General features: G+C 33.4%; 57 protein-coding genes. 9 read left to right on the forward strand and 48 right to left on the reverse strand.

What is annotated here, in order from left to right; all coding sequences use genetic code 11:
• Positions 1-136 precede the first annotated feature (136 nt).
• Positions 137-1,873: an ABC transporter ATP-binding protein gene (locus H8911_RS02990; RefSeq protein ID WP_186998657.1), complete on the reverse strand. Its 1,737-nt coding sequence runs from the start codon at positions 1,871-1,873 to the stop codon at positions 137-139.
• Between the two features lie 195 nt (positions 1,874-2,068).
• Here H8911_RS02990 and H8911_RS02995 point away from each other — a divergent pair, with 195 nt between their 5' ends.
• Complete coding sequence (locus tag H8911_RS02995; RefSeq protein ID WP_369410292.1) at positions 2,069-2,725, forward strand: HAD-IIB family hydrolase; 657 nt, start codon at positions 2,069-2,071, stop codon at positions 2,723-2,725.
• Between the two features lie 40 nt (positions 2,726-2,765).
• On the opposite strand, the gene fusA is transcribed toward H8911_RS02995, so the two are convergent.
• The 16 genes from fusA to gap form a co-directional block, all read right to left on the reverse strand.
• A complete protein-coding gene (fusA, locus tag H8911_RS03000) occupies positions 2,766-4,838 on the reverse strand; it encodes an elongation factor G (RefSeq protein ID WP_117925669.1) in 2,073 nt (690 codons plus the stop codon).
• Between the two features lie 10 nt (positions 4,839-4,848).
• Positions 4,849-5,520: an ankyrin repeat domain-containing protein gene (locus H8911_RS03005; protein ID WP_186998658.1), complete on the reverse strand. Its 672-nt coding sequence runs from the start codon at positions 5,518-5,520 to the stop codon at positions 4,849-4,851.
• Positions 5,521-5,742: 222 nt separating this feature from the next.
• On the reverse strand, positions 5,743-6,123 hold the full coding sequence (locus H8911_RS03010) for a VOC family protein (RefSeq protein ID WP_186998659.1): 381 nt from the start codon (positions 6,121-6,123) through the stop codon (positions 5,743-5,745).
• Entirely contained in the window at positions 6,116-8,182 is a 2,067-nt protein-coding gene (rnr, locus tag H8911_RS03015) for a ribonuclease R (RefSeq protein WP_186998660.1), read from the reverse strand. The genes H8911_RS03010 and rnr overlap by 8 nt, the downstream gene beginning before the upstream one ends.
• Before the next feature lie 45 nt (positions 8,183-8,227).
• The gene (gene secG, locus H8911_RS03020) at positions 8,228-8,458 is read right to left on the reverse strand and encodes a preprotein translocase subunit SecG (protein WP_003866033.1); all 231 of its coding nucleotides are present in this window, start codon (positions 8,456-8,458) and stop codon (positions 8,228-8,230) included.
• Positions 8,459-8,513: 55 nt separating this feature from the next.
• Positions 8,514-9,284: an HAD-IIA family hydrolase gene (locus tag H8911_RS03025; protein ID WP_186998661.1), complete on the reverse strand. Its 771-nt coding sequence runs from the start codon at positions 9,282-9,284 to the stop codon at positions 8,514-8,516.
• 23 nt (positions 9,285-9,307) lie between these two features.
• The gene (gene nusG / locus H8911_RS03030; protein WP_117925674.1) at positions 9,308-9,853 is read right to left on the reverse strand and encodes a transcription termination/antitermination protein NusG; all 546 of its coding nucleotides are present in this window, start codon (positions 9,851-9,853) and stop codon (positions 9,308-9,310) included.
• 10 nt (positions 9,854-9,863) lie between these two features.
• On the reverse strand, positions 9,864-10,061 hold the full coding sequence (gene secE, locus H8911_RS03035; protein ID WP_117925675.1) for a preprotein translocase subunit SecE: 198 nt from the start codon (positions 10,059-10,061) through the stop codon (positions 9,864-9,866).
• A 9-nt stretch (positions 10,062-10,070) separates the two neighbouring features.
• Complete coding sequence (gene rpmG, locus H8911_RS03040; protein ID WP_117571901.1) at positions 10,071-10,220, reverse strand: 50S ribosomal protein L33; 150 nt, start codon at positions 10,218-10,220, stop codon at positions 10,071-10,073.
• 44 nt (positions 10,221-10,264) lie between these two features.
• On the reverse strand, positions 10,265-10,861 hold the full coding sequence (locus H8911_RS03045; protein WP_186998662.1) for a hypothetical protein: 597 nt from the start codon (positions 10,859-10,861) through the stop codon (positions 10,265-10,267).
• A 75-nt stretch (positions 10,862-10,936) separates the two neighbouring features.
• On the reverse strand, positions 10,937-11,653 hold the full coding sequence (rlmB, locus tag H8911_RS03050; RefSeq protein WP_117925677.1) for a 23S rRNA (guanosine(2251)-2'-O)-methyltransferase RlmB: 717 nt from the start codon (positions 11,651-11,653) through the stop codon (positions 10,937-10,939).
• Positions 11,650-12,036 carry a Mini-ribonuclease 3 gene (locus tag H8911_RS03055; RefSeq protein ID WP_117925678.1) on the reverse strand — a complete coding sequence of 129 codons (387 nt, stop codon included), beginning with the start codon at positions 12,034-12,036 and terminating at the stop codon, positions 11,650-11,652. Before H8911_RS03055 ends, rlmB begins: the two co-directional genes overlap by 4 nt.
• The gene (gene cysS / locus H8911_RS03060; protein WP_186998663.1) at positions 12,036-13,367 is read right to left on the reverse strand and encodes a cysteine--tRNA ligase; all 1,332 of its coding nucleotides are present in this window, start codon (positions 13,365-13,367) and stop codon (positions 12,036-12,038) included. The genes H8911_RS03055 and cysS overlap by 1 nt, the downstream gene beginning before the upstream one ends.
• A gap of 71 nt (positions 13,368-13,438) precedes the next feature.
• On the reverse strand, positions 13,439-14,119 hold the full coding sequence (locus H8911_RS03065; protein WP_117925680.1) for a hypothetical protein: 681 nt from the start codon (positions 14,117-14,119) through the stop codon (positions 13,439-13,441).
• Positions 14,112-14,288 carry a hypothetical protein gene (locus H8911_RS03070; protein WP_186998664.1) on the reverse strand — a complete coding sequence of 59 codons (177 nt, stop codon included), beginning with the start codon at positions 14,286-14,288 and terminating at the stop codon, positions 14,112-14,114. Before H8911_RS03070 ends, H8911_RS03065 begins: the two co-directional genes overlap by 8 nt.
• Positions 14,289-14,422: 134 nt before the next feature.
• Positions 14,423-15,436: a type I glyceraldehyde-3-phosphate dehydrogenase gene (gap, locus tag H8911_RS03075; RefSeq protein WP_117926830.1), complete on the reverse strand. Its 1,014-nt coding sequence runs from the start codon at positions 15,434-15,436 to the stop codon at positions 14,423-14,425.
• A 192-nt stretch (positions 15,437-15,628) separates the two neighbouring features.
• Between gap and H8911_RS03080 the strand changes: the two genes are divergently transcribed.
• Positions 15,629-16,123, forward strand: coding sequence for an Lrp/AsnC family transcriptional regulator (locus H8911_RS03080; protein ID WP_117926831.1), 495 nt, complete (start codon positions 15,629-15,631; stop codon positions 16,121-16,123).
• Positions 16,123-17,289: a pyridoxal phosphate-dependent aminotransferase gene (locus H8911_RS03085; protein WP_117926832.1), complete on the forward strand. Its 1,167-nt coding sequence runs from the start codon at positions 16,123-16,125 to the stop codon at positions 17,287-17,289. Before H8911_RS03080 ends, H8911_RS03085 begins: the two co-directional genes overlap by 1 nt.
• A gap of 53 nt (positions 17,290-17,342) precedes the next feature.
• On the opposite strand, the gene H8911_RS03090 is transcribed toward H8911_RS03085, so the two are convergent.
• The 8 genes from H8911_RS03090 to H8911_RS03125 all read right to left on the reverse strand — a co-directional run bounded on the left by H8911_RS03090 (position 17,343) and on the right by H8911_RS03125 (position 25,322).
• Positions 17,343-19,037 (reverse strand): phospho-sugar mutase, encoded by a 1,695-nt coding sequence (locus H8911_RS03090; RefSeq protein ID WP_222620934.1) that lies wholly within the window; start codon positions 19,035-19,037, stop codon positions 17,343-17,345.
• Positions 19,038-19,104: 67 nt separating this feature from the next.
• Positions 19,105-19,371, reverse strand: a complete 267-nt coding sequence (locus tag H8911_RS03095) for a phosphocarrier protein HPr (RefSeq protein ID WP_003866017.1) — start codon at positions 19,369-19,371, stop codon at positions 19,105-19,107.
• 61 nt (positions 19,372-19,432) lie between these two features.
• The gene (locus H8911_RS03100) at positions 19,433-19,858 is read right to left on the reverse strand and encodes a 2-thiouracil desulfurase family protein (protein ID WP_117926304.1); all 426 of its coding nucleotides are present in this window, start codon (positions 19,856-19,858) and stop codon (positions 19,433-19,435) included.
• The gene (gene glgA / locus H8911_RS03105; RefSeq protein ID WP_186998665.1) at positions 19,858-21,297 is read right to left on the reverse strand and encodes a glycogen synthase GlgA; all 1,440 of its coding nucleotides are present in this window, start codon (positions 21,295-21,297) and stop codon (positions 19,858-19,860) included. Before glgA ends, H8911_RS03100 begins: the two co-directional genes overlap by 1 nt.
• Complete coding sequence (gene glgD / locus H8911_RS03110) at positions 21,297-22,412, reverse strand: glucose-1-phosphate adenylyltransferase subunit GlgD (protein WP_186998666.1); 1,116 nt, start codon at positions 22,410-22,412, stop codon at positions 21,297-21,299. The genes glgA and glgD overlap by 1 nt, the downstream gene beginning before the upstream one ends.
• A gap of 2 nt (positions 22,413-22,414) precedes the next feature.
• Positions 22,415-23,554, reverse strand: coding sequence for a glucose-1-phosphate adenylyltransferase (locus H8911_RS03115; protein WP_117571889.1), 1,140 nt, complete (start codon positions 23,552-23,554; stop codon positions 22,415-22,417).
• 116 nt (positions 23,555-23,670) lie between these two features.
• Positions 23,671-24,891, reverse strand: coding sequence for a chloride channel protein (locus H8911_RS03120; protein ID WP_117926296.1), 1,221 nt, complete (start codon positions 24,889-24,891; stop codon positions 23,671-23,673).
• 62 nt (positions 24,892-24,953) lie between these two features.
• Complete coding sequence (locus H8911_RS03125) at positions 24,954-25,322, reverse strand: desulfoferrodoxin family protein (protein ID WP_186998667.1); 369 nt, start codon at positions 25,320-25,322, stop codon at positions 24,954-24,956.
• A 91-nt stretch (positions 25,323-25,413) separates the two neighbouring features.
• Between H8911_RS03125 and H8911_RS03130 the strand changes: the two genes are divergently transcribed.
• Complete coding sequence (locus H8911_RS03130; RefSeq protein WP_186998668.1) at positions 25,414-26,175, forward strand: RluA family pseudouridine synthase; 762 nt, start codon at positions 25,414-25,416, stop codon at positions 26,173-26,175.
• Here H8911_RS03130 and H8911_RS12885 read toward each other — a convergent pair.
• The 4 genes from H8911_RS12885 to H8911_RS03150 are packed head-to-tail and all read right to left on the reverse strand — an operon-like array spanning position 26,148 to position 29,388.
• On the reverse strand, positions 26,148-26,627 hold the full coding sequence (locus tag H8911_RS12885; RefSeq protein WP_369410290.1) for a prepilin peptidase: 480 nt from the start codon (positions 26,625-26,627) through the stop codon (positions 26,148-26,150). The two genes, H8911_RS03130 and H8911_RS12885, sit on opposite strands and share 28 nt — an antisense overlap.
• Before the next feature lie 34 nt (positions 26,628-26,661).
• Positions 26,662-27,858, reverse strand: a complete 1,197-nt coding sequence (locus H8911_RS03140; protein ID WP_117926288.1) for a cation:proton antiporter — start codon at positions 27,856-27,858, stop codon at positions 26,662-26,664.
• A 14-nt stretch (positions 27,859-27,872) separates the two neighbouring features.
• Positions 27,873-28,760 carry an RluA family pseudouridine synthase gene (locus H8911_RS03145; protein WP_117926286.1) on the reverse strand — a complete coding sequence of 296 codons (888 nt, stop codon included), beginning with the start codon at positions 28,758-28,760 and terminating at the stop codon, positions 27,873-27,875.
• The gene (locus H8911_RS03150; protein ID WP_158567631.1) at positions 28,747-29,388 is read right to left on the reverse strand and encodes an HAD family hydrolase; all 642 of its coding nucleotides are present in this window, start codon (positions 29,386-29,388) and stop codon (positions 28,747-28,749) included. Before H8911_RS03150 ends, H8911_RS03145 begins: the two co-directional genes overlap by 14 nt.
• A 137-nt stretch (positions 29,389-29,525) precedes the next feature.
• On the opposite strand from H8911_RS03150, the gene H8911_RS03155 reads away from it, so the two are divergent.
• Positions 29,526-31,043 (forward strand): 4Fe-4S dicluster domain-containing protein, encoded by a 1,518-nt coding sequence (locus H8911_RS03155; protein WP_117926282.1) that lies wholly within the window; start codon positions 29,526-29,528, stop codon positions 31,041-31,043.
• A gap of 65 nt (positions 31,044-31,108) precedes the next feature.
• Positions 31,109-33,013 carry an NAD(+) synthase gene (locus H8911_RS03160; RefSeq protein WP_186998670.1) on the forward strand — a complete coding sequence of 635 codons (1,905 nt, stop codon included), beginning with the start codon at positions 31,109-31,111 and terminating at the stop codon, positions 33,011-33,013.
• Positions 33,014-33,028: 15 nt separating this feature from the next.
• Here H8911_RS03160 and H8911_RS12890 read toward each other — a convergent pair whose 3' ends face one another.
• The 18 genes from H8911_RS12890 to H8911_RS03240 all read right to left on the reverse strand — a co-directional run bounded on the left by H8911_RS12890 (position 33,029) and on the right by H8911_RS03240 (position 49,531).
• The gene (locus H8911_RS12890; RefSeq protein WP_208853814.1) at positions 33,029-33,121 is read right to left on the reverse strand and encodes a hypothetical protein; all 93 of its coding nucleotides are present in this window, start codon (positions 33,119-33,121) and stop codon (positions 33,029-33,031) included.
• A 23-nt stretch (positions 33,122-33,144) separates the two neighbouring features.
• Positions 33,145-33,273, reverse strand: a complete 129-nt coding sequence (locus H8911_RS12645) for a hypothetical protein (RefSeq protein WP_255466261.1) — start codon at positions 33,271-33,273, stop codon at positions 33,145-33,147.
• A gap of 257 nt (positions 33,274-33,530) precedes the next feature.
• Positions 33,531-33,818 (reverse strand): YitT family protein, encoded by a 288-nt coding sequence (locus H8911_RS12355; RefSeq protein ID WP_222620935.1) that lies wholly within the window; start codon positions 33,816-33,818, stop codon positions 33,531-33,533.
• A 317-nt stretch (positions 33,819-34,135) separates the two neighbouring features.
• Positions 34,136-35,230, reverse strand: a complete 1,095-nt coding sequence (gene tnpB / locus H8911_RS03170; protein WP_186998671.1) for an IS200/IS605 family element RNA-guided endonuclease TnpB — start codon at positions 35,228-35,230, stop codon at positions 34,136-34,138.
• Between the two features lie 23 nt (positions 35,231-35,253).
• The gene (gene tnpA / locus H8911_RS03175; RefSeq protein WP_186998672.1) at positions 35,254-35,655 is read right to left on the reverse strand and encodes an IS200/IS605 family transposase; all 402 of its coding nucleotides are present in this window, start codon (positions 35,653-35,655) and stop codon (positions 35,254-35,256) included.
• 193 nt (positions 35,656-35,848) lie between these two features.
• Entirely contained in the window at positions 35,849-36,154 is a 306-nt protein-coding gene (locus H8911_RS03180; protein ID WP_003866000.1) for a type II toxin-antitoxin system RelB/DinJ family antitoxin, read from the reverse strand.
• Between the two features lie 83 nt (positions 36,155-36,237).
• The gene (gene yihA / locus H8911_RS03185; RefSeq protein ID WP_117924691.1) at positions 36,238-36,822 is read right to left on the reverse strand and encodes a ribosome biogenesis GTP-binding protein YihA/YsxC; all 585 of its coding nucleotides are present in this window, start codon (positions 36,820-36,822) and stop codon (positions 36,238-36,240) included.
• A gap of 1 nt (position 36,823) precedes the next feature.
• Complete coding sequence (lon, locus tag H8911_RS03190) at positions 36,824-39,130, reverse strand: endopeptidase La (RefSeq protein ID WP_117924689.1); 2,307 nt, start codon at positions 39,128-39,130, stop codon at positions 36,824-36,826.
• Between the two features lie 64 nt (positions 39,131-39,194).
• Complete coding sequence (gene tig / locus H8911_RS03195; protein ID WP_117573153.1) at positions 39,195-40,472, reverse strand: trigger factor; 1,278 nt, start codon at positions 40,470-40,472, stop codon at positions 39,195-39,197.
• Complete coding sequence (locus tag H8911_RS03200) at positions 40,465-41,196, reverse strand: DUF3196 family protein (protein ID WP_186998673.1); 732 nt, start codon at positions 41,194-41,196, stop codon at positions 40,465-40,467. Before H8911_RS03200 ends, tig begins: the two co-directional genes overlap by 8 nt.
• A gap of 115 nt (positions 41,197-41,311) precedes the next feature.
• Complete coding sequence (locus H8911_RS03205) at positions 41,312-42,688, reverse strand: MATE family efflux transporter (RefSeq protein WP_186998674.1); 1,377 nt, start codon at positions 42,686-42,688, stop codon at positions 41,312-41,314.
• A 1-nt stretch (position 42,689) separates the two neighbouring features.
• A complete protein-coding gene (locus H8911_RS03210; protein WP_186998675.1) occupies positions 42,690-43,457 on the reverse strand; it encodes an InlB B-repeat-containing protein in 768 nt (255 codons plus the stop codon).
• Between the two features lie 55 nt (positions 43,458-43,512).
• A complete protein-coding gene (locus H8911_RS03215) occupies positions 43,513-43,728 on the reverse strand; it encodes a phospholipase D-like domain-containing protein (RefSeq protein ID WP_186998676.1) in 216 nt (71 codons plus the stop codon).
• A gap of 9 nt (positions 43,729-43,737) precedes the next feature.
• Positions 43,738-44,061 carry a phospholipase D-like domain-containing protein gene (locus H8911_RS03220; protein ID WP_186998677.1) on the reverse strand — a complete coding sequence of 108 codons (324 nt, stop codon included), beginning with the start codon at positions 44,059-44,061 and terminating at the stop codon, positions 43,738-43,740.
• A gap of 293 nt (positions 44,062-44,354) precedes the next feature.
• Positions 44,355-45,887 carry a hypothetical protein gene (locus H8911_RS03225; protein ID WP_186998678.1) on the reverse strand — a complete coding sequence of 511 codons (1,533 nt, stop codon included), beginning with the start codon at positions 45,885-45,887 and terminating at the stop codon, positions 44,355-44,357.
• Positions 45,888-45,979: 92 nt separating this feature from the next.
• Positions 45,980-48,331: a TOTE conflict system archaeo-eukaryotic primase domain-containing protein gene (locus tag H8911_RS12895; protein WP_369410291.1), complete on the reverse strand. Its 2,352-nt coding sequence runs from the start codon at positions 48,329-48,331 to the stop codon at positions 45,980-45,982.
• A gap of 227 nt (positions 48,332-48,558) precedes the next feature.
• Positions 48,559-48,960: a hypothetical protein gene (locus tag H8911_RS03235; protein ID WP_186998679.1), complete on the reverse strand. Its 402-nt coding sequence runs from the start codon at positions 48,958-48,960 to the stop codon at positions 48,559-48,561.
• Entirely contained in the window at positions 48,932-49,531 is a 600-nt protein-coding gene (locus H8911_RS03240; protein ID WP_186998680.1) for a hypothetical protein, read from the reverse strand. The genes H8911_RS03235 and H8911_RS03240 overlap by 29 nt, the downstream gene beginning before the upstream one ends.
• A gap of 1,511 nt (positions 49,532-51,042) precedes the next feature.
• Here H8911_RS03240 and H8911_RS03245 point away from each other — a divergent pair.
• Both H8911_RS03245 and H8911_RS03250 read left to right on the forward strand, forming a co-directional pair.
• Entirely contained in the window at positions 51,043-51,753 is a 711-nt protein-coding gene (locus tag H8911_RS03245; RefSeq protein WP_255466262.1) for a LytR/AlgR family response regulator transcription factor, read from the forward strand.
• A gap of 365 nt (positions 51,754-52,118) precedes the next feature.
• Complete coding sequence (locus tag H8911_RS03250) at positions 52,119-52,973, forward strand: hypothetical protein (protein ID WP_186998682.1); 855 nt, start codon at positions 52,119-52,121, stop codon at positions 52,971-52,973.
• A gap of 323 nt (positions 52,974-53,296) precedes the next feature.
• On the opposite strand, the gene H8911_RS03255 is transcribed toward H8911_RS03250, so the two are convergent.
• Positions 53,297-53,863, reverse strand: coding sequence for a hypothetical protein (locus tag H8911_RS03255; RefSeq protein WP_186998683.1), 567 nt, complete (start codon positions 53,861-53,863; stop codon positions 53,297-53,299).
• A 490-nt stretch (positions 53,864-54,353) separates the two neighbouring features.
• Here H8911_RS03255 and H8911_RS03260 point away from each other — a divergent pair.
• Positions 54,354-54,721: IS110 family transposase (locus H8911_RS03260; RefSeq protein ID WP_186998684.1), on the forward strand; the 368-nt coding region annotated here is incomplete at its 3' end.

The raw sequence follows: 54,721 nt of genomic DNA on the forward strand, positions 1-54,721 counted from the left end.
TCAATGACTTTTGTATAGTGTTACGAGTATCTTGTACTTTATTGTCTCTAAAATAAAACAGTTGATAATCGGTGATTGATTATCAACTATAAGCACGACTGCCTGTCGTACAGAAAAGCAGACATTTGCATGCCTGCTAATTTAACCCCTCAAATTGAAGCTTATAATATTTCGCATAAGTACCATTTAATTTCATCAATTCATCATGCGTTCCACGTTCATGCATACCTGTCGCATCAATTACGACAATCTCATCTGCATTACGAATCGTAGATAAACGATGGGCAATCGTAATACAAGTACGATTCTTGCTTAAATCTTCTAAACTTTTTTGAATGATTCTCTCACTCTCATTATCCAAGGCACTCGTAGCCTCATCTAAAATCAAGATTTTAGGATTTTTTAAGAATACACGTGCAATCGAGATACGTTGTTTTTGTCCACCAGATAAACGCGTTCCTCTTTCCCCACAGAACGTATTATATCCTTCTGGTAAAGACATAATAAAATCATGGATATTCGCCTTTTTAGCTGCCTTTACGATCTCTTCATGGCTTGCACCAGGTCTTCCATAAGCGATATTTTGTTCAATCGTTCCGGTAAACAAATATACATCTTGTTGTACTAAACCAATGTTTGAACGAAGAGATTTTAAAGTTACATCTTTAATATTTTGACCATCAATACGAATAGATCCATTTGTGACATCATAAAAGCGAGACAATAACGAACAAAGTGTAGTCTTACCAGAACCACTTGGTCCCACTAAAGCAATCTTTTCACCGGCCTTGATATGTAAATTTACATCATCAATAACCTTTTCATTCTCAGTATATTGGAAAGACACATGATCAAAATCAATATTTCCGGAAACATTTTCTAAATCCTTGGCATTTTTAGAATCTTGAATTTCAGGAACTTCATTCATAACCTCTTCAAAACGTCTAAATCCAGAGAATCCTTTTTGGAACATCTCCGTAAATTCAACCAAGACTTCAATTGGAGAAACAAAGACATTGATATATAAGGCAAACGTAGCTAACACAATTGGGTTTAAATCGCCATTAGCGATAAACAGCCCACCAAATATAATGATTGTGACATATAAAAGTCCTTGGAAGAAATTATTTCCACCTTGAAAAGTACCCATAACACGATAATTGTCTTTTTTAGATTCCAAGAATTCCATGTTTGAATGATTGAATTTATCAATTTCAATATCTTCATTCGCAAAAGACTGTACAACACGAATACCACCCAAAGAATCTTGAAGACTTGCATTCACACTACCAATCTTCTTTCTGTTTTCCATAAAGGTTCTTCGCATCTTTTTATTTTGAGAATAACTAAACACCATCATCACAACAGTCACAGCCAAAAGAATCAATGCCAATGGCCAATAAATCGTAGCCAAAATAATGAAAGATCCGACAATTTTGAATAATGAAATAAATAGGTTTTCAGGACCATGATGTGCAAACTCACAAATATCAAATAAGTCTGAAACAACACGAGACATCATAACCCCTGTATTGTGTTTATCATAATAGGAGAAAGATAAACGTTGATATTGATTGAATAAGTCTTGACGCATATCACTTTCCATGTTGGCTCCCATCACATGGCCTTGACAACTCACGTAATAACGACATAATGCTCGTATCACATACATAACGAACAAACCTATTCCTAATACGAAAACTCCTTTTAAAATTTCATTGGATGACTTCAAAAAAAATTGTCCTGTACAATAACTTAGAATCAAAGGAAATGATAGATCAACAATACACATGATAAGTGCACAAAATAGATCCATAAAGAAAATCCCTTTATATGGTTTATAATATTGTAAAAATCGTTTAAATGTACTCATATACACCCTCCTGATTTCTGTATTATACACAAAATTTATTGAATTTTCCAAAGTAATGCTAAAATAAAACAAGAATGAATTATGATTAAAATTTTATTTTTTGATATTGATGGCACACTTTTAGAACTTGGCAAGAAGGAAATGCACCAAGAACTAGTTGATGCATTAAACTTTGTTAAGTAAAAAGGCATCAAAATCATTTTAGCGACAGGAAGTCCACCTTTTGTCGTTCCTAAATTTCAAGGCATCGAATTTGATGGAGTACTTTCTTTTAATATCTCCTATTGTTTCACCAAAAATGAATTGATTTACAAGAATCCCATAGATAAGAAAGATATTGAAACATTCGTCAAAAACGCAAAAAGACTAAATAAAGCAGTTGCTCTAGCTGGAATCAATAAGATGGGATGTAATTTTGATGATGAAATCTTAGAAGAATATTTCATGATTGCCAACCAACATGTTCATGTACTTGATGAATTTAATAATTTTATGGAAGAAGAAATTTATCAAATGATGGTTGCCACTACAGAAGATCAAGATGAGTTGATTCTAGAAAACACAACTACATTAAAAGTGGCTCGCTGGTGGAATAGAGCTTGTGATATCATTCCTTGTAATGGTGGAAAAGATATAGGTATTCAAAAAATATTGGATTACTTCAATTTCAACAAAGAGGAAGCCACGGCCTTTGGCGATGGAGGAAACGATATTTCGATGTTGAAATATGTTGGTACCGGTGTTGCGATGGGTAATGCCAAAGACAATGTAAAAGCTGTAGCTGACTACATTACAGATTCTGTACAAGAAGATGGAATAGTCAGTGCACTAAAACATTTTGAAATTATATAGAAAAAGACAGCAGTTTTCTTGCTGTCTTTTTACGTATGTTCTATTCTTTTTCTTTTTTGCTCTCTTCAATCACTCTTGAAGCATAAGGTTCTGGCACTGGATCATATCGGTCCATTTCCATTGTATAAGTACCTAAACCAGTTGTCATACTTCTTAATTCAACACAATATCTAGACATATTTGCCATTGGAACTTGTGCATCAATTTCTTGATCTGAATCCACTGGAGTCATACCCATAATTGAACCTCTACGTTTATTCATATCACCAATTACAGCTCCTGTAAATTCATCTGGAACACGAATCTTAACATTCATGATTGGTTCTAATAAGATTGGACGAACTTTAGTCATCGCGTCTTTATAAGCTAAATGAGAAGCCATTTTAAATGCCATTTCACTTGAGTCAACATCATGATATTTACCATCTAATAATGTTGTCTTCACATTGACCATCTTATATCCTGCTAAAGGACCTTTTTGGCAGCATTCACGAAGTCCAGTTTCTACGGCCGGGAAATATTGTTTCGGAACAGCTCCACCAAATACTTTTTCTGCAAATACCATTTCTTCTTCATCTGGATTTGGACTAAATTCTACAAATACATGTCCAAATTGTCCATGTCCACCAGATTGTTTTTTATGACGACCTTCACCAACAGCTGTCTTTGTGATTGTTTCACGATATGTGATTTTTGGATCACTTAAAACAACTTCAGCTTTAAATTTAGAATTTAATTTATTTACAATGACATCTAAGTGTTGATCACCCACACCATAAATCACTGTTTCTTTTGTTTCTGGATTGTTTACAACTTTAAATGTTGGATCTTCTTCCTGTAAACGAGCAAGTCCATTTGATAAACGATCCTCGTCATTTTTAGTCTTAGGCACAACAGCTTGTCCATACATCGGTGTATCGAATGTGATTGGATCTGCCATCAACAATTTGCCTTTATCACACAATGTATCGTTTGTTCTAGTATTTTGTAGTTTTACTAAAGCACCAATATCTCCAGTAAACAATTTACCAGCTGCTGTCTGGTGTTTACCTTTAACGATATAGATTTGACTGATTTTTTCAGGTTTACCATTATTGGCATTCACAACTGTACTATCAGCTGCAAGTACACCACTCAATACTTTTACATAACTGATTCTTCCAACAAATGGGTCCATAATCGTTTTAAATACTTGTGCTGTTAAAACTTCTGTTTCACTTGTCAACAATTCAACTTTAACACCATTTGGAGTTGTAGCTGTGTACATACCTCTTTCTGAGTATGTTGGGAAATAATCAACGATTAAATCCATCAAACGTTGGATACCAATTGAATTGACTGCACTACCAGAATATACTGGACAAATTTCTCCATTACGTACACCAATACGCACACCACGTTTTAATTCTGCATCACTAAATTCTTCACCAGAGAAGAATTTTTCCATTAATTCATCATCGCCCATCGCAACCGCTTCGGCAATCTGATCTTTATAAAGAGCCACTTCTTCTTGCATAGATTCAGGCACTGGGCATGCTTTATCAGCTAATTCCGGACTATAATACCAGGCTTTATTTTTAATGATATTTACAGATCCGACGATTTTTCCATCTTCAACGATAGGAACCTCAAATGGAATAACACTCTTACCAAATTCTTCACGCAATGCTTGATAACTTGCATCAAAACTTGTGTGTTCTTCATCTAACTTATTGATAAAAAAAATTGTAGGCTTCTTTTCAGCTATAGCTTGTTTATAAGCCAATTTAGTTCCTGATTGTAAAGGATCTTTGGCATTAACTACGATTAAACTTGAATCACCTACCGCAAAACCACCTTGTTTTTCACCAACAAAGTCTAAATAGCCTGGTGTGTCAATGAAATTAATTTTACTATCTTCCCATTCAATTGGAACAATTGTTGTATAAACAGATAGTCCACGACGAATTTCTTCAACATCGAAATCGATCATTGAACTTCCTTCTGTTGTTTTACCAAAACGATCTGTTGCCTTTGTATAATATAACATAGCTTCTAGAACACTTGTTTTTCCAGCTCCACTATGTCCGATTACGCTTACGTTACGTACTTCAAAACTCTGATAATCTCTCATACGCTTAACCTCATCTTAAGATTGGCTCTAATTGAGCTCTACAATGTTCACGAACATAATCTAATGCAACATTACCTTGTTTATCTATCATATCTTTATCAGCGCCATATGCCAATAATTTTTCCACTAAACTTGGATATCCTCCATAAGCTGCACGCATCAATGCAGTTACACCATTATTATCAAATAAGTTTACATCTGCGTTTCTTTCAAGCAATAAGTGAATTGTGTCACGCTTAAACGCAATACAAGCTTCCATTAAAGCACTACGACCTACCTCATCTTGATCATTGATTTTTGCCCCAGCATCTAATAATACTTCAACACAACGATCTTGTCCTAATAAGCAAGCACGCATTAAAGCTGTACGTCCTCTGTCATCTTTGGCATTGACATCTGCACCTGCATCAATCAAAGCCTTTAAGATTGTTTTATTACCTTTTTTTGCAGCTGTCATTAAAGCTGTTTTCCCTTTATTATCTGAAATATTCACATCAGCCCCATTATCAAGTAAAACCTGCACAACATCTTTACGGTCACGCTTACTTGCACGCATCAATGCAGTACGGCCATCACCATTCTGGTAGTTTACGTCCGCTCCTGCTTTGATTTGAGAACAAACCATTGGGAAATCTCCATTCGCACATGCATCCCAAAATACCTTATTAAAATTCTGATCCATTTCAATCATCCTCCTCATCATTATTGCTCTTGAAATCACAGAAAAACTGGAATGATAGTTCACCCCAGTTTACATATGTACAAAGAAAAGATTGAAATTTTTATTTACTTTTACGCCTTGAACTTGATTCATCTCAATCACTCCTTTGTTTAACTGATTCCATTCTAACAAAGAAAATATTTAGTGCAAATCAAGTACCAACTTGGACAGAAAACCTACCAATTATGCCTTTTCACAAAATAATTCAATAGATTCATGAAGCGGACCTTCAATAAAAGCCACTAGAATTGGAGAAACTGGATTTGTTTTCATAAATACATTTTTAAGCTCCACACTCACTCTATAGCCAGCATTACGAACTTTTTCAACAAGTTCATCCACATGATCTGTCGCAAACGCAAAATCACGAATACATCCTTTCCCAACTGATTTTGTGCCATCCAAAAATATTTCAATACAACTATTAAAACAATCTAAATGAATGCCTGTATCCCACTTTCTCAATACGGGAAGTTCTAATAATTCATGATAGAAACAAATCATTTCATCATATTGTTCTTGGGTCTCACATTTAAATGCAACATGGTGAATTCCCTTAATCATGATTTCTTCTTTCTAACAAACTAAATGTCACTTGTCCTTTTTCTCTTTGGACATCCGTACAAACAACACGTACACGCATTCCCATTTGGAACACTTTACCATGTGTCTGTCCCTTTAAAGTCATTGTATCCTCATCATAATCGTAAAAGTCATTTGATAAAGTATGAACTGGAACAAGTCCTTCCACTGTATTATCCATTTCCACAAAGAAACCAAAACTCATCACACCAACAATTGTTCCTTCAAAAACTTGACCAATTCTTTTCTCCATGAACTGCGCCTTCTTATAGTCATTCACCATTCTTTCCATCATAATCGCATCTCTTTCTTTTTCAGAAATATGGAAAGCCTGTTTTTCGATTTTCTTTTCATCATTTGATGGTGTACGCTTTTGTTCATTAAAACAATATGCATGCAGCATACGGTGTACAACTAAGTCTGAATAACGACGAATTGGACTTGTAAAATGACAATACTCTTCAAGTGCCAAACCAAAATGTCCTAAACAATGCGCATCATAACGCGCCTTTTGCATAGAACGCAAAGCTACCATAGACAAGACTTCATATGAATTTTCATCTTGAATCGATTCTAAGAATTTTTGGATTTGGCTAGCATTTACTTCATCTGGATAGAAATCAAATGGAATACGTAAAGAATTCGCAACGGTACAGATTGTCGCCACTTTTTTAGGATCTGGATTTTCATGCACACGATACATGCTTGGAATTTTATTCACATGCATATGGTGAGCCACACAAACATTGGCTAAGATCATACATTCTTCAATCATTTGTTCGGCAAAGCCGCGCTCTAAAACTGTTACATCTACAGGATAACCATTTTTATCCATAATGATCTTTGCTTCTTTGGTATTAAAATCAATACATCCACGATTGTGTGACTGTTTCTTTAATAATTTAGCTAAAGATTCTAGAGTAAACAATAAATCTTTAACTTCTGAATACTCTTCCAGTATAGTTTCATCTGCAGCTAAACATGCGTTTACCTTTTTATATGTGCAGCGCTTATCGGAATGAATCACACTCGGGAAGACATTATATGTTAATAGATTTCCCCTCTCATCCACTTGCATAGCACAAGTAATCGTTAAACGGTCTACATTTGGATTTAATGAACAAATACCGTTACTCAAATCAAATGGAAGCATAGGCACAACTCGATCACAAACATATATAGAGTTTCCTCGTAAATAGGCTTCTTGATCAAGGGCACTATTTTCTTTTACATAATGTGAAACATCGGCAATATGTACATACAATAAATATCCCTTTTCATTTTTCACAATCGATATCGCATCATCAAAATCCTTGGCGTCATCCCCATCAATTGTGACAGTTAATAGATTTCTTAAATCTTTACGATTTTCAAGTTCATCCTTTTGTACTTTTGCCGGGGTTCTTTTACACTCCTTTACAATTTTCCCATTAAATACCTGACGAACTTGGTTGCTCGTAAGCATAGCACTAATATCTACGCCTGCATCGTCTGGATGTCCTAAGACTTGGATGATCCTTACTTCTAGAGGATCTGCATACTTCACAATTTGGCATACAACTTTTGTACGTTTTTTAAAACTAAATTCTTTTTCATTGACTACACGAATTGAACAGTGTAAATCTAAATCGCTATAGAAGAATGTTTTCTTCTTTTTAAGAATCATAACTCCTGTAATATTTGTCAATCCATGATTAAACACTTTGATTAAAGACGGTTCTGGCTTTAATCGCACTAAAACTTCATCTTTATCAAAGATCTTCATCTTTTTATTTTTCGGAACATACACCTTATTATTTTCATTAAATACAGCAATTTCATATCTGGAAATATCTTTTGCACTTCCAGCCATAAAATGTATATCATCAATCAAATATAGGCTTGTATGATCGTTATAAATCAATTTTTCATCTTCTAATTCATTTAAAGACTTCACCATTTCTGTAAATTCTTTACTTGATTTAGGTCTTACTATTTTTTCTAAATCGCGTATTTTACATTCTTTTTTTTCTTCTAGATATTGAATGATCTTTTCTTTCATTTTTTCCTCCTTTAAAACAGAAAAAAGACCTTAACGGTCTTTTAATTACACAATCTGCAATGCGATTACAATCGCAAAGAACAAAATTCCACAAAACAAAGTTAAACGAGAGATAACTTTTTCAGGACCTCTTTCTTTTTGTACCGCAAACAAGTTCAAATCTCCACTTCCTGTAAAGGCAGCAGACAACCCGTCTGATTTACCACTTTGTAATAATGTCAATATAATAATAACACCAGATAATGTCATTAAAACCACGTTTAATATATCTTTCATTTTTTCATCACACCTTCTACGATATTTCGATTATACCAATAATTCAATAAAAATACTAGTCAAAATTATAGTCTACTAAATCCATCAACGTATTCACTACATGAGTTGGATAAATTTTTAGTCGGTCAATATCTTCCTTGTTGTGAACCCCCGTCTGTACAAGCACCGTTTCAATATTTTGTTCATACCCAAGTTTAATATCCGTTTCTAGATTATCACCAATTAATACAATTTCATCTTCTTTTAAGCCAAAATATTCTAAACACAAATCAAGAATCGCTCGATTTGGCTTACCAATACGAGGGGATTTTTGATTAGCTGCATATTCAAACATATCTACGACACTGCCATTACCAACTTCAAATCCACCTGGTTTTGCTAAAATACGATCATTATTTGTACCAATAATTTTGGCTCCATTTAAAATCAAAGATAGAGCTTTTGAGTAAGATGCATATGTGGCATCTTTATCCAATCCTATAAAGACAAAATCTGGATTTTCATCATCAATAATAAAACCTTCTTGATTCAATGCATCTTTCATGCCTTGTTTTCCAATATAATAAGCTTTATTCCCTTCATAATGTTTCTTAACATATTGGCTAGCTGCCATGGCACTATTATAAAACATCTCTGGCTTAATATTTGTATATCCCATCTCTTCCATATGCTTTACATTTTCTTGTGGGGTACGCATCGAATTGTTTGTCAAAAAAATAAATGGAATGTCCATTTGGATACAATAATCTAAAAATTGATGAGCACTTTCAATAATCTGCGTCCCACGATACATTGTGCCATCTAAGTCAAATACTAAAGTTTTCATAATTCACCTAAAAAAAGAAAGTCTTAGTCGACTTTCTTTAAATCCATATATGGAATTTCTGTTGGTGTTTCACGACCAAATAAGATTAATAGAACTGTAGCTTCTTTCTTTTCTTCGTCCATAGCTTCAATAACACCTTCGGAGTTTTTGAAAGCTCCATTTGTGATTTCTACACGGTCTCCCACTTCAAAATCAACTTGAACATTTACATCCTGACGTCCTAGACGACGTAATACAGCATCAACTTCTTCTTGAGCTACTGGGAATGGTTTAGCACCCTTTCCGCTTGATCCAATAAATCCAGTTACACCTGGTGTATTACGTACAACATACCAAGCTTCATCTGTCATAATCATTTGCACTAATAAATAACCAGAGAATAAATTGTGTGTTTTTTCTACTGGTTTACCATTTTTATATTCAATTTCTTTTTCTTCAGCAACGACGATCTGGAACAAAGAATCTTCAAGACCCATAGTTTTTACACGACGTTCCAAGTTTTCTTTTACACGATTTTCTTGACCTGCATATGTATTTACTACATACCATTCTTTTTTTAACTCTGACATATTTTCCTCCCTATGCGCCAACGATCACTTTCACAAGACCGCTTGATAAAACCTCACAAACAAAGAAATACAAACCAAATAATACTGTAAATACGATTACCAAACCACTTGATGACATTAATTCTTTAAATGTTGGCCATTTAACAGTTTTTAATTCTTTGAACACTTTTGATGGTGAATATGTTCTTTCTTTTTTTTCTTTACTCATATGGATTCCTCACTTTGTTTCCTTATGCAAAGTATGCTTGCCACACTTTGGACAATACTTTTTAATTTCAAGACGTTGCGTGTTGGTCTTCTTATTCTTTGGGGTCGTATAATTTCTTGATAAACACTCTGTACACGTCAAAACAACTTTATCTGCCAATTCCTTCACGCTCCTTAACTCAATAAATGTACCATTTTATCCAGTCAACTGTCAATTGTCGTATACCACTTTTTTACCTTTTCAAACATAAAACTTACCTTTGAAGCACTTAAGCCAAGTTCTTCCGCTATATTTTTTAAAGTATAGCCCTCCATTCGATAGTCAATGATCTGTACATAATCTTTACCAAAAACACGGTTTATACGATTTTTTGTATATTCCCACATGAGTTTATCTAAAACAACATCATGAACTTCTAATGAATCGAACATGTTCACATCACCATAGTATAGTTTTGTATCCTCACGAATTCTTTGGTCTAAACTAATACAGGTTTGATTTGAGTAACACTGCTTTCTTATGCTATGACGCAAAATATCATAGGCCTTATTTTTAGTGCAACGCCTATAAAATCCTGAAAACGAAAGTGCACGATCCATTCGATATTCAAATATACAATGATACAACAATAAATCGGCATGACGATAGAATTCTTCTTTTTCGCAAAGAATTGTGTTTGTCTTTCGTACAAAGACATCCGCCCATATGTCCGTCACCATAGGTCTATAGTACTGAATCAAATTTTTCATTTCTGTAAAATCATTCATTTGAACCATGTATATACATTCATATATATTCATCTTTATCACCTAAATCCATTATAACGAGGCAATGTGAAAAAGACATTAAAAAAGCCGATTTTATAAAAAATCGACTTATTTGATTGGATTTCTTTGGTTGTATACCTCATACATCAAGACAGCTGCTGCAACACTCGCATTTAATGAAGTGATACTTCCGACCATTGGTAGATACACCATATAGTCACATTGTTTCTTTACAAGATTTGAAATACCCTGACCCTCAGATCCTATAACTAATACAGTTGGTGAATCATACATACCTTCACGATATTCTCTTGCATCCTTCATATCTGTACCAACAACCCAATATCCTTCTTGTTTCAAGTTTCTTAATGTCTGCGATAAATTCGTCACAATCGAAACAGGTACAGTATAAGCAGCTCCTGTACTTGCCTTAACAACCGTTGGAGTTAATCCACAACTATTGTGTTTCGTCAAGATGACACCATCAACACCCGTACAATCACAAGTTCTTAAAATAGCACCTACATTATGTGGATCTTGAACACCGTCCAAAGCCACTAATAAGCCAGGCTTTTTAGCTCGTCTAACTAATTCTTCAATACTATATGTTTCAATTTCACTTACTTTTACCGCAACTCCATTATGATGTGTCGAATTCGCAATTTTATCTAATTTTGCACGATTACAATACTCTACCTTTAAATTTGATTTTTGAATCGATTTTAAAAGCTTTGCGTCTTTCAATCCCTGAAGTACATATACTTTTTCGATTGAATCCGGATCATTTTGAAGTGTAGAATACACATTTTTTCCATATACGATCATAGACTGTCCCCTATATCAATTATTCTATCTAGACAAACCTTAAGTCTATCCTGATGTCCATATAAATATAAATATCCCAACATAGATTCTAATGCGGTTGCTTCTAAGTATGTTTTGTGTGTCGCATTTTTAGCCTTTGAATGAATCGTCGCATTTCTTCCACGTGCAAGAATCATTTTCTCATCCTCGGTAAAGAAATCTTCATCCATCATTGTATTCAACATAACAGATTGCCCTTTAGCACTACAAATTACAGCGTTTTTCTTCTGAAGAACATGGGCCTTGCGATACCCTAAACTTAGAAGGTGTTCGCGCACAGCCAAAGACATAACGGCATCACCAATCCATGCTAGACTTGTCGCATTTTCCGTTACAATTTCCATTACAGAATTCCTTTTTCAATCAATGCAGCACGAAGTGTATCCGCTGTTTCAAAATCTTTTTCTTTAACTGCACTTCTCCAGTTTTGATACATTTCTTTATCTTCTTCACTCATTGTAATCTTATCAAATTCAATACCTAAAATATAAAGCATCTTTTCTAATGTATGTACTAAAACAGCTAAATTTTCAACATCGATTTCTCTTTGACGAACCGCCTGATTGATTTTTTTAACGACTTCATAAACAACACTGATCGCATTAGGTGTATTTAAATCATCATTTAATGCATCAATAAATGAAGTATACGTTTCATCAAACGCAGTTGTTTCTTTAGCATTTGATAAAGCAAGTTTTACACAAGCCTGTTTATAAGCAGCTGCAATCTTATCTAATTCTTTCTTTGAAGTTGAAAATGCTTCTTCATTTAAGTTTAGTGGAGCGCGATAATGTGTAGAAATCATCAACCAACGAGTTAAGTTTCCTCCATGGTTTGCGATCAAGTCTTTAGCCCACCATACATTACCTAATGATTTTGACATCTTGATACCGTTGATATTGATCATACCATTGTGTACCCAGATATTTGCCAAGTGTGTATCGTTGCATACTTCACATTGGGCAATCTCATTTTCGTGGTGAGGAAATTTTAAATCTAAACCACCACCATGGATATCAATCAATGTTTTCTTAAATACATCCTGTATCATAACCACACATTCTGTATGCCATCCTGGACGTCCTTTTGACCAAGGTGAATCCCATTTAATTCCTTCCGTTGTCTCTTTCCATAAAGTAAAATCTAATGGATTCTCCTTCTTTTCATTTTCATCAATACGAGCACCAACCATTAGATCATCAATACTTTGATGAGACAGTTCTCCATATTTTTTATCACTATTAACTCGGAAATAAACATCGCCTCTCACTTGATAAGCTGAACCATTTTTAACCATCTTATCAATAAATTCGATAATACGATCCATTGTTTCTGTAACGCGAGGTGCATAGGCTGGAAGATCTGCATGTAAACCTTTACGTACATCGTTATAGGCAACAATAAATTTGTCAGTGATTTCCTTTTCAGTAACATTTTGTTCAATAGCCGTTTTAATGATCTTATCGTCTACATCTGTATAGTTTGAAGCAAAAGTCACTTCATAACCTTGTGCAGACAATGTTTTTTTTAATGTATCAAATACAACGATAGGACGAGCATTTCCAATATGTGGATAGTTATAGACCGTTGGTCCACATACGTACATGGAAATCTTTCCTGGTTCGATTGGTTTTAATTCTTCAATGGTTTGAGAATAACTATTATATAATTTCATAATAAAATGTCCTCCAATTCATATTTTTTATTATACAATACAAAACATGAAAAAAAAAGCTAACCAAATGGTCAGCCTACATGTAATTTAGTCATGATACGACGAATATCTTCTTCATATGGTGTACCTGCTAAATTTTCTAATGCAGGATTAAAGTATTCCATCATATGATCCACATCTTTTAAATAAGAATATTGAAGCCCAATTAAATATTGAATGGTTCCAACAGGGAATTTTTTATTGTTGTCTAGTTCTGACTTACCATCCCACATACCATTTAAAATTTCTTTACAGTCATCAATATATTTGGCTTCTTTCTTCATTAATATGCTGAATTGAATCTGCATATTCTTGAATGTCTTTTCATCAACATAGCTTTTTCCATAAGAAAGCATGCCCTCTGCTTTTTTGATTTTTCCTTTTTCTAAATAATAATAAAATCCACGAGTTGCGACACTAGCCTTTTGTTTATTTGAAATACGCATATTTTTCAACAATTCAAATTGTTCTTCGATTTTCGTATCATTTCTTTGTGCCAAATAGCCACTTAATCGCATATACTCACGGTTAAATGCCTGATATGAGAATTTACATATTCCTGTATCTAATGTTTTGTAGAATTCGTCATATTGTTCATTGTTCAATTGAACTAATAACTTCTTCCATACAACTTTTTTCATAATTATTGGCACTAAGATAAATACTAATGTCAATATAATTATGATCATTACATTCATTGTCTTACTATCCATTTTGTTCCTTATCCTTTTCTAATTCTAAAGTTAAATCACGAAACTGAGCTAATAAATCTTCGTCAATTCCATCTTTTCTTAATTTTTCCATGTAAACAGCATCTAAATCGTCTACATCTTTTGTTAAATCATCACGCTCAGAATCCGTCAAACGATGTCGAATACCCACCGCTAACACCTCACAATCTCTAAAGGTTAGAATACATGATTTATATATTTATTTCAAGGTTTTGATTTGCACTTTTTAGTAAAGTATACAAAAAAAAGGAACCCTATTGGATTCCTTTAAAAGTCTTACAATTATTAAGCTAATTCTGAGAAGTACTTAATTGTACGAACCATTTGGCTTGTGTAAGAGTTTTCGTTGTCGTACCAAGAAACAACTTGTACGTGAGTAGTTCCGTCACCTAATGAGTGAGCCATTGTTTGAGTTGCATCGAACAATGATCCGTAACGCATACCAATAATATCACTAGATACTAATTGTTCTTCAGTGTATCCAAACGATTCAGTTGTAGCAGCTTTCATAGCAGCGTTGATTTGATCAACAGTTACGTCACCTTCAACAACAGCTACTAAAATAGTAGTTGATCCTGTAGGAGTTGGAACACGTTGAGCAGATCCGATTAATTTTCCGTTTAATTCAGGGATAACTAATCCGATAGCTTTTGCAGCACCTGTTGAGTTAGGAACAATGTTAACTGCAGCAGCACGGCTACGACGTAAATCACCTTTACGTTGAGGTCCGTCTAATGTCATTTGGTCACCTGTGTAAGCGTGAACTGTAGTCATGATACCTGATTTAACTGGAGCTAATTGGTTCAAAGCGTTAGCCATTGGAGCTAAACAGTTTGTTGTACAAGAAGCTGCAGAAATTACTGTATCTTCTGGTTTTAATGTTTCGTGGTTTACATTGTAAACGATTGTTGGTAAGTCATTTCCTGCTGGAGCAGAGATAACAACTTTACGAGCACCTGCTTTAATGTGTGCTTCTGCTTTAGCTTTTGAAGTATAGAATCCTGTACATTCTAATACTACGTCAACGCCTAATTCACCCCAAGGTAATTTAGAAGCATCAGCTTCTGCGTAGATAGTGATTTCTTTTCCATCTACTGTAATTGAATTTTCACCAGCAACAACTGTGTCAGCCTTAGCGTAAGTTCCTTGAGTTGAATCATATTTCAACAAGTGAGCTAACATCTTAGGGCTAGTCAAGTCATTGATAGCTACTACTTCGTAGCCTTCAGCACCAAACATTTGACGGAATGCCAAACGTCCGATACGTCCAAAACCGTTAATCGCAACTTTTACTGTCATGTCAGTAAATCCTCCTTTAAATACCATTGTTATTATAAAAGCCTACTGTTGATTTGTCAATTCTCTAACAAGTAAAACTTTTTACAACTAACAACACTTATATATTAGACTATTTACAATTCATTCTCAAGCATTTTCACACTTTTTACATAACCTTAATTGTGCTATTATATTCAAAAGGAGGAATTAAAAATGAACCAAAGTTTAATCCTAGATTTACTAGAAAATAATGCTCGTCTAACTTCACAAGATCTAGCGGATATTTTGAATGAAGATGAAGCAAGTATAAAATCAGAGATTCAATCTTTAGAAAAAAACAAAATTATTTGTGGCTATCACACAATTATCAACTACAATAAAGCGTTAAAAGATCAAAAAGTTTTAGCATATATTGAAGTAAGTTGTACACCTACAAGAAATAGAGGCTATGACAAGACAGCAGCATTGATTGCCAACTATCCAGAAGTAGATACAATGTATCTATTAAGTGGAGATTGTGATTTCTTATGTTTAGTACAAGGTAAAACCATGTTTGAAGTGGCTCGCTTTGTTTCAGATAAGATTGCCTGTGTTGAAGATGTTCGTTCCACAAAGACATTATTTGTCTTAAAACAATATAAGCAAAGTGGTATTGTCATGATTGACAAACCAGAAGATAAAGAATCAAGATTGGTTGTGACTCCATAATGAAGAGTTTATCTACAAAAGCAACATCTATCAATCCAAGTGGAATCCGTAAATTCTTTGATTTAGCAAACACAATGGAAGGCGTTATCTCTTTAGGTGTTGGTGAACCCGATTTCGCTACGCCATGGCACATTTGTGAAAACGCGATTCACTACATGAGCACTGGACATACTCACTATACAGCCAATCGTGGATTGTTGGAGCTTCGTGAAGAAATCTGTAAATTCCATAAGGAACATTACAATCAAACATATGATCCTGAAAATGAAGTTATTGTCACAATTGGTGGTAGTGAAGCCATTGACTTATGTATGCGTGCCCTGTTGAATCCTGGCGATGAAGTTATTGTATTAGACCCTAACTACGTTGCTTATGCACCAAGTGTTACACTAAGTGATGGTGTTGTTGTCCCTTTACAGTTAAAAGAAGAAAATGACTTTAAAATTTTTCCAGAAGATTTAAAGAAAGTCATCACACCAAAGACAAAAGCGATGATCATCAATTATCCTAGCAACCCTACAGGTGGTGTCATGACAAAAGAGGACTACGCAAAAATTGTTGATATCATCAAAGAATCAGGTATATATGTTGTGAGTGATGAAATCTATGCCGAACTAAGCTTTGATCAGCCTTTTGCATCATTAGCCCAATTTGACGAAATCAAATCTCAAATTATTGTCGTAAATGGTTTTTCTAAAGCATATGCGATGACAGGATGGCGTCTAGGCTATTGTATGGCCAACAAAGAACTTTCTTCTGTTATGAATAAGATTCACCAATATGTGATCATGTCAGCTCCTGTTATGTCTCAATACGCAGGTATCGAAGCCATTAAAAACGGCTATGATGATGTATTGATGATGAAAGATGATTATCTAAAAAGAAGAAACTTCTTAGTCAACAGACTCAATCGTATGGGACTAAAGACAAATATGCCTCATGGTACATTCTATGTATTCTGTAATATTCAATCGACAGGCCTTGATTCCGAAACATTCTGCGAAAGATTACTACAAGAACAAAAAGTTGCCTGTGTTCCAGGAAACGCCTTTGGTCCAAGTGGTGAAGGATACATTCGTATCTCTTATGCATATAGCATAGATCACATTAAAGAAGCTGTTGTTCGCTTAGAACAATTCTTGAAGGATTTAGACAAATCAGTCTAGATCTTTTTTTCAAATAAACAGAAAAAAGGATGCCATTTTGACATCCTTTAATACTACTTGGCAATCAAATCATCCATTGCCTGTTGGAAATGAACCGTTTTGTTGTGAGCATCCTCTTTTGAAGCTCCCTTGATACAATAGTAGAATTTACATTTTGGTTCTGTTCCACTAGGACGTACCGCAATCCAGCTTCCATCTTCAAGATAGTATTTTAATACATCCGATTTAGTGAATCCAGTAAGTTCAGTTACTGTATCCCCTTCTTTGATTACACATTCTTTATAGTCTTCACTACGAACCACTTTTGTGCCACCAATTTGTGTTGGAGCCTCTTTTCTTAAGTTAGCTAAGATTTCTTTAATACGCTTAGCACCAGCTTCACCAGCTAATGATAACGCAACTTGACTTTCTTCATATGTACCATGACGGTCATACAAGCTATCTAATACATCAACTAAATCTTTACCTTGTTCTTTGTAGAATGCACAAGCTTCTGCCAGCATTAAACAAGCTTGAGGAGCATCTTTATCACGTACGAAAGGTTTAATTAATGAACCATAGCTTTCTTCATATCCAAATACATAGTTCTTTTCGTGCGTTTTTTCATATTTCGCAACTTTTTCACCAATGAATTTGAATCCAGTTAAAGTTTTTTCTGTTGTAACACCATAATCAGAAGCTACTTTTTCTCCTAGATCACTTGTAACAACCGTATTGAACATTACAGGATTTTCGGGCATTTTACCTTGTTTTTGAAGTTGTGAACAAATATATTCAATTTCAACAGAACCAGATTGGTTTCCTGTTAATACAACATATTCACCATTGTGCAAGACTCCAACTCCCATACGGTCAGCATCTGGGTCACAAACTAAAATTAAGTCTGCTTGATTTTCTTTTGCGTATTTTAATGACAATTCATAAGCACCTGCTTGTTCTGGGTTTGGTGTAGGTGTATTTGAGAAATCAGGATCTGGACTACATTGCTCTACAACTGGAATGCAAGTATATCCTGCACGTTTATAAACTTCTTGAACAGGAATATTAGCAGTTCCATGTTCTGGTGAAAATACGATTTTAATATCTTTTTTAACTTCAGGATTCAATTGGATACTTAATACATTTTTGTAATATTCTTCATCCACATCTTTACCAATAACTGTAATTAATTTCTTTTGTTCTTCTGTACAGTTTGCATCAATTGCCAATTCATCTTCAATTGCGTTAACCTTATCAATAACCTGACTAGCCAAACATGGAATCAACTGACATCCTTTATCATCATACAATTTATATCCATTGTATTCTTTAGGGTTGTGACTGGCAGTAATCATAATGCCACCAAAGCAATTTAAGTGACGTACTGCAAAACTCAATTCTGGAGTTGGACGTAATGATTCAAACACATATGATTTAATGTTGTTTTTTGCTAATAAGTCAGCACAATCAAACGCAAACTCTTTTGACATGTGACGGTTATCATAACCAATCGCAATACCAGCTTTACCACCATTATTTTCATTTATGTAATTTGCGTATCCTTGAGTTGCCTTACGAATTGTATGAATATTAATTCGGTTTGTTCCCGGACCTAAAAGACCACGCATACCTGCTGTACCAAACTCAATTGTTGTATAGAATGCATCATTTTTTTCTTCTGCATTCATTGCTTCTAAAACAGGTTTGTATTGAGGGGCTAAATTTTCATGGTTTAACCATTTTGAATATCTTTCTTCAACAATAGACATTATTTATTCTCCTTCTTTTCTAACTTTGAAATAAAAAAGTCTCATAAAACTATGAGACTTTCTTTAATTAAGCAATGATCTTTTGAGCACGCAATACTTCTTCGATTGCAGCTACAGCAGCATCTTCATCTTCGCCTGAGCAGCTAATTGTGATTTCTGACTGTGTAGGAATTCCTAAAGACATAACTCCCATGATAGATTTCATGTTTACTTCACGTCCTTTGAAAGCTACATTGATTTCACTTTTAAATTTACTAGCAGCGTTAACAGCTACAGTTGCTGGACGTGCGTGAAGACCTACTGGATCTACTACAGTTACAGTTACTTGTTTCATAATTATCCTCCTAAATCAAATCTAAATGTATTTTATGACATTTTGCCAAAGAAAACAATACCTAAACGAATTTTTCTGATTCCGCTTCCATAATCGGTATATTTAAATCTTGCAACATTTGTGCAAAGACACCACTACCAGTTACTAGATTACCTGTAAAAGTCCCATCATAAATAACAGAATATCCACAACTAGGTGATCTTCTTTGTAAAATCGCAATATCTACTTGTTTTTCTTTCGCTATATTCAGAGCAATTTCTGCCCCTTTGATAAACTGTTTTGTACAATCATTTCCCTCTTTATCCAAAATTCTATCTCCTACTTTTTCACAAGGAATACGAGGACAACAAAGTCCTCCAAGCATCTCTGGACATACAGGAATTACTTCATGATCTTTTAAAAGCTCTACAATTTTTTTATTTAAATTGTTTTTTCCGTTATACTTACAGTTATATCCTAATAAACATGCGCTAACAAGAATTCTCATTAGTCAACTAATTCATCATACAACAAAGAATATGTTTTAGCACTTTGTTGCCATGACACATCTGTATTCAATGCATTTCTTTGTAACATTTCCCAATCCTCTTTACGATTGTAATAAACGTCACAAGCATAATATAAAGTATGAATCAATTCATTCGAATCGTAGTTTTCAAAACTAAATCCATTTCCTGATTTTTCATATTCATTGTATGCATCAACCGTATCTTTTAAACCACCCGTTTCACGAACAAGAGGTAAAGTACCATAACGCATAGAACACAATTGTGAAATTCCACATGGTTCAAATAAACTAGGCATCAAGAACAAATCACTTGCCGCATAGATACGGTGTGCCAAGCTTTCATTGTATCCATAATAGAAACAAATCTTTCCTTTATTTCCATCTTCAAGTTCATGGAACTTGTTTTCAATTTGACTTTCACCACTACCCAAAATAACCAATTGGATTGGAGCTGCACACAATGCGTCTAATTGTTCCATCAATAGATAGAATCCTTTTTGCCAAGTCAAACGAGAAACAACACCTACCATCATAACATCAGGATTCTTTTCTAATCCTAGTTCTTCTTGTAGAGCCATTTTTGCCTTTTTCTTTTGAGCCGCAATATTCACTTTATTAAAGTGATATGGAATTTCTGGATCTGTGTTAGGGTTCCATAACTCGATATCAATACCGTTTACAATACCCCATAGATCATATTTACGCATATTCAATACAGCTTCTAAGTGTTCACCATATTGAGGCGATAAAATTTCTTGTGCATAAGTTGGTGATACAGTTGTAACTTTGTCCGCATATAAAATACCAGACTTCATAAATGAAATACCACCATCAAAACGTACATTACCATTGTCTAACAAATAGTATGGTAATCCTAAACAACTATCTAGCATTTCAGGGCCGAAATTTCCTTGATAAGCCAAGTTGTGGATTGTATACACAAAACGAATTGCACCATATCTAGGATCTGCATCGTGAGTTTCTTTAACCATACAAGGAATCATACCTGTATGCCAGTCGTGGCAATGGATAATATTTGGCCAGTAATTCAACTGGTTCAACATTTCAATAACAGCCTTTTGGAAATAACCAAAACGCTCACCATCATCTTGATAACCGTATAATGAATCTCTTTCAAAGTAACCTTGATGTTGAATGAAGAAGAAACATACATTATCTACTACTTTTGAGAATACACGTACGGGTACTTCATGATAATTAATTGAAACTGAATATTCACAATCAAAATGAAGTTCATTATAGTATTTTTCACTAATTTTCTTATATAAAGGCATGACAACCTTTACTTCATGTCCTCTTTCAGTAAGTGCCTTTGGCAAAGAACCAATTACATCGGCAAGTCCACCTGTCTTAATGAATGGTAATCCTTCCCCAGCAACCATCAAAATTGATGCCATTAAACGTTCTCCCTTCTACCAATATACAAAGGTTGTTCTTCTAACCCTGCTAAATCTTTTTTCTTTGCGATTCTAGAATGTTTATCTACAATCACATTCTTTAAGTGAGCACCATCTGCAATTTCTACATCTGGCATAATGATGCAATTTTCGATCAATGCATCTTTTCCAATTTTACAAGAACGACCAACAATAGAATTCTTAACTACACCACTGATTTCACAACCATTCGAAATCAATGAACCTGTTGCAGTACCACCATTCAAATAAATGGCTGGAGCTGAATCGCTTGTACGAGTATATACAGGCCATTCTGGATCTGCGATATCTTTCATTTTTTCTTCCGTTAAGAATTGCATATTACTTTCATAATAGGATTTCAAATCATTAATTACATAAATGTGTCCACGATAATTCAATCCACGGATATCCATATCTACACATTTATCATTTAAGATATCTTTAAACCAATACATTGAACTTGTTTCTTGCGCTTCTTCAACTAATGTTTTAAAAATTTCTTTTGACATGATGTAAGTCTGTAAAGATAAATATCTAGATTTATAGTTACCTAAGTTTTGATCAATACTTAATACACCACGTTGTTTATTCATTTGAAGTACATCACATCCAATGTAGTTTTCTTTTGCGTTATCTACATGTTGATACAACACTGATACTTCAGCACCACTTTCGATATGTTGTTTCAACAATTCTTCATAGTTTCCTTTATAAAGCATATTAACAGGAGCAATCACAACATAATCATTGTGGTTTTCCATAACTGTATGAATGTTTTCTGCATAACATGAAATATCTGTGGTAAAATGTGAAGTTCCACCTTCAGAATATACAGGCACTAAAGATAAGTGTCCATGTTTAGAGTTGATATTATAGTGACGACCAGTACCAATGTGATCAATTAAAGAACGAGGATTTCCATTTACATATATTTGAATATCATCAATTCCTGAATTTGACATATTTGAAATCGCAAAGTCAACTAAACGATAACGTCCTAAAAAACTGAATCCAGCGATTGGACGATATTTTTGCATACCTTCTACATATACAGAAGAATCATTGTAAGTAATTATTCCTAAAGCGTTACACATAATTATTCACCCTTCTTTACTCTCTTAGAAATCAATTCGATTTCATCACTGTCTGGACTACCAACAACAGCACCATCATCAATCTTCACACCATCAGCAACGATAGCACGATAGATTTTTGCACCTTTACCAACTTTAACATTTGGCATTAACACAGCTTGAGATACATATGCATCTTCATCAATTTCAACATTATTGAATAATACTGAATCTACTGCTTCACCACGAATGATAGCTCCCTGGTTGATATAGCAATGTTCAACTTTTCCAGTTGGACCTACATAGTGAGGTAAAGTTGGAATATCTTCTGTATAGATTTTCCAGTTTGGATCATCTAAATTCAATTCATTGTTTTTATTTAATAAGTCCATATTTGCTTCCCACAATGAATCGATTGTTCCAACATCTTTCCAATATCCTTCAAACTTATAAGCATACAAACGTTTATTTGCGTTTAAGAAGTTAGGAATAATATCTTTACCAAAGTCATGGTGACTACCTTCTGCAGTCATATCTGAAATCAATTCTTTGCGTAATTGTTTCCAGTTAAAGATATAAATACCCATACTAGCTAAATTGCTCTTTGGATGTTCTGGTTTTTCCTCGAATTCAACAATTCTTCCTTCATCATCTGTATTCATAATACCGAAACGGCTAGCTTCCTTAATTGGCACTGGAAGTACCGCAATTGTACAATCGGCATTATTTGCCTTGTGACAAGATAACATATCCGCATAATCCATCTTATAGATGTGGTCGCCTGAAAGAATTAAAACGTATTCAGGATCAAACTTATCAATAAAGTCAATGTTTTGTGTGATGGCATCTGCTGTTCCTTGATAGACGTCAAATTTTGTACCATCCTTTTCACGTGGTGGCAAAACATAAACACCACTTCCACGTGCATCAAGTCCCCATCTTTGACCAGCACCAGCGTATGCGTTTAATTCTACTGATTCATACTGTGTTAAAACGCCTACAACGTTGATATCTGAATTTGCACAGTTACTTAGTGGGAAATCAATAATACGATATTTTCCTCCGAAATAAACAGCCGGTTTCGCATTCTTTTTAGTTAGTTCCAAAAGACGTGTTCCACGGCCACCCGCTAAAATCATGGCGAGCATATTATTCTGTTTCATAATCATCCTCCTAATAATACTCTTTATATAACTAAAGTATATCACTTTTTCAAATAAAATCTACTCGTTCCCTTAAATTTGTATGCGTTTTCAAAATGCTGCAAAAAAAAGACAAATCATTCTCTGACTTGTCTTTGCAAAGCATAAATTGATTCGTTTTGATTTGCGATATAAGATATAGCACATACAATAAAGAAGAACGGAAAATACTGATATCCAAAAACTTCCATGCCTATCGCAATAGGCGCTAAAAATGTATTTGTGGCAGCTCCAAACACACCACTATACCCTAGTGCAGCTACAAACAATGGATCTAAACCAAATACAGGTGCAATTATAACCCCGAGACTCGATCCAATCGCAAATAATGGCGTAACTTCTCCACCTTGGAATCCTGCAGATAAAGTTAAAATCGTTAAGACAAGCTTTAGGATCCAGTCATATCCATAAATCTTTTCCGATGTAAAAGATGCTACAATCAAGTTTTCACCCACACCTGAATAACGACATTGGCCAAACATAAACAACATAAACGCCACGAAAACACCCATCATAAAAATACGTTTATAGGGATTTGTGATTTTATTTGTGACAAAAGCTTTTGTGTGTTTCAAAAAAAACGCAAATAAACCACCTATCATGCCGAATAAAATACCTAACACCAATAATTTTATAGATAATTCCATATTTGGCTCAGCAACATTTCCTATCTTAAAAGTACTCTTGTGTAATCCAAATAAGCTAGAAACATAAGTTGCCGTAAAACTAGCCGGAATTGCACAAGACATAGCTCGATATTTCAAAGTTCCAGCCACTAAAACTTCTAAGGCAAAGAAAATTGCCGTAATTGGCGTACCAAACAATCCGGCAAAACCAGCTGCCATACCTGCAACCATAAAGATAACACCACTGTTTTTAAAGCGGAAATACTTACCAAAATAATGCGATACGGTAGCTCCAATCTGCATCGCAACACCTTCTCTACCCGCACTACCACCAAAGAAATGGGTAATCCATGTCGACACGACCATAAACGGTGCCATACGAAGTGGAATCCAATCACTCTTTCCTTGATCAACCTCAAAAACAAGTCCCATACCTTTTCTAGATATTCTTCCCCAATGATCAAATAAGAACACAATAGCTAATCCTGCAAAAGGAAGTCCAAGCAACATAATGCATCCCATATGCTCTCTAAAATTCAAGATCCATTCTAATCCTTTACCAAAAATGACTTCACAGATCGCAACAATAGCACCAATAAAAATACCACAAAAACACTTTAAAACAATTTCATCATAAACTTTAAACGATTCTCTCAACTTTTCTTTATACATGTGATTATTATAGAAAAACAGATTGTTTATTTCAACAATCTGTCTTTATTTTCACATTTTAATTACAATTCTATTTCATTTTTCCACAAACCATGCAAGTTACAATACTCATACACAGTTACTTTACCTGTTCGTCCTTTCGAATCAAAAACATATTCTGGTTTCATTCCTGGGACTAAACCTGCACGATCCACAGTTCCATCACTATATTCAACCCAAATATTAGTGATATAGTGTGCCTCTAACATAGGATGTTCAACACTTCCAACTACAACTTTAAGTTTGTTATCTTCTACACTTACTTGTGGAACATGTTTTTCTTGTGCTGCATCCACTTCACCAGCTTTTAATTCACGATATCCACTAGGAACTACATCCACCAACAATCCTTCAACAACGCTACCAGTTTCTAAATTCTTATAGATTTTCATAAGTATTCCTCCTGTTCTTCTATTGACATTATGACACGCATCATTAAAATATTCTATTGATATGCTCATAAAAAATTTAAATGAAAACTACATGCAATATACAGCAACTTCTCAAGAGATTTTTGAGACTTTTTGTATTTCAAAAAACCATAAAAAACATTTAAAAATAGATGAAAACAATAAAACTATCTACTTTAACTATCCTGAAAAAGAAGTTGAAATCAACTATGAGCCTGTAAACATTTTATATGAAGATGCTTTTTTAATAGCAGCCTTTAAACCTCCATTTTTATTAGTACACGATGATGGAAACAGCCAAGATACTTTACAAGCTCGTATTAACGGGTATCTGCAATTAAATGGAAATAAATATCCGGCTCAAGCCATTCATCGTATTGATTATGAAACGAGTGGTTTAGTCTTATTTTGTAAGCATCCATTCTTCCAGGCATATTGTGACAAAAACATGGAAGAGCATCACATTAAAAAAGACTATATTGCCTTAGTTCAAGGTCACACGAATTATAAAAACAAAAAGATTGTTTCAAATATCGCAAGAGATCGTCATAATGCCAAGAAAATGTTCATCCATCCAAATGGAAAAGAAAGTATTTCAATATTTAACACACTTAAAAACTATAAAGATTATTCGCTGATTCAAGTAACGATTCTAACGGGAAGAAAACATCAAATCCGTGTTCAATGTGCTTCTTTGAAGCATCCCATTTTAAATGATTCCTTATATGGAGGTAAAAGAATTGATAATACGGGACTCTTACTTCAAAGTCATCATATTCAATTTAATGACATTGATGTAATTTGTCCTCAAGAAAAAAGATTTATTAGAAAATAAAAAATTGTATATCCTTTCAGATAAGCGATCCAGACACCTATTGATAAACAGGATAAATACGGAAGAATATGCTTTTTTTTATATAAAATCCACAAAAAGCCTAGTAAAACACTAATATATAAAGCCACGAGCATTCTTTCCATTCCTAAATAAAAGCCAAAAAAAGTTAAAAAACATACATCGGCACTGCCTATCCATTCAGTTCTAATAATTTTAATGGTTCCACTGACCAATAGAAAAACAAGACTTGTACATACTCGATTGAATAATGGCACATAATTAGAACAAAAACATAAAAGAAGTATAGATGGAAAAATCCAGTACTTTTCAATATACATTGTTGCATAGTCCTTTTTCGCCAAAAAGTATAAAAAGAGTACAACATACAAAGTCGATAATTGAAATGGTTTGATCAAAAAAGTAATGATAAGCACAAAAAAAAGAGTCTTCATACTTTAAGTATAAAGACCCAATGTGAAAATATTATTAACAATTTGCAGTTTGTACAAAATCTGCATCGTTAGGTTTCTTTTTGTATACAATTTTCAATAAGATTGGTGTAATAACCGTTGTGAATACGACACACAATAATACTGGAGTCACAAAGACTTCTGGTAAGATTCCTAATGCCATACCTTTATTTGCGACAATCAAGGCAACTTCTCCACGACTAATCATACCGCATCCAATTCGGATAGCTTGTGTAGGTGTATATTTACATACAATAGCACCCAAACCACATCCAATAATTTTTGTCAAAACAGATATGATACATAAAACAATTACTAATTCGATAAGTTCAGCACTCCATGTAATTGGTGAAAGCTTTAATCCAATACTCGCAAAGAATACAGGTGTAATCAACATATAAGATAATGTTGAAATACGTTTAGTGACATAATCACATTGTCGTGTACCCGAAAGAATCAAACCTGCCACAAAACTTCCTGTGATATCCGCTACACCAAAGAATGCTTCTGAACAGAATGCCATGATCAATGCGAACGCAAATGATACAATTGAATATCTTTGTAGTCCACCGCATGAATCATGTTCAAACCACCATGAAAATACTTTGTGTAAAATCACCCCAACAACAACGGCAAACACAAAGAATAGTAAAATTTTAAACATGACAGCGCCGATGTTCACTGAACTGTCAGCCATTCCTGTTACTAATGTCAAACAAACAATACCTAAAACATCATCAATTACAGCTGCAGCTAAAATCGCATTTCCACTTTCTGTAGACATACAACCCATTTCTTTCAATGTTTCTACCGTAATACCAACACTTGTAGCTGTTAAAATAACACCTAAGAATAGGTTGTGTAACCAAGCGTCTGGCCCAACATTATAGAATCCACCAACTACATATCCAACAGCTAATGGAACTAATACACCCAGTGTTGCGATGATAAAAGCTTTTAACCCAGCCTTTTTTAAATCTGTAATACTTGTTTCTAGACCAGCCGCAAACATTAAGACAATAACACCAATTTCTGATAAAGATTCAATCAATTTACTTGGCCCAACTATATTTAACACCGCAGGCCCTAAAACAATACCTGCGATCAATGCACCTACTACAGATGGCATACGTAAACGACGAGAAAAAAGTCCAAAGGCTTTTGTCATTAATAAAATTAAGGCAATATCTAATAGATATCGATATTCTTGCATATTCATACCTCCTACTATGCTCTTGGAAGTTCAAACACCGTTTGTTGAAGTGGCAAATCTACATCATGAAACTCCAACCGATATGCCATCAATTTTATCGGCCTTTTCTTTCCATGATATCCATATTTGACGTCACCCAACAAAGGATGCTTTATATGCCCCATCAGGGCACGAATCTGATGAAATCTTCCTGTATGAAGTGTAATTGCACATATTGAATTCTCGCCATCATTTCTTTCAACATGCACATCCATCAATGCTTTTTGATAGCCCTCTAATTTTTTATCACTTACTTTCGCAACAGTATTTTCTTTACGAATGTAATAGCACATACTAAAATCTTTTTCTTTAAAAGTACCAGTAACATATGCCCGATACATCTTCTGGATTTTACGATTTGCGATTGCTTCGTTTACTTTTCTTAAAGCATTCGCATTCTTTGCAGCAATCACTAGACCTGTCGTATTTCGATCCAGTCTATGACAAATACTTGGAGCAAAAGAATGTTCCTTATTTGGATCATACTCGTTTTTTTCCATTAAGTATGCTTGTACACGATTTACCAAACAATCTTGAGTTTTGCTTTGATCACTCTGTGACAATAAGCCATATGGTTTATTCGCAATCAAGATATTTTCATCTTCATAAATAACATCCAACTGTGATGATATATATTGCGTATCTACTTGTTTCTCTTCTAAAACATCCGGAGGTAAAAACAATAAAATACTATCATTTTCCTGAATTTTCTGATCAAAAGTACAACGTTTACGATTCACTTTTATTTTCTTATTTCGAATCGCCTTATACATCATTGATTTGCTCAATTTTGGAAAAGTCTTCATCAAAAACTTATCCAGTCTTTGATTTGCATCATTTGAATTGATTCTAATCTCTTTCATAAATTAAATCCAAACTTTCCATTAAACTGTCCATAACTGGTACATTTACACTTTCTAAAGTTGCTCGATTTTGATGCCCAGTAGTCACCAAGATACATTTAGCACCAATACTTTTTGCAACTTCATAATCATGAACGCTATCTCCTACAAAATAAATTTCATCATCTTGGCTGCATGTTTGTTTAAACGCATGAGCTAATTCCACTTTACTTTTTGCATAGATGTCATTGATTCCGTATATCGAATCGAATAAATCATCTACATGCAAGGTTTCCATTTGTTTAAGAAGATAATCCATTTTACTTGCAGAAAGCACGGTTTGCGAAAAGCCAAGATTCTTTGCCTTATTCACAACATCCAATACATCTGAATGTAAGTTACAAGCATAGCTTTTTTCTTGATAATCCTCCATATATTCGTGAGCCAACATGGAAAAAGGTATTTTGTCAAAATCAAAGCCTACCCTTTTATAATAATCTTCTATTGGAAAAGTAAATACTTCACGATATTGACTTAGAGTATCCAAAGGTTTCAAATCATGACTGACTAAAAGACGGTTGATACAAGAAAAACATAAGTCAACATCATTCAATAAAGTTCCATTCCAATCCCATACAATTTTTACCAAACAATTCACCCCGCACGGTATTATATCACTATTAGAAAAAAATAATAACATTTTATACTAATTAAAACTTTCACAAATGTAGTTTTTACTATATAATATTATATGAGTATATATGAGGAATTGAATTAGGAGGAAATATGAGAGGAATTTATAACTCAGTAACTGACCTTCGTCGTCAGGTCTTTACTGCCATCGCTTCAATGGCGTACGATGACAATACAGATTATTCTAAGCGTATGGAAGAAATCCCATATGAAATCTTACCTGGTACAAAAGCAAAATATCGTGATAGTATTTTTCTAGAACGTGCAATTATCGGGGAAAGATTGCGTTTGGGTATGGGCTTGCCTGTTCGTGATATTACTGAATATACAAACATTTCAGATGGAATTGAAGAAAGTACAATTGCGAAAAAATATTATGATGATCCCCTTATCAATATTATCAAGTTCGCATGTAATGCGTGTCCAGAAAAGAAAGTATTTGTAACAAACGCTTGTCAAGGATGTTTATCACACCAATGTACAGAAGTTTGTCCAAAAGATGCGATTCATATCGTAAATGGTAAAAGCTGTATTGATCAAGAAAAATGTATTAAGTGTGGACGTTGTATGGATGCATGTCCTTATCACGCAATCACTAAATTAGAACGTCCATGTGCTGCAAGCTGTGGAATGGACGCAATCAAATCCGATGCAGATGGAAAAGCAGAAATCGATTACGATAAATGCGTTAGCTGCGGAATGTGTCTAGTTAACTGTCCATTTGGAGCTATTGTAGATAAAGGACAAATTTTCCAAACAATCTATGCCATGAAAGAAGGCTATGACGTCATTGCAGCTGTTGCCCCTGCTTTCGTTGGTCAATTTGGTCCAGCCGTAACGCCAGACAAAGTAAAAGCAGCATTAAAAGCTGTAGGTTTTGCGGATGTTGTGGAAGTTGCGATTGGTGCTGACTTATGTACAATTGAAGAAGCTGAAGACTTCTTAGATAAAGTTCCTGAAAAACAACCATTTATGGCTACAAGTTGCTGTCCTGCATGGTCCGTTATGGCGAAGAAAAACTTCCCTGACTTTGCACCATACATTTCAATGGCATTAACTCCAATGGTATTAACGGGTCGTTTAATCAAAAAAGAAAAGCCAAACGCCAAAGTTGTATTCATCGGTCCTTGTGCTGCTAAGAAATTGGAAGCAAGCCGTAAATCAATCCGTAGTGATATTGACTTCGTATTAACTTTTGAAGAAGTTATGGGTATGTTCAATGCGAAAGGTATTGCATTAGACCAAATTACTACTTCTGATCCATTAACAGAAGGAACAAATGCTGGTCGTGGATTTGCTGTCAGTGGTGGTGTTGCTAAAGCCGTTAAAGACTTGATTCAAAAAGAACATCCTGGAACAGAAGTAAAAGTTCAGGCTGCAGAAGGATTAAAGAACTGTAAGACAATGTTGATGATGGCTAAAGCTGGAAGACTAAACGGATACCTACTTGAAGGTATGGCTTGTCCTGGTGGATGTGTTGCCGGTGCTGGTACTTTACAACCAATCAATAAATCAAGTGCATTAGTTAAAAAATATGCTACTGAAAGCGATAAGAAAGATGCAGATGAATCTGCATATGGAGATCGTCTTCACGAACTAAGTGAACATTAATCAAAGACGTCCTTAAAATGGACGTCTTTTTTTGATATAATCATGTTTGGAAATGAGGTATGAACATGCATCGTTATTCATATTATAAAACGGCTGCCTGTACTTTAAATGTTTCAATTGGAGATCCACAGGCAAATAAAGAAGAAATTTTAAAATGTATCCAAGAATTGGATTCAGATACACAACTTGTAGTATTTCCAGAACTATGTGTTACAGGATATACATGTCAGGATTTATTCTATGAACATACATTATTAAATAGAGCAAAACAAGTTCTATTTGAAATTGTAGAAGAACTACCAGAAAACCTAGTTACAGTTTTAGGCTTACCTTTAGAAATCGAAAACAAGCTTTATAACTGTGCCGCTATTTGTTTCAACCATGATATTCTAGGTATTCAAGTAAAAACATATATTCCAAGCTACAATGAATTCTATGAAACAAGGTGGTTCTCGAGTGCTAGTGAATTGAAAGAAAACACAACTTTTACATACAAAGATAAAAAGGTTCCCGTTTCAAATCATATCGTATTTAAAGATACAACAACATCGGCTTGTTTAGGTATTGAAATCTGTGAAGATCTATGGGTGACAATTCCAGTAAGTTCAACACATGCATTAGCTGGAGCGAATGTATTATGTAATCTAAGTGCCTCCAATGAAATCATCTCAAAAGCAAATTACAGAAGAAATCTAGTCAAAGATCAAAGTGCTAAATGTTATGCAGGCTATATTTATGCTAGTGCCGGCCCAACAGAAAGTTCAAGTGATTTGGTTTTCTCTGGACACAATTTAATCTGTGAAAACGGGGCTATCTTAAATGAGACAAAAACAGATAAAATTATTTATGGACAAATCGATTTAGACCATTTAAATCATGATCGCTTACACTATAAAACTAGTATGCAGGATTTATTCCATGTAAACTATACAACCGTGGAATTCACATCAAAACCAATCGAAGAAATTGAATTTGATCGCTATATAGATGCCTATCCTTTTGTCCCAAACAATCAAGATGAAAGAATTGTTCGCTGTTTAGAAATATTACACATTCAAGCACAAGGCTTGGCAACACGTCTTTCTAAGATTCACTGTAAAGACGTTGTGATTGGAATTAGTGGTGGACTTGATTCTACTTTAGCTTTGCTTGTATGTCATGAAGCCTTTAAAATCAACAATTATGATTCAAAAGGAATTCATGCAATCACAATGCCTGGTTTTGGAACGACAAAACGTACTAAATCTAATGCGCAAATCTTAATGGACCTGCTTCATGTATCTAGTGAAGAAATTTCTATTGTGGATGGTGTAAATCAACATTTTAAAGATATTCACCATAATCCAGAAGTTCATAATATTACGTATGAAAACTCACAAGCTCGTGAAAGAACACAAATTCTGATGGATTTAAGCAATGCCTATAATGCGATTGTTGTTGGTACTGGAGACTTAAGTGAACTTGCCTTAGGATGGTGTACATATAATGGAGATCACATGAGTATGTATGCGGTAAACGCCAGTGTGCCTAAGACACTTGTTCGTTATATTGTTGAAAGTGTTGCCTTAAAAGATGAAATATTACATGATGTATTGATGGATATTTGTGATACACCAGTATCTCCAGAGCTTTTACCACCAGATAAAAATGGTAAAATTGCTCAAAAAACAGAAGAAGTATTAGGTTCTTATGATCTTCATGATTTCTTCTTATATCAAATGTTAAGACATCACGATGAGCCTAAGAAAATCTATGATTTAGCTTGTGTTGCATTTAAAGATGTAGAAAAGGAAACAATTAAAAAGGCCATCACAACATTCTATAATCGTTTCTTTACCCAACAATTTAAAAGAAACTGTATGCCAGATGGTGTTAAGTTTGGATCTATTTGTTTCTCACCTAGAGGTGACTGGAGAATGCCAAGCGACGCATCAAGAAATCTATGGATAAAACAAGTGGAGGAAATTTAATTCCCCCACTTTTCTTTATGCTTTATCCATATTATTTGAAAAAATATCTGCCACTTCACTCATGATAATATAAGCTTTAGAATCGATTTCATGAACTTGTTCTTTCATACGATTCACTTGGTATCGGTTGACTATACAAAATAGACAATGGATTTAAGACTTTTTGAATATCCACCCGTGGCATCCACACGAGTAACACCACTTCCAAATATATCACTTAATGCTTCACATATTTCGGTTGGATACTCAGTTACAATCATTGCACATTTAGCTCAATCAATCAAAGTCAATTGTCTTTAATGCTGCTGAATAAGCTACAACCAAATAGAGTAGTAATACCTAGCTATTTAATACAATTTTGCAAAATATATAGAGAATCACATTATAGATCATCACAAAGGTACCTACGGTTTCCGATACCTGAAATCATACCACCAAATAGTGCACAAAGTAATAAATCCGTATCTGCTAATGGTGAAGCAATACTTACATCGATTGGTAAAACATCCGCAATCAGCTATGCGAATAAGGAATATATAAAAACAGTATATATAGCATAAAAGGTAAATTTCTTTCCTCGTTTTTTGAGTCCAATCAAAAATAAAGGAATGTTTAATATTAATAAGAATAGTGATAATAATAAATAAGATGGTGAAACCTGTTCAAGTAGCATAGAAGTTCCAAAAATTCCACTATCATACAATTTTACAGGTGTCATAAACAATGTGATTCCAAAAGCATTCACAATTCCAGCAATTGTCAACATGAAAAGATTCGTAATACAAGGTGTTGGGTCTTGTTTCATAAGCTCAGCACTCCTTTTTAGGGCTTCATTTTAACATACTCACACACCAAAATCATTTCAATTACTAATTTTTAAACAATATAAAAGAAGAAACTATTTTTTAGCCTTTTCTACTATTTTTTAATCAGATTCTACCACATAAGGGATTTCATTTTCTGCAAGAAAAAAATTAGTAGTAATATTTTGTGAATGATGAATCACTCTTAATATTTGAACCTCTCATCACCGCAGTGACAAGATTCTTAGGAACAGGTTTCTATCGAAACCTTTCTTACCAAGCTATCCCCGCAGTTCCTGCGGTTGTTTTTTATTTTTTGCTAATTGGCTAATATGCCTTGCATCAATATATTGATAGATGCATTTACATCTCTGTCATGATTTGAATGACATTTTGGACATGTCCAATCTCTTACATTTAAATCTTTTGTTTCTTCATTCTTATATCTGCAACAATGACAGGTTTGACTGCTCGCATAGAATGTATCTACTTTCTTGATTACTTTTCCATACCACTCGGCTTTATATTCTAGCTGTGTTGTAAACTTTGACCAGGATACATCCGATATAGATTGGGCTAGATTGTGGTTTTTAAGCATGTTGTCGACTTTTAAGTCTTCGATACAGATAATGTCATATTCTCTAATGATTCTAGTAGATAGTTTGTTGATAAAATCCATTCTTTGATTCGCTATCTTTTCATGAAGTCTTGCAATCTTGATTCTGTTTTTGATCCAGTTGCGGCCGCCCTTTGTTTTTCGTGACTGCTGCTTCTGTAGCTTTTTCAGTTTCTCAATCGACTTCTTCAGATATTTTGGATTTTCTACCTTTTCTCCATTACTCAATATGATAAAATCCTTGATACCTAGATCTATACCTGTTTCATTATATGTTAGTGGAAATAAGACTTCTTCTACATCCGTATAACATAGTGATACATAATACTTTCCACTTGGTACTTGTGATACCGTTGCACTCAGTAGTCTTCCTTTAGGTGCTCGTGTTTTCTTTATCTTTACAAGACCAATCTTAGGAAGCTTGACCTTATTGTCGAATAGTTCAATATTTCCATTCGTAAATTTCGTTGTATACGAATAACGATGTGTCTTATTCGATTTGAATCTAGGATATTCCGCCTTTTTTCGAAAGAAATTGATATATGCCGTATCCAGATTCTTTACACTTGACTGTAGAGCTACAGAATCCACTTCCTTAAGCCATTCATATTCTTTCTTTAAAGAAACTAGATCCTTAGCACAAGCCGAATAGCTTAATGTGATTCCATCTTTTTCATAGGCATCCCTACGTTTTGCCAGGTAATGATTATATACAAAACGAGTACAGCCAAAAGTCTTGGCCAACAATATTCTTTGTTCTCTATTTGGATAGATACGATACTTCAATGCCTTTTCCATGATAATTTCTCCTTATTGATTCGCTATTTTCTTTTTTGACTTCTTATATACTCTATAATCTGTTCTTCTGTATTTTCAGAAACTGTAGCTACAAAATAAGAAGGATTCCATAGATGTCCGCCCCATAACTTGGATCTTAGATCATCCCCAAACTCTTTCATCAAGCGTCTGGCTGATACACCCTTCATAGCTTTTATAATATTTGGAATGTAATGCTGTGGCGTACAATTGATAAGCATATGGATATGATCCTCATCCATATTCATTTCAAGGATTTGAAAACCATTATCCTTTGAAATCTGAGTCAGCAGCTCTTTTAATCTTGTTGAAACCTTTCCATTCAAGATATTACGACGATACTTTACACACCATACAATATGATACTGTATTGAATAGACATAGTCTCTACCTTTAACAACTTCCATGTGTTTTTACCTTATTTATATTATAACATACGTATATATTCAAAGCACTATATTTATCATTTATTTTTAAATTATTTATCTAACATCTGCACATCTAATTCATCTCATGACTAAAGTCACGAGTGTTCTTAGATTGCACTATAAATGTGTCGAATATCCAAATTTGCCTTATATGATATTTCTACTTCAAAATTCATAGTTTTAGATCCTTTTTCAATGATTCATAAAACTGATCAAAAGGAATTGTATTCCCTTTTAAAACTTCATCATGAGCAGCAAATATCTCTTTAGCTAATTCCTCTTTTGTTAGTTCATCTTCATTTAAAATTTTATTTGATGGAATTTTCACATCAAAAGGTAATCCATTATTTAATATAATTTGATTATAAAACATGTTAATTGCGACAGAAGATGGTATTCCTAATTTTGATAAAATTGCTTCTGCTTGTTCTTTTGTTTCTGGTTCAATTCTTGCGTATACATTTGATGTTTTTGACATAAAATAAGCTCCTTTTTTCTTTATTATAAGTCGATGTACTTACATACGCAATCGATTATCATTCATTATAATAAAAGAACAGACTATTTTTTAGCCTGTTCTACAATTTCATTGATTCTTTCTAAGACAGGTTCAAAACCTGTTTTTTCTGTACTACTAATCCCAAAGATGTTTTTCATTGGCAAATGAAGTTGTTGAGAAATATCTTTCAACGCACGAACACGTTTTGTCTTAGGAATCTTGTCAACTTTTGTAGCTACAATAACGATTTGAATTCCAAGACTTTGAATCATTTCGATCATATCTAAATCATCATGCGTGGCGCCATGTCTTGCATCGATAAGTTGTACAACACAACAAATCTGCTCTCTTTGGTTAAAGTATGTATCCATCATTTTACCCATCTTGATCAGCATTTGTTTAGACATTTTCGCATAACCATATCCAGGAACATCCACTAACATCCAAGTATCATCAATCTTAAAGAAATTGATTAAACGTGTTTTACCTGGTGTATTTCCTACATAGGCAAGTTTTTTCTTATTAGTCAATGCATTAATAAAGCTTGATTTTCCAACGTTACTACGTCCAACGACTACAACTTCTGGTAAATCAGATTCTGGCCATTGTTCTTTTTCAACAGCACTAATCACAAATTCACTGATCATACTATTTTACCAATGCGTTATGTAACACTTGAGATACATTTGAACAAGGAATAAAAGTAACTGCATCTTTTACTTCTTGAGGTATATCATCTAAGTCTTTTACATTTTCTTTTGGAATCAAGATCGTATCAATTCCAGAACGATGTGCTGCCAATGATTTTTCTTTCAATCCACCAATAGGAAGAACATTTCCTCTAAGTGTAACTTCACCAGTCATAGCTAAATTCGCCTTAACTGGAATATTAGAGAAACAAGATACCAATGCCGTTGTCATTGTAACACCAGCACTTGGTCCATCTTTAGGAACCGCACCTTCTGGTACGTGAATATGTACATCATTTTCTTCAAACAATTTAGGATCAATTTTGAATTCATTTGCATGCGTACGAACATAGTCTAGCGCAATACTAGCACTTTCCTTCATGACATCACCTAATTGTCCAGTAAGAACAAGTCTTCCTTTACCTGTAAAGCGAGTTGCCTCGATTTGAAGGATATCCCCACCAAAACTTGTATAGGCAAGTCCTGTTACAGTTCCAACTTGATCTTTCTTTTCTTTTTTACCATAATCAACTTTTTCATTACCCAACCACTCATGAACTAATTTTTTAGTCAATTTAATGCTACGTTTGTTGTTTTTTAAGATAGCCAATACTGTTTTACGGCAAATTGTCGCAATTGTACGCTCTAAAGAACGAACTCCCGCTTCACGAGTATAGTAACGAATTAAATATAGTAACATATCATCATCAATTTTTAACTGAGACGCTTTTAAACCATTTAATTCTATTTGTTTAGGAACTAAGTGATCCTTGGCAATATGAACCTTTTCTGCATCTGTATAGCTTGATAATTCGATAATTTCCAAACGATCTCTTAATGCAGGTGGAATATTTTCTAAATAGTTTGCCGTCGCGATAAACAACACTTTTGATAAATCATAAGGCTCTTCAATATAGTGATCTGAGAATACTGAATTTTGTTCAGGATCCAATACTTCAAGCATTGCACTTGATGGATCTCCCTTATAATCACTTGCCATTTTATCAATTTCATCAATCAAGAATACTGGATTCGTAACGCCTGCCTTTTTCATACCTTGAATGATACGTCCAGGTAAAGCTCCTAAATATGTTCTTCTGTGACCACGAATCTCTGCTTCATCGCGAACACCACCAAGTGACATTTTCACAAATTTACGATCTAAAGCTCTAGCAACACTTTTTACCAAAGACGTTTTACCAACTCCTGGAGGACCTACCAAACAAATAATTGGTGCATTCAATGAATTTGTCATTTGTTTAACAGCCAAATACTCTAGAATACGTTCTTTTACTTTTTCTAGACCATAGTGATCTGCGTTTAAAATAGCTTCAGCTTCATTTAAATCTTCATTGTCCTTCGTTTCTTGCCACCAAGGAAGATCCATTAACCAATCAATATAAGATTTAATGACACCTGTTTCTCCACTTGCCATAGGTAGCATTTCATAACGACTCACTTCGTCCGATACCTTTTTCTTAATGTAGTCTGGGTATGGATTTTCAGCTAAACGCTTACGAATCTTAGCCGCATCTTCATCTTGGGCAACTGTATCCCCTAATTCTTCACGAATGACATTCATCTTTTCACGAAGATAGTAATCTTTTTGTCCTTGATCAATTCTTTCTTTGACAGTTTCGTTGATTTGTTGTTCAACTTCACTCATCTTTTTCTCTTTAGCCATATCTTGAAGCAACATCATTAGACGATCATTCACCCCTAATGTTTCAAGATACTGTTGTTTTCTTTCAATATCTAAAGGCAATCCTTGAACAGCTTTATCACTTAAGAATTCACCGCCCATACCCTTTGAAATTTCCATAACAATTTCTTTAGTCACAAAACGATCTTGTCCTTGCATACGATCAAGTTCATCTGCAATCATACGAATCAAAGCTTCTTCTTCGACAGCGTCCTGCTTTTCGCTTTCAAGAATTTCAACTTCGGCTAAATCACTTAGGCTTCCATTGATCCAATTATTTAGCTTAACACGCTTAATTCCACGAAACTTTACACGTAAAAAGTTATCAAAACGACGAATATGACGAACTTCGCATAAAGTTCCTACAGGATATATATCTTCTTTTCCAGGATTTTCTTTTTCAAGTTCTTTTTGAGAAAATAAACAAATCTTTTTATCATAATTATCCTGCGCATTTTCAACAGCATGTACAGAAGTATCTCTACCTACATCAATCACAATTTCTTGATTTGGATATAGGACAACCCCTCTGGTACAAACTAAAGGATAGGTATTTAATTCCATACGAAAACCTCCTTATATTAAATATGGAAAAAGACGCTAAGCGTCTTTTTTCTTTTACATTATACTACTTTACAGAAGTTTTAATGAAGTCTAATGCTTTTTGATTTGCTAAATCTGCTTTAATACTTTCTGGAGAAATCAATGATTTGATTTTTTCTACTTCCATGTTATACATTTCAGACATTGTAGTAAATTCTTTTTCTACATCTTCATCACTAGCTTCAATGCTTTCAGCTTTAACGATAGCTTCTAATACTAACTGAGTTTTAACACGAGCTGCAGCTTCTGGACTCATTTGAGCACGGATTGCTTCTTCAGTTTGGTGAGTTGCTTCTAAGAATTGTTTAGCAGTGAATCCAGATTGTTGCATACGACCTTCGAATTCTTTGTACATACGATCAACTTCAGCATCGATCATTACTGCAGGGATTTCAACATTAGCGTTGTCACAAACTTTTCCTAACAATTCATTTGTGAAGTTTTCTTCAGCTTCTCTTTCTTTTTGAGCAGTTAAATCAGTTTTTACTTTTTCTTTGTAAGCATCTACTGTTTCAACATTTTCAATTTTTAATTTTTTGATTAATTCATCATTTAATTCAGGAAGATCTTTATATTTTACTTCGTGAACTGTGCAGTGGAAAGTTGCAGGTTGACCAGCAAGTTCAGCTGCTTGGTAGTTTTCAGGGAAAGTAACTTCAACGTCTTTTTCTTCACCTTTCTTAACTCCAACTAATTGTTCTTCAAAACCTGGAATGAATGATCCTGAACCAAGTTCTAATGGATAGTTTTCTCCAGATCCACCTTCAAATGCTACACCATCTTTTGTTCCAACAAAATCGATAACTACTTGATCACCTAATTGAGCAGCATCGTCATCTTCACGAACAACCCAGTCAGCATAACGATCTTGAACACGTTTAACTTCGTTTTCAACATCTTCTTCTGTAACTTCTACATCCGCTTTTTTGATATCTAATCCTTTGTATTCACCTAAAGTTACTTCAGGAAGTACTGTACATGTAAATACTAATACGGCTTTTTCATCATCAGCTTCTTTAACATCTAAAGTAGGACGAGCTACTAAATCGATGTTGTGTTCTTTGATTCCTTCTGATAATGCTTCATTAGCTACTTCTTCACTAGCCATATCATATAATGCTTTTGAAGAAAGTTGTTTTTTAACTAAAGCATCAGGAATTTGTCCTTGACGGAATCCTTTCAAATTCATGTGAGATTTAGCATAGTTTAATGCTTTTTTCTGTGCTTTTTTCCAAGCTTCACCTTCTACTGTTACTTCTAATTCACCAGTAGAATTTTCTTTCAAAGTCCAAGTACTAGTCATTGTTTTCTCCTCGCTTTTCAATGGATAACTCAATATCCTCAATTCTTTCAAGACCTTGTTTTTTAACAAAACCAGGCCATTCATCGGATTTCTGCATTGCATCATACACAAGTCTACAAATACCTTTCGCAAGCTGGTAAGGATCTTTGTCTTCTTGATCGAATGGTCTTTCATATAAAACTAACTGCATCAAAAGGGACATACAAAATTGAATCATAGTAGGATCCTCATTTGTAAACCAACTTTCGAATAATGAGCTAGCCTCACTGATTGACTGATCTTGCTCCATAGGTAAAATAGCACTTGGTATAAACGTAATGTTCAACCCGGATTTTATCAAATCAAACGGATCATCAATTTTCTGCTCCATTAAAGCTTCAATCAATGTACCCTTATATTCATCAGGTAAATCTGAATCTAGTAATTCCTGAACTTCATCATGACACATTCTTAGATTCATGTTTTCTAAAATAGAAATCGCATAGATTTTTTGTTCTAGAGTACCATGAACATAATCCTGTAACTTACTGAAATCCATACTCTTACTCTTCTGTTCCAAATATGGTTTACATTCAGACTTATAATATTCCAATAACTCCAATGCATCCTTTGGAACATAAGGCATGTTCAGTTCCTGACAAATCAATTCGTACGCCTGGGCATAACTTTTTTCATCTATCTCTTTTTTTATTTCTTCGATTAAAGAATGATAATATGCGTTCACTTATACCTCCATGCGAAACATTAGTATTCTACCATAAATATCGATAATAATCAATTCTACGCATTTCTAAAATACAGAATCCGTAGAATGTCATTTAAAGAAAAAAACTCTCCTTTTACAGAGAATTTGTTTTCCTACTTTTTTCTAATTCACTTAACTTGTTGAATTCAACTAAAATACAAATAACCGATACTACAAAGGCTACAAAATCCGCAATGGGAGCCGCGTATAAGATTCCATTCAACCCAAAAAATTTAGGTAAAATCAAAACAAGTGGAATCAAAAATAATACTTGTCTAGTCATAGACAAAAACATTCCTAAATATGCTTTTTTAATTGACGAAAAGAAGCTAGACGATAACATCTGTACTCCATCAATACATACTAGCATTAGATAGATTCGCATAAACATTGTCGCAAATTCAAAATAGTTCGCATCCCCTGATCCAAATATTGATAATACAGTACTTGTGCAGAATTGAAATAAGGCCCAACCAATAAATGAAACAACCAAATTTGCACTTATCGCAAGCTTGAACGTCTTTTTAACACGCTCATATTTTTGCGCTCCATAATTAAATCCAATGATTGGCTGCATACCTTGCGAAATACCAATGATGATAGCTAATAATATCGCATTGGTTTTCATCACAATGCCACATGCAGCTAAAGGAATATCACTACCAAACTTAGTAAACTGTCCATAATACGTCAATGAATTATTTAATACGATTTGCACAAACAAAATCGCAATCTGATTTAGTGAAGCACTCATTCCAATGGTTGCCATTTCCTTTGTATCCTTCAAAGAAATACGTAAACTCTTTTTATTAAATTCAATGTGTTGAAAACTCTTAATATACCAGGCAGCAATAAAAAATGAAATCACTTGACCAGCTACTGTAGCAATGGCAGCTCCAGCGACACCCATATGAAACCCAAAAATAAACAAAGGATCTAATATAGTATTCACAACAGCACCCGCAACCATACATATCATTGAATATTTTGGTGACCCGTCTGCACGAATCAAGTTACTAATCACATTTGTCGTAATCAAAAACGGAACACCCAAAGTTGTAATTCGTGTATATTCAAGTGCCAAAGGCATAATTGTACTTGTAGCCCCGAACGATTTTAATAGTGGTTCAAGAAATACAAGTACTAAAACAACATAGATTACTGAGCAAAGAACAGACATACTAATACCATTCCCAGCAATACTACTTGATCGTTCTGGCTTCTTTTCACCTAGATATAAACTAAATAAACTTGCTGAACCAATCCCAATCAACAATGCAATCGCAAGTGCAATTGTTGTCAATGGAAAAGCTACATTGGTTGCCGCATTTCCTAGAAAACCAACACCTTGACCAATAAAGATTTGATCCACAATGTTATATAGTGACGATACAAGCATTGAGATAATACTTGGTATCGCAAACTTTTTTAATAATGATGACTCTTTTTCATACCCTAATGGATTTTGCATACTAATTCAATTCCCTCTTTCTAAACTGTGCAATTAAATGCTTATTCCCCATTGAATGCTCACGAATGACATTTAACTCATTTCCTCTTTCATCAAACCAACCCACAAATTCATATCCTGGCTTTGTTGCCGGCAACAAATGAATCGTATCCGAAAAATACGTATATGACTTTGGATTTCTTCGACTACTTAGTCCACCATTTAAATCATATGTAATCTTATATTGACTTACTTGCCAATGAGCATATAAAGTACAAGACTCATGAATGGGTTCATCCAAGTTATAACGCCAACGATAATCACAATCCCAGAACCATCCATCAAAGGTATATCCAACTCGAACTGGCGGCTTTAAATCCTCCAATAAACCATGTTCATCCGTACATACATCCATATAATTGGCTCCACCACACGTTTCAAAGTGGATAACTGGACATTCTTTATAAATAGCTGTCAATATAACAGGTTCATGAATGCCTGCTGGTACACTCGTTATAATTTCACCATTCAACTGCCAACCTACAAACATAACGCCCTTCTTAAATGCCGGATACAACAATAATTCTTCCGATTCAATGCATGTATATCTTGGATTACGACGCGACATAACTCCGCCGTCCACATCATATTCAATGGGATACCAAATAGGAATCCATTTATCATATAAAGTCACAGAATGAGGAAGCACCCCACCTGGATTTAATCTTTTTGTACACTCTTTATCTATATACCAACCAACAAATTGGTAACCTTCTCTTTTTTCACTCATCAAATATCACCTGCCCATTATTTTATCACAAATAGAAAAACTTCTAGGAAAATTTCTAGAAGTTATTCAAATAATTATATAAACTATTCCCAAAAGTCATTTCCATAAGTTCACTTGCGATTTCTTTACTTTGAATCCTCATAATATGATCTTCTACATCTTGTTTACCTAATAAATTTATATTTCCATACCATACAATTTCCTGATCAATAATCGCAAAATGTTCACAATTATCTTCTGCCGATTTTAGATAAAAACCAGATTGTCTCATTTCCTCTAACTACTGCATTCTATAATTTGAACTTCCAAACCTGATTTTATCTGGCATCCAAGAAACTATAGTTACTTCAACTCCACTTTCCATCTTTTCTTTGATCAATTTAGTAAATTCTACAACTCTATCGCCAGATAATGAAGGACTGGATACAATAATATTCTTATTAGCACACAATAAATCTTGACTATACATATCATAATAATTACTTGCATCAAATATAGATTGAGAAATTTGCGATTCACTTTTTATGCCGTTAGTATCTGAAATTAATTCATAACCTGATTTTTTATAGGCCTTTAATCTTTTTCCGTACATTCGATCAAACATCGGAATATGGACATCTACATAATCATATACAAGTATTGTATCTTTTTTATCATATAGTCGATGAATTCTTCCTTTGACGTACTCTCATCATTAAAATGACGAGATTCTCTTTCTCACAATGCGAGAAATGGAGCATCGCAAAGCTTTCAGCATGGTTCTAGACCTTGCATATAGTCTTTGCATAGCTCTTGTTTTTCGAGCATTTCCAATCCATGTGGACTGTACTCTGTATACTCATACTGCATCCAGTAGGGCTTACGTCTTAGACCTGACTGGATGAGAGATTCTTTATGCTAGAATCCAAAGCATGATTTCATTGTGTGTCCACATTTTTTCATATTTACAATCAATGTGTCCTGCATCTTAACAAAGTGTGGAAAGTTAAGATGACAGGTTTTAAAATCTGGTGCAGTCAATGTATCGTCAGTATGACAAATTAGAAAGGCAGAATACAAATCTCTTTGTACTTTACATCCTTCAATCGTTTTAAATCTTTCATTTAAAGTAGGTTTGATGTATTCACCCGTATCATGGTGAAGTTGAGAAGCACGGTATTGATGAATATCTATTTCGTAGTATGGTATTCCATATTGTGTTGCCTTTGTTTTTAAATCGGCCTGCATAAGACCTGGAGAACGGTTCTTGATGGAGTGTCCATAGCGTTTCTTACGTTTATATTTGCACACCATTTTCAAAGAACCGTCTTTTTGTTTAACTGCCGTTGCCTCATTTTTACGCTCTGTCTTCTTTGATTTCTTTTGAAGAGCCTTGAAGTTCATTGGTTCAAGGATGAATTCGCTTGTATTTTTCAAGAGCTTGTTGATAAAGGTATGGTGTGAAGTCTTAATGTAAGCAGATTGTTTTCGATAGAGAACTCGAACTTGGCGTTTTAAACGTCTACATCGCCTTGTGGTTTTCCATTTATGTTTTCCCTTTTTAACTGTACCATTTTCATTATAGTTATCTGGATTGTGCTTTCGCATAGATGCATCTATCAGATTCTGTTTATGACGAATCTCTTTTTCATAATTTACAGAATCTGGAGCCAGTTCTTCTAGATGGACCTCGTTGTTTGAGACTGTCGCAATCGTTGAAGTTCCAAAGTCTACACCTGTACGATGTCCACCATCTTCTGACAACTTGATTCGTTTTGGTGCATCACCTCGAAGTGTGATCACAACATAATATTTGAAACCACCGTTGAATTCGATCCTCTTTAAAAATGAATAAACAACATCTTTTTTTAAATCAACAGATGAAATGATGTTTTGAATATATTCATTCTTTGGGACACGAACTTTGTAGTAATGTTTCATAAAACAGATGGTATCCCATCTTGAAAGTCGCACTCCTGTTGCAGCACATTTTTGTTTGATACAATCGAAACTATTATATCTTCGATAATGAAGATGATGCCCATCCTCAAAAAAAATTTTTTCCACTCCCTTATATACAGCATCAGCTTCTGCCTGTGCCTGATGAGAGTTGATGTAGTTCTTGTATTTCTTTTGTTCTTTGGATACAAACTTACACAAAGAAGTCTTCGTAAGATTATACTCTTTTTGTTTACTGCACATGATATTGGATAGCTCTTTTTTCTTCTTCTTTTCAGAAGCTGACAGTTCAGAACTTTTCTTTTTAGAAAATTCAGCTTCACCATAAGCTTTGCGTGCACCCACATATTCTTTATCATGAAATAAAGCATTCAAACGATTTGTAGTATATCGAACTAATTGATTATGCATCTGATTTGCATAGAAAAAAGACTTCGACAAAAAACGTTTCTCAGATCCACTTAGTTCCAATTGAAAGCGTACTGTATACATATCGAAGTCTCCTTTTTTTGCAATGTATTCTACGTATATATTATATCATGGTTCGCGTATAGAAACAGCTGAAAACCAGTTACATACGTCATTCATCTCATGACTAAAGTCACGAGCGTTCTGACTCTTCCTGTAAATTGCTTTATAACACTACTAGCTACAGGCATTGCTAGAAACAAAGTATCCAACCTATCAAGGTCAAATCCTTCTCCAACGAGCGATCCTGTCGCAATTAATATCATAGTTTTATCTTCAGGTACACTTTTCATTAATTCAACAATATGATTATTTTCTTTTTTTGATTGACTTCCTATCAACAAGAAAACAAAATCTGCCACACCTTCTAATTGTTGATATAGCTTCTTACAATGATTTACATATTTAGACAAAACCACAGGCGTACGATTTTTTTGAATACAATCTTTTATATCCTGAACAATCATTTGATCTCGCAAATCATTATCTCGTAATATTGAGTATGCTTCATTTGGATTCTTTTCATCTTTCATCATTCCTCTTGGTGCAACCACATGTGTAAACCGAGGATATAACAAACGAGGAATCCCTTGTTGTTTTGCTTGTTCTTTTGCGGAATATTTATGTCGTATTGGACCAATAAGCATAAAATTCATCTTATCCAATTGATCCGTTCGATCAACGGCTGTAACACCATACACATACTTAGCTTTAATTTCTTTTAAAACAGCACTTTCTGTATTTGAAGCCGCATGATGACATTCATCCACAATGATCATGCCATACTCATTCAACAGTTTATGAAATTTTCCCTTTTTACATATAGAACCAGCCATTGCGATATCAATTATACCTGTCATAGAATCATGAGATCCCTGTAAAGTACCTATCAATGATTTTCTCTTTTTGATCAAACCTTTAGGTGTCGTATATTCAGGTAACTCTTCATTTATATCCAAAAATGTCTGCAGCTTATCTTTCCATTGTTCTAATAAAGATGAACTCTCCAACAAAATTAATGTATTCACTTTCTTTGTCGCAATTAAATCTGCACAAAGAACAGTCTTACCAAAAGCAGTAGCCGCTAATAAAATACCATTATCATGCTCAATCATTTTATTTAGAGCTACATTTTGTTCAGGTTTTAATTCTCCCTTAAAAGTAACATCAATACTTCTTCCTTGTTGCCTTTTATCATCAATCATCATTTGAATCTCAGCATTCTTATTATACGAAATTAAAGCATCATAACATCCTCTAGGAATTTGTATATATCCACTATTGTGATCTTCACCAAGATAAATATATTTATACATACCAAAAGTAGAAATTCCCATACCTTGATTTTTATAATAAATAGGATTACTAATTCTAGCCAATTTACGGATTTTATTTTGAATAGACACACTTAAATTTGAAGTATCCACATAAATACCATTTGCTAAAGTGATATGCATTTTTCCATTCACTTCATTCTTTTCAAATTCACTCATTGAATCCCATGGCTTATCATCTGAATTTCCATGCCATTCTTTTATTTTTTCTTCTATAAACACCTGTGAAAGCTTAGGCTTAGACCACAATATATTCCATTGATTTGAATAGGCATTCCAATTTTCATCAATAAATGCACTGTTGCCATCTTTCAATGCTCGTCCTTGTAATGGCAATGCGATTAAATTTCCCAGACCACCCTTTGACATACTATCTTGTGCTGGTATCATACGATCATAGTATTTAAATGATTTTAAATTCACTTGTTCTGCCCCTTTATCCAATAAAGCATTCCCAAAATTTCTTGCCAAAATAGCTGAAATCGGTTTATCAAAGAAAATCCAAATATGCGCTCCTTTACCTGATCTAGAACGCTCAATCAATGGATCAATTCCATTTAATTGACAAATCTCACGCATCGCATCAACTTCTTCTTTCCAACTCTCATCTATATTTGCAAAATCATTTCCTGCATCTTTATCATGATTATCAAAATCAAAGACTAAAAAGCGACACGTATTATCTTTATGCAATGGATAAACACCAATCACTTCATTTCCTTTTAAATGTGACATGATACTATCAATTGTCAAAGCTTTATACTTTTGGTAATGACAATCTTGACAACGAAATCCTGCATTCCATTTCTTGCCACACCCATCCGACCAAAAATTAATACATTGTGGATAGTATCCCACCTTGTTTGTCTTCTTGTTTTCTACTCTTTTTGCGTATACGTCTGTACGACCCCAAAAACGAGCAAAAAATCGATTTGCCATATCTTTTGTGATTTCATTTGGAAAAACAATACGACTTCCTTGATTCGTTTCAAAAGGTTCTGTATTTGTAGAATTCTTTAATTGATCCAGTTCTTTCTGATAAGAAATTCCTTTTCGATCCAAAATGTTCTTCAAGCATTGAATCTCTTTTTGTAAGTCATTTATTATAGTCAAATTATCATTCGTTTGTTTCACAAAACCACCCACTCTTTTCAATACTATTTTAATTGAATTAGCAAATAAAAAAAACACCCAAGACTCCGTTAGTTAGACGGAGAGGAGTGTTTTCAGAACACATCTGCAAGTAGTAGTCTTGTAGTAGTTCTATGCATATAATAATCCTTTTTACAAACCATTGTGTTAACACAAACACACAAAAACAGAAAAACAAGAATAAATCAACCTTAACTGCTTTTAATATCTTAATCCAACCTGTTTTTTTCAAGAGCCATTCTCTTTAACTTTTTATCTATCTGTTTTGCGATTTTATAATCTTCTTCAAATTGAAGGTTATGTTGAATGACCGGATTTTTTGATATGTATACATATGCCTTACCTTTATTTGATAATTCAATTTCAACACCTACATACACTTTTTTTAATTCAATAAAAATACTCGTATTAAACGTACTAATTAACACTCTATGAGAAAACAATGGTGATTTACCTTTATATCTAGCATGTTCATAAACTATTTGACTTCTAACAACATCACAAAATTTGTAAGTCCCTAAACTACCATCACATATTGTGAATTCTTTATTCTTCTCATCAAAAAGGATGCTGTCAGCTATTTTATTGATATACAATGTTGAGATGCTCATTATTTCTTAACTCCTCAGATTTTTGCATAACATATATCAAACTTAATCCATTCTCTGCTGCAAATTTTGTAGCTTCTTGAATATCAAAAAACAGCTCATTTCCTTGTTCATAGTAAACAATCCATTCATCAGGGTTAATTGACTCATTATTTTCTAATGACCGAGCTCTTGTAGGAACGGCTGTGATTGTGTTTGTCAAAGAGCCCACGTAAACTGGCGTACTTAGAGCTGTGTTAGCATACACAGCAACATTAATATTATACGTTATTGCATTATTGGAAGAATGAACAAGCTTAGATGATTGACTTGGAGAGATTGTACACCCATATTGTAGAGCATAATGCTGGCAATTTGATCCATATAAACTAATATCATTAGCATAAGTGATTGTACCATTATTATGTTGTACACTTATGTTATACCAATACGAATACGCATAAACTGAAAGATAGCTTCCTGTCACTTGTGCTCTCTTGTTGTAAGAAGCCGCATATAAACTAATAGTCGACATGCTTACAATACTAACACACAAAATCAAAGTAATAATGCCATAATATATTTTATTTTTCATCACATATTTCCTTTCTTTTATTTTTCTTTTATTTTTCTTTTATTTTTTTACATCAAGTAAGTATGACCATATAAACTGTGTCCATTGCTATCACATCTCCTAAAATATGATTTCTTATTATCTTAATTTTTCCACCATTTAAATATAAGACTACACAATTAACTTTCATATTAAGACTTTATTTACAAGATTGTGTCAATGAAAAAGGGTGTTTCTAAAACATATTTTCAAATAATTGTCTAGTAGTAGTTCTATGCATAGAATAATCCTTTTTACAAACCATTGTGTTAACACAAACACACAAAGACAGAAAAAATTTCAATTGATAATTCAATCAAATTAATCATTTATGATTATTAATATATAATTCTAGAAATAATTTAAGTAGGAAACAACTCTGAAATTGTAGTCTTGTAGTAGTTCTATTCATATAATAATCCTTTTTCTTTCCTTCTGTGTTAACAAATAATGATAAAACACCAATTAAAGCAATTGTGTCATATCAAGATTTTAATTACAATAATCTTAGAAAGATTCATGGAGGATCAAATACATATGTATTACTTATTATTCACTATACAATTCATCTTATTTTTCATTGCACTTACAGATTATTCAAAATGGAAACTGATTTCATTTTTCACCATTACTGCAGTATTGATTCTCTATAGTATCTATACACATGATACAGCGCAAATCATCATGTGTATTTTAGACATAGTTTTCATTGGTTTCTATTGGTTTTACAAGAAAAGACACTAAATAATAGTCAGGAATCACCATTCAATATACTTTTTAATTTCCATTTTTGTTGCTATCTGCTCCTCTAATAATGATATTTTTTTCTTTCAACGGTTGTATCTACATATGTTTGAAGAAATTTATTTTCACTAAATTTGTTTCTATCTTCATTTTTCAAATTGTTCTTTTTTGTACTATGTAGTGTTTGAAACTTTGATACTTTTTTTATTTAATTATGAGTTTATTAACTTTAGTGCTTTGAATAAATTTTTTAAAATCTACTTCTGACATTCTATATACTCCTTATCTTTTTTAGCATTAAATTGACGTATTCATATTTTATACTTATTATGTCCCATTTTTATATTTTAATATACATACCTTTGCTCCCTACATCTCCTCGCCTTTAAAAAAGTAGCAAGCATGTCATTTGTCTGATGCCAAACGACCAAACTTTTTAGGGTTGCACCCCTAAGACCCCATGCCTCCGACGGATTCTAAAATAAAAAAGCGGAAAATGAATCTACACACACACTAAAATATACATGCATTTTCTCTTTTATATTTTATGTAATACTTTATGAATAGTGGCAATATTGCCACATTAGCTTTTTTGAATGATTCCCAAAAAGTCAAATATCTGATTATTTATTTACATGAGTCCATTAGTTAAAAGTTAAAAACTTTAATTCTTTTATAGCTGTTTTATAATTTCATACAAAAGTATAAATAAGTAAACAAATGGTGTAAAATAATAAATGGGAGGCATAATGATAAAAATATTAATTTGTGAAGATATAGAAAGAGATAAGCTACACTTACATCAATTACTAGATTCCTTTTTGCAATCAAACAAAATATCATATAAGATTGATTATCTTGAGAACTTCGATGTAGGGACCAACTTATTCTTAGAATATGATTTGATTTTTTTGGATATTGAACTAGGAGACTACAACGGCATAGAAATCGCATCAAAAATAAGAACCTATAATCGTAGTTCTATTATTATAATCACTTCTAGCTTTAAAAAATATTTAATAGATGGATATAAAATAGAAGCAAAAAGATATCTTATTAAACCAATTGATGAAAAAGTATTTAACATAGAGATGCAGAGTGTCTTATCAACTTCATTTAAACAACAATACGGTTTTTTCGATAAAAAGATATCTCAATATAAGATTCACTATAAGGATATGTTATACATAGAATTTCTTAATCGACATACGATTATTCATTTTGTTAATAAAATTGAGAAAAAAACTACATATCCTCTTAAACATTGGATTGAAAAACTATCTAATAAAGGGTTTGGACAACCATATAAGTCTTTTTTAGTTAATCTTGATTATGTTAGTGGTTTTTCTTCAGATGGTAAAGATATCATCATGAACAATGGTGAAAAAATCCCATTGTCTAAAAATTTCAAAAAGTCATTCACAAATCAATATTTTGCTAATCTGCATAACATACTATGATGATTTTTCTATCCGATATACTCACAGTTATTTTTATTACACATTTCTTTAACCAATTTATTGCCAAAAGAAAAATATCCTGTTATATGTTTTTTTTATTATTTCTTCTTGCTATTATGTGCACTTATTTAGGAAATTATAATGGAATCAATCAGATAGGAAAAATTCTCTCTTTTATTACACTATACATATATATATCATTATTATTTAAGGATTCATTAATTAATAAATTTATATTGTTTTTGGTATGTTACTTGACGATAGGGATTTCAGAGTCATTATCAATTGTTTTTTTTCAATTATTTAATCCTAGTTTCTCTTTAAATAATATCTACACATCAAATACTTATTTGGTGATTATAATTTTGACACAGCTTTTTGCTTATTTTTTTTCATATATCATACAAAAAATATGTCATACTATTAAAATCACAAACTTACCTAAATCCTTTTATATTTTGTTTTTTCCTGCGTTAACAACGATATTGTTTCTCATTGTATATGGAAACTATCAAACACTCTTTTCAGGAAACAAGATTCTTGTTATTATTTTATTTCTTTTGCTAATTTTTAATTTTATTACAATATTGTTTCAACTACAAATCATTAAAAACGAAACCCTTAAAAAAAGTTTAGAAATATCAGAATTAAGTAATGAAATGATGATTTCAAAATTTAATTCCTTAAACAAGGAATATGAATCCAATTTTAAATTTTTACACAATTTACTTCATACTTGTGCTGAACTTAATCAGTTAATAGATCAGAAAAAATATGATGAGCTAGACTCATTAATTAAATCATTGTCAAACAAGACGATCAAAGAATTTAATGAAATATATACCAATTCTCCAATCTTTTCAACAGTTTTAAACCATAAAAAAAATCAATTATCAAGTTTAAACATTTCAGTTACATCAACCCTTTATAGTGATGATTTATCAAAATTAGATTCCATCAATCAAATGATTTTTTTTACTAAAATCTTAGATCTTGCTATAAAATATTGTAGTTTATCTGATGAGCAAAGATTTATTATCATTAAATCGCGAAAAGATATATATTCTTGTACTCTTCAAATTATTTTTAATTTTCCTTCTACATTCGAAAATGATATAAATGAATCAACTTCAAATATTGATAAAGAGTTTAATACTCAATCAGACATATCATTCGATTATAATTTAAAGATTGTAGATATAATTTTCTTAATAAACTAATTCACCTAATCCCATCCGAATTTATTCGGCCGCAAAAGCGCCTCGTTTCACCGTAGTCAAACTATGGTATTAAGGCCTTATTACACTGATCATCCGTTATGTTACACCAAATCAAGCCGTCATCAGTAACTGGTATAACCGCTAGAGGTGCACCGAATTAGCCGTCAATTACAGTTTTAGAAACTCATCCTATACAATTCTTTTAAAAAGTAGATCTTTTCGAGAAGATTATTCAAAGATCGAATAATAAAAAAAAGCCATTTCATAAATTTGAAGTGACTCTTCGTGGATTTAGTGGCTCTGAGCAATGGATTACCTGGCTCCTAGTGATGGACGGAATGGCTCTCAGTATGTGAAACACCTACTTTATCAACTTTTTTACATAACAAATCATAAAAATCCTGTGTTTGTTGATTTGTGTCAAAGTTGAAAATATATACTTTAGCATCGTTTGCATCTTTTAACACAATAACACTATTAACATCAATATTGTAATAAACTTTAGCTTTGTAATAATAATTCAACCTTTCATTTTTGCTATTGTATATCTCAACATTAGCATCCCCAGAATAATACGTTTGGTATCCCCATCTAAAACCATTTGCAACAATCTTAAGTGTGCAATCTCTGTAGTTTTCGCATAATTCTATACTCTCATATTTAATTTCTTCATGTAACTTTAAATAATCAGCATGCAACGAAGGTGTAATAATGGGATTCATTTTAATTGTAAATACTATACTGGTAACTGCTATAATCACTGCAGATATACAACCATAAACTATTTCAAATTTCTTATTAAGCCTACTCCCGAAATGATATTGTAAAATAATGGCAACACCGCCAAATATCAAAAATAGAATTAAGTCGAGCAAAAAAAATTTAGTCATATCTTCTAAACCTCCAAATCTATAATTCACAGATTGAATGCAAATTCGCCTTACAACTAAAGTTGTATAAATGGCACTGGTTAATGGAATCAGTGGCTTTAAATATGCGAAAAGCTCAATTAAAATTTAAGTTTCTTTTCTATTTTTTCGACAAACTAGCAAAAACAATAAAATAGCAACACATAATAAAGCAATGAATTCTAAATATATAGAATTTATTCCATTTATCCAGCTAAAGTTCAAAATATTTCTAGATAATTGAATTACATTTGATGGGAAAAAGCCAAAAAATGAATAGTTATTAAACATAAATGGAATAAATATAAGTAATATTGATAATAATTCGCCTATGTATTTTTTTTCATTTATTTTAACTAACAATGAGATAATATGAAGTGACCTCCTATTGTCAATACGTGGATTACGACTCATAATTGAATTGATTAAAAACACTTATGGTGTCGATGCCATAACACAATAGGAGGTCACTATGAAAAGTATATTATCTGTTGGAATGGATGTCCACAAAAATTCGTTTAGTTTATGCGCTTATGATGGTTATACAGGAGAAATCGTTTCAGAATCTACATTTGCTTCTGATGTAAAACTAGTAATTAAGTTTATTGAAACACTTAAAAGTCGTTATGAAAACGATGTAGAAATCAAATGTGGTTATGAAGCAGGTTGTCTTGGATATTCTCTTTATAAGTCGTTAACTGCAAGAGGAGTGGATTGTGTAATTTTGGCTCCTACAACTATGCAGGTTTCTGCAAAAAATAAGATGGTAAAGAATGACAGAATGGATGCTTTGAATATTGCAAAGAACTTGGCTAGTGGATCATATAAATCTGTATATGT

It is taken from the genome of Holdemanella hominis (assembly GCF_014306155.1).
In the GTDB taxonomy this organism is placed as follows: Bacteria; Bacillota_I; Bacilli_A; order Erysipelotrichales; family Erysipelotrichaceae; genus Holdemanella; species Holdemanella hominis.

Excerpts from the sequence above, each read along its gene's own strand:
- H8911_RS02990 (WP_186998657.1), bottom strand. The coding sequence starts at position 1,873 with ATGAGTACATTTAAACGATTTTTACAATATTATAAACCATATAAAGGG.
- fusA (WP_117925669.1), bottom strand. The coding sequence starts at position 4,838 with ATGAGAGATTATCAGAGTTTTGAAGTACGTAACGTAAGCGTAATCGGA.
- H8911_RS03005 (WP_186998658.1), bottom strand. The coding sequence starts at position 5,520 with ATGGATCAGAATTTTAATAAGGTATTTTGGGATGCATGTGCGAATGGA.
- H8911_RS03010 (WP_186998659.1), bottom strand. The coding sequence starts at position 6,123 with ATGATTAAGGGAATTCACCATGTTGCATTTAAATGTGAGACCCAAGAA.
- rnr (WP_186998660.1), bottom strand. The coding sequence starts at position 8,182 with ATGAAAGAAAAGATCATTCAATATCTAGAAGAAAAAAAAGAATGTAAA.
- secG (WP_003866033.1), bottom strand. The coding sequence starts at position 8,458 with ATGAAAGATATATTAAACGTGGTTTTAATGACATTATCTGGTGTTATT.
- H8911_RS03025 (WP_186998661.1), bottom strand. The coding sequence starts at position 9,284 with ATGAAAACTTTAGTATTTGACTTAGATGGCACAATGTATCGTGGGACG.
- nusG (WP_117925674.1), bottom strand. The coding sequence starts at position 9,853 with ATGTCAGAGTTAAAAAAAGAATGGTATGTAGTAAATACATATGCAGGT.
- secE (WP_117925675.1), bottom strand. The coding sequence starts at position 10,061 with ATGAGTAAAGAAAAAAAAGAAAGAACATATTCACCATCAAAAGTGTTC.
- H8911_RS03045 (WP_186998662.1), bottom strand. The coding sequence starts at position 10,861 with ATGAATATATATGAATGTATATACATGGTTCAAATGAATGATTTTACA.
- rlmB (WP_117925677.1), bottom strand. The coding sequence starts at position 11,653 with ATGATCGTATATGGAAAAAATGTGTATTCTACACTTCAAAATGATCCG.
- H8911_RS03055 (WP_117925678.1), bottom strand. The coding sequence starts at position 12,036 with ATGGAAATTGTAACGGAAAATGCGACAAGTCTAGCATGGATTGGTGAT.
- cysS (WP_186998663.1), bottom strand. The coding sequence starts at position 13,367 with ATGAAATTATATAATAGTTATTCTCAAACCATTGAAGAATTAAAACCA.
- H8911_RS03065 (WP_117925680.1), bottom strand. The coding sequence starts at position 14,119 with ATGGATAGTAAGACAATGAATGTAATGATCATAATTATATTGACATTA.
- gap (WP_117926830.1), bottom strand. The coding sequence starts at position 15,436 with ATGACAGTAAAAGTTGCGATTAACGGTTTTGGACGTATCGGACGTTTG.
- H8911_RS03080 (WP_117926831.1), top strand. The coding sequence starts at position 15,629 with ATGAACCAAAGTTTAATCCTAGATTTACTAGAAAATAATGCTCGTCTA.
- H8911_RS03085 (WP_117926832.1), top strand. The coding sequence starts at position 16,123 with ATGAAGAGTTTATCTACAAAAGCAACATCTATCAATCCAAGTGGAATC.
- H8911_RS03090 (WP_222620934.1), bottom strand. The coding sequence starts at position 19,037 with ATGTCTATTGTTGAAGAAAGATATTCAAAATGGTTAAACCATGAAAAT.
- H8911_RS03095 (WP_003866017.1), bottom strand. The coding sequence starts at position 19,371 with ATGAAACAAGTAACTGTAACTGTAGTAGATCCAGTAGGTCTTCACGCA.
- H8911_RS03100 (WP_117926304.1), bottom strand. The coding sequence starts at position 19,858 with ATGAGAATTCTTGTTAGCGCATGTTTATTAGGATATAACTGTAAGTAT.
- glgA (WP_186998665.1), bottom strand. The coding sequence starts at position 21,297 with ATGGCATCAATTTTGATGGTTGCTGGGGAAGGATTACCATTCATTAAG.
- glgD (WP_186998666.1), bottom strand. The coding sequence starts at position 22,412 with ATGTGTAACGCTTTAGGAATAATTACTTACAATGATTCTTCTGTATAT.
- H8911_RS03115 (WP_117571889.1), bottom strand. The coding sequence starts at position 23,554 with ATGAAACAGAATAATATGCTCGCCATGATTTTAGCGGGTGGCCGTGGA.
- H8911_RS03120 (WP_117926296.1), bottom strand. The coding sequence starts at position 24,891 with ATGTATAAAGAAAAGTTGAGAGAATCGTTTAAAGTTTATGATGAAATT.
- H8911_RS03125 (WP_186998667.1), bottom strand. The coding sequence starts at position 25,322 with ATGAAAATCTATAAGAATTTAGAAACTGGTAGCGTTGTTGAAGGATTG.
- H8911_RS03130 (WP_186998668.1), top strand. The coding sequence starts at position 25,414 with ATGCAATATACAGCAACTTCTCAAGAGATTTTTGAGACTTTTTGTATT.
- H8911_RS12885 (WP_369410290.1), bottom strand. The coding sequence starts at position 26,627 with ATGAAGACTCTTTTTTTTGTGCTTATCATTACTTTTTTGATCAAACCA.
- H8911_RS03140 (WP_117926288.1), bottom strand. The coding sequence starts at position 27,858 with ATGCAAGAATATCGATATCTATTAGATATTGCCTTAATTTTATTAATG.
- H8911_RS03145 (WP_117926286.1), bottom strand. The coding sequence starts at position 28,760 with ATGAAAGAGATTAGAATCAATTCAAATGATGCAAATCAAAGACTGGAT.
- H8911_RS03155 (WP_117926282.1), top strand. The coding sequence starts at position 29,526 with ATGAGAGGAATTTATAACTCAGTAACTGACCTTCGTCGTCAGGTCTTT.
- H8911_RS03160 (WP_186998670.1), top strand. The coding sequence starts at position 31,109 with ATGCATCGTTATTCATATTATAAAACGGCTGCCTGTACTTTAAATGTT.
- H8911_RS12890 (WP_208853814.1), bottom strand. The coding sequence starts at position 33,121 with ATGAAAGAACAAGTTCATGAAATCGATTCTAAAGCTTATATTATCATG.
- H8911_RS12645 (WP_255466261.1), bottom strand. The coding sequence starts at position 33,273 with ATGATTGTAACTGAGTATCCAACCGAAATATGTGAAGCATTAAGTGAT.
- H8911_RS12355 (WP_222620935.1), bottom strand. The coding sequence starts at position 33,818 with ATGAAACAAGACCCAACACCTTGTATTACGAATCTTTTCATGTTGACA.
- tnpB (WP_186998671.1), bottom strand. The coding sequence starts at position 35,230 with ATGGAAAAGGCATTGAAGTATCGTATCTATCCAAATAGAGAACAAAGA.
- tnpA (WP_186998672.1), bottom strand. The coding sequence starts at position 35,655 with ATGGAAGTTGTTAAAGGTAGAGACTATGTCTATTCAATACAGTATCAT.
- H8911_RS03180 (WP_003866000.1), bottom strand. The coding sequence starts at position 36,154 with ATGTCAAAAACATCAAATGTATACGCAAGAATTGAACCAGAAACAAAA.
- yihA (WP_117924691.1), bottom strand. The coding sequence starts at position 36,822 with ATGATCAGTGAATTTGTGATTAGTGCTGTTGAAAAAGAACAATGGCCA.
- lon (WP_117924689.1), bottom strand. The coding sequence starts at position 39,130 with ATGGAATTAAATACCTATCCTTTAGTTTGTACCAGAGGGGTTGTCCTA.
- tig (WP_117573153.1), bottom strand. The coding sequence starts at position 40,472 with ATGACTAGTACTTGGACTTTGAAAGAAAATTCTACTGGTGAATTAGAA.
- H8911_RS03205 (WP_186998674.1), bottom strand. The coding sequence starts at position 42,688 with ATGCAAAATCCATTAGGGTATGAAAAAGAGTCATCATTATTAAAAAAG.
- H8911_RS03210 (WP_186998675.1), bottom strand. The coding sequence starts at position 43,457 with ATGAGTGAAAAAAGAGAAGGTTACCAATTTGTTGGTTGGTATATAGAT.
- H8911_RS03215 (WP_186998676.1), bottom strand. The coding sequence starts at position 43,728 with ATGAGACAATCTGGTTTTTATCTAAAATCGGCAGAAGATAATTGTGAA.
- H8911_RS03220 (WP_186998677.1), bottom strand. The coding sequence starts at position 44,061 with ATGTTTGATCGAATGTACGGAAAAAGATTAAAGGCCTATAAAAAATCA.
- H8911_RS03225 (WP_186998678.1), bottom strand. The coding sequence starts at position 45,887 with ATGTATACAGTACGCTTTCAATTGGAACTAAGTGGATCTGAGAAACGT.
- H8911_RS03235 (WP_186998679.1), bottom strand. The coding sequence starts at position 48,960 with ATGAGCATCTCAACATTGTATATCAATAAAATAGCTGACAGCATCCTT.
- H8911_RS03240 (WP_186998680.1), bottom strand. The coding sequence starts at position 49,531 with ATGAAAAATAAAATATATTATGGCATTATTACTTTGATTTTGTGTGTT.
- H8911_RS03245 (WP_255466262.1), top strand. The coding sequence starts at position 51,043 with ATGATAAAAATATTAATTTGTGAAGATATAGAAAGAGATAAGCTACAC.
- H8911_RS03255 (WP_186998683.1), bottom strand. The coding sequence starts at position 53,863 with ATGACTAAATTTTTTTTGCTCGACTTAATTCTATTTTTGATATTTGGC.